The sequence below is a fragment of the Edaphosphingomonas fennica genome (assembly GCF_003034225.1).
Classification (GTDB): domain Bacteria; phylum Pseudomonadota; class Alphaproteobacteria; order Sphingomonadales; family Sphingomonadaceae; genus Sphingomonas_E; species Sphingomonas_E fennica.
Map to the genome: position 1 here is coordinate 1 of NZ_PHHF01000017.1, position 57,671 is coordinate 57,671.

The 57,671-nt window shown below is 67.3% G+C and carries 50 protein-coding genes and 1 pseudogene; 25 read left to right on the top strand and 26 right to left on the bottom strand.

What is annotated here, in order from left to right; translation table 11 throughout:
- Positions 1–510, bottom strand: a 510-nt coding sequence (locus tag CV103_RS03080) for an enolase-like domain-containing protein (protein WP_483863827.1), incomplete at its 3' end; no start/stop codon positions are given.
- A gap of 172 nt (positions 511–682) precedes the next feature.
- Here CV103_RS03080 and CV103_RS03085 point away from each other — a divergent pair.
- The 3 genes from CV103_RS03085 (at position 683) to msrB (ending at position 4,367) form a co-directional block, all read left to right on the top strand.
- A complete protein-coding gene (locus CV103_RS03085; protein ID WP_107393947.1) occupies positions 683–1,429 on the top strand; it encodes a FadR/GntR family transcriptional regulator in 747 nt (248 codons plus the stop codon).
- Between the two features lie 170 nt (positions 1,430–1,599).
- Complete coding sequence (locus tag CV103_RS03090) at positions 1,600–3,777, top strand: TonB-dependent siderophore receptor (RefSeq protein WP_107393948.1); 2,178 nt, start codon at positions 1,600–1,602, stop codon at positions 3,775–3,777.
- A 140-nt stretch (positions 3,778–3,917) separates the two neighbouring features.
- Positions 3,918–4,367, top strand: a complete 450-nt coding sequence (gene msrB, locus CV103_RS03095; RefSeq protein WP_107393949.1) for a peptide-methionine (R)-S-oxide reductase MsrB — start codon at positions 3,918–3,920, stop codon at positions 4,365–4,367.
- Positions 4,368–4,397: 30 nt separating this feature from the next.
- On the opposite strand, the gene CV103_RS03100 is transcribed toward msrB, so the two are convergent.
- The 10 genes from CV103_RS03100 to CV103_RS03145 all read right to left on the bottom strand — a co-directional run bounded on the left by CV103_RS03100 (position 4,398) and on the right by CV103_RS03145 (position 17,136).
- On the bottom strand, positions 4,398–5,567 hold the full coding sequence (locus tag CV103_RS03100) for a lipid-transfer protein (protein WP_107393950.1): 1,170 nt from the start codon (positions 5,565–5,567) through the stop codon (positions 4,398–4,400).
- Positions 5,567–5,980, bottom strand: coding sequence for a MaoC family dehydratase (locus CV103_RS03105; RefSeq protein ID WP_015459868.1), 414 nt, complete (start codon positions 5,978–5,980; stop codon positions 5,567–5,569). The genes CV103_RS03100 and CV103_RS03105 overlap by 1 nt, the downstream gene beginning before the upstream one ends.
- Positions 5,977–7,119 carry an acyl-CoA dehydrogenase family protein gene (locus CV103_RS03110; protein WP_107393951.1) on the bottom strand — a complete coding sequence of 381 codons (1,143 nt, stop codon included), beginning with the start codon at positions 7,117–7,119 and terminating at the stop codon, positions 5,977–5,979. The genes CV103_RS03105 and CV103_RS03110 overlap by 4 nt, the downstream gene beginning before the upstream one ends.
- A 10-nt stretch (positions 7,120–7,129) precedes the next feature.
- On the bottom strand, positions 7,130–8,080 hold the full coding sequence (locus CV103_RS03115; RefSeq protein WP_015459866.1) for a bifunctional MaoC family dehydratase N-terminal/OB-fold nucleic acid binding domain-containing protein: 951 nt from the start codon (positions 8,078–8,080) through the stop codon (positions 7,130–7,132).
- A 7-nt stretch (positions 8,081–8,087) separates the two neighbouring features.
- Positions 8,088–9,284: an acyl-CoA dehydrogenase family protein gene (locus CV103_RS03120; RefSeq protein WP_107393952.1), complete on the bottom strand. Its 1,197-nt coding sequence runs from the start codon at positions 9,282–9,284 to the stop codon at positions 8,088–8,090.
- 2 nt (positions 9,285–9,286) lie between these two features.
- Positions 9,287–11,104, bottom strand: a complete 1,818-nt coding sequence (locus CV103_RS03125) for a long-chain-acyl-CoA synthetase (RefSeq protein ID WP_107393953.1) — start codon at positions 11,102–11,104, stop codon at positions 9,287–9,289.
- Positions 11,097–11,978: an alpha/beta fold hydrolase gene (locus CV103_RS03130; protein WP_245896630.1), complete on the bottom strand. Its 882-nt coding sequence runs from the start codon at positions 11,976–11,978 to the stop codon at positions 11,097–11,099. Before CV103_RS03130 ends, CV103_RS03125 begins: the two co-directional genes overlap by 8 nt.
- A 28-nt stretch (positions 11,979–12,006) precedes the next feature.
- On the bottom strand, positions 12,007–14,319 hold the full coding sequence (locus tag CV103_RS03135; RefSeq protein WP_107393954.1) for a TonB-dependent receptor: 2,313 nt from the start codon (positions 14,317–14,319) through the stop codon (positions 12,007–12,009).
- A 179-nt stretch (positions 14,320–14,498) separates the two neighbouring features.
- Complete coding sequence (locus tag CV103_RS03140) at positions 14,499–15,302, bottom strand: Coq4 family protein (RefSeq protein WP_107393955.1); 804 nt, start codon at positions 15,300–15,302, stop codon at positions 14,499–14,501.
- A 1-nt stretch (position 15,303) separates the two neighbouring features.
- The gene (locus CV103_RS03145) at positions 15,304–17,136 is read right to left on the bottom strand and encodes an acyclic terpene utilization AtuA family protein (RefSeq protein WP_245896631.1); all 1,833 of its coding nucleotides are present in this window, start codon (positions 17,134–17,136) and stop codon (positions 15,304–15,306) included.
- A 76-nt stretch (positions 17,137–17,212) separates the two neighbouring features.
- On the opposite strand from CV103_RS03145, the gene CV103_RS03150 reads away from it, so the two are divergent.
- A complete protein-coding gene (locus tag CV103_RS03150) occupies positions 17,213–17,905 on the top strand; it encodes a Crp/Fnr family transcriptional regulator (protein WP_107393957.1) in 693 nt (230 codons plus the stop codon).
- A gap of 154 nt (positions 17,906–18,059) precedes the next feature.
- Here the strand turns inward: CV103_RS03150 and CV103_RS03155 are convergent, their stop codons facing one another.
- Both CV103_RS03155 and CV103_RS03160 read right to left on the bottom strand, forming a co-directional pair.
- Positions 18,060–18,362: a hypothetical protein gene (locus CV103_RS03155; RefSeq protein ID WP_015459858.1), complete on the bottom strand. Its 303-nt coding sequence runs from the start codon at positions 18,360–18,362 to the stop codon at positions 18,060–18,062.
- A gap of 183 nt (positions 18,363–18,545) precedes the next feature.
- Positions 18,546–19,400: a helix-turn-helix domain-containing protein gene (locus CV103_RS03160; RefSeq protein WP_015459857.1), complete on the bottom strand. Its 855-nt coding sequence runs from the start codon at positions 19,398–19,400 to the stop codon at positions 18,546–18,548.
- Positions 19,401–19,741: 341 nt separating this feature from the next.
- On the opposite strand from CV103_RS03160, the gene CV103_RS03165 reads away from it, so the two are divergent.
- The 5 genes from CV103_RS03165 to CV103_RS03185 are packed head-to-tail and all read left to right on the top strand — an operon-like array spanning position 19,742 to position 25,311.
- Positions 19,742–20,455 carry a TetR/AcrR family transcriptional regulator gene (locus CV103_RS03165; protein ID WP_245896632.1) on the top strand — a complete coding sequence of 238 codons (714 nt, stop codon included), beginning with the start codon at positions 19,742–19,744 and terminating at the stop codon, positions 20,453–20,455.
- Positions 20,456–21,337 (top strand): amidohydrolase family protein, encoded by an 882-nt coding sequence (locus CV103_RS03170; protein ID WP_107393959.1) that lies wholly within the window; start codon positions 20,456–20,458, stop codon positions 21,335–21,337.
- Positions 21,334–22,461, top strand: coding sequence for an acyl-CoA dehydrogenase family protein (locus tag CV103_RS03175; protein ID WP_107393960.1), 1,128 nt, complete (start codon positions 21,334–21,336; stop codon positions 22,459–22,461). The genes CV103_RS03170 and CV103_RS03175 overlap by 4 nt, the downstream gene beginning before the upstream one ends.
- Entirely contained in the window at positions 22,451–23,686 is a 1,236-nt protein-coding gene (locus CV103_RS03180; protein ID WP_107393961.1) for an acyl-CoA dehydrogenase family protein, read from the top strand. The genes CV103_RS03175 and CV103_RS03180 overlap by 11 nt, the downstream gene beginning before the upstream one ends.
- A complete protein-coding gene (locus CV103_RS03185; protein WP_107393962.1) occupies positions 23,683–25,311 on the top strand; it encodes a class I adenylate-forming enzyme family protein in 1,629 nt (542 codons plus the stop codon). The genes CV103_RS03180 and CV103_RS03185 overlap by 4 nt, the downstream gene beginning before the upstream one ends.
- A 158-nt stretch (positions 25,312–25,469) precedes the next feature.
- Here CV103_RS03185 and CV103_RS03190 read toward each other — a convergent pair whose 3' ends face one another.
- From CV103_RS03190 to CV103_RS03200, 3 genes are all read right to left on the bottom strand, one after another.
- Positions 25,470–26,426 (bottom strand): Rieske 2Fe-2S domain-containing protein, encoded by a 957-nt coding sequence (locus tag CV103_RS03190; protein WP_015459851.1) that lies wholly within the window; start codon positions 26,424–26,426, stop codon positions 25,470–25,472.
- 150 nt (positions 26,427–26,576) lie between these two features.
- Positions 26,577–28,034, bottom strand: a complete 1,458-nt coding sequence (locus CV103_RS03195; RefSeq protein WP_107393963.1) for an amidohydrolase — start codon at positions 28,032–28,034, stop codon at positions 26,577–26,579.
- The gene (locus CV103_RS03200) at positions 28,034–30,208 is read right to left on the bottom strand and encodes a TonB-dependent receptor (protein WP_107393964.1); all 2,175 of its coding nucleotides are present in this window, start codon (positions 30,206–30,208) and stop codon (positions 28,034–28,036) included. The genes CV103_RS03195 and CV103_RS03200 overlap by 1 nt, the downstream gene beginning before the upstream one ends.
- 87 nt (positions 30,209–30,295) lie before the next feature.
- Between CV103_RS03200 and CV103_RS22040 the strand changes: the two genes are divergently transcribed.
- The gene (locus CV103_RS22040) at positions 30,296–30,742 is read left to right on the top strand and encodes a hypothetical protein (RefSeq protein WP_146163372.1); all 447 of its coding nucleotides are present in this window, start codon (positions 30,296–30,298) and stop codon (positions 30,740–30,742) included.
- On the top strand, positions 30,642–32,999 hold the full coding sequence (locus CV103_RS03205) for a TonB-dependent receptor (RefSeq protein WP_084652970.1): 2,358 nt from the start codon (positions 30,642–30,644) through the stop codon (positions 32,997–32,999). The genes CV103_RS22040 and CV103_RS03205 overlap by 101 nt, the downstream gene beginning before the upstream one ends.
- A 295-nt stretch (positions 33,000–33,294) precedes the next feature.
- Here the strand turns inward: CV103_RS03205 and CV103_RS03210 are convergent, their stop codons facing one another.
- From CV103_RS03210 to CV103_RS03240, 7 genes are read right to left on the bottom strand one after another with little or no spacing between them, the layout of a single operon-like run.
- Positions 33,295–34,452: an LLM class flavin-dependent oxidoreductase gene (locus CV103_RS03210; protein ID WP_107393965.1), complete on the bottom strand. Its 1,158-nt coding sequence runs from the start codon at positions 34,450–34,452 to the stop codon at positions 33,295–33,297.
- Between the two features lie 12 nt (positions 34,453–34,464).
- Complete coding sequence (locus CV103_RS03215; RefSeq protein WP_107393966.1) at positions 34,465–35,427, bottom strand: LLM class oxidoreductase; 963 nt, start codon at positions 35,425–35,427, stop codon at positions 34,465–34,467.
- Positions 35,424–36,032 (bottom strand): nitroreductase family protein, encoded by a 609-nt coding sequence (locus tag CV103_RS03220; RefSeq protein ID WP_107393967.1) that lies wholly within the window; start codon positions 36,030–36,032, stop codon positions 35,424–35,426. The genes CV103_RS03215 and CV103_RS03220 overlap by 4 nt, the downstream gene beginning before the upstream one ends.
- On the bottom strand, positions 36,032–36,886 hold the full coding sequence (locus CV103_RS03225; RefSeq protein ID WP_015459844.1) for an ABC transporter ATP-binding protein: 855 nt from the start codon (positions 36,884–36,886) through the stop codon (positions 36,032–36,034). Before CV103_RS03225 ends, CV103_RS03220 begins: the two co-directional genes overlap by 1 nt.
- Before the next feature lie 14 nt (positions 36,887–36,900).
- Entirely contained in the window at positions 36,901–37,671 is a 771-nt protein-coding gene (locus CV103_RS03230; protein WP_041865484.1) for an ABC transporter permease, read from the bottom strand.
- A complete protein-coding gene (locus CV103_RS03235) occupies positions 37,668–38,474 on the bottom strand; it encodes an ABC transporter permease (RefSeq protein WP_015459842.1) in 807 nt (268 codons plus the stop codon). Before CV103_RS03235 ends, CV103_RS03230 begins: the two co-directional genes overlap by 4 nt.
- Entirely contained in the window at positions 38,474–39,595 is a 1,122-nt protein-coding gene (locus CV103_RS03240; protein WP_107393968.1) for an ABC transporter substrate-binding protein, read from the bottom strand. The genes CV103_RS03235 and CV103_RS03240 overlap by 1 nt, the downstream gene beginning before the upstream one ends.
- Positions 39,596–39,880: 285 nt before the next feature.
- Between CV103_RS03240 and CV103_RS03245 the strand changes: the two genes are divergently transcribed.
- The 13 genes and pseudogenes from CV103_RS03245 (at position 39,881) to CV103_RS03300 (ending at position 52,757) form a co-directional block, all read left to right on the top strand.
- Positions 39,881–40,960 carry an ABC transporter substrate-binding protein gene (locus tag CV103_RS03245; RefSeq protein WP_015459840.1) on the top strand — a complete coding sequence of 360 codons (1,080 nt, stop codon included), beginning with the start codon at positions 39,881–39,883 and terminating at the stop codon, positions 40,958–40,960.
- 76 nt (positions 40,961–41,036) lie between these two features.
- Positions 41,037–42,131: a sigma-54 interaction domain-containing protein gene (locus CV103_RS03250; RefSeq protein WP_041864958.1), complete on the top strand. Its 1,095-nt coding sequence runs from the start codon at positions 41,037–41,039 to the stop codon at positions 42,129–42,131.
- A 160-nt stretch (positions 42,132–42,291) separates the two neighbouring features.
- Positions 42,292–43,416 carry an ABC transporter substrate-binding protein gene (locus CV103_RS03255; RefSeq protein ID WP_107393969.1) on the top strand — a complete coding sequence of 375 codons (1,125 nt, stop codon included), beginning with the start codon at positions 42,292–42,294 and terminating at the stop codon, positions 43,414–43,416.
- Positions 43,417–43,433: 17 nt separating this feature from the next.
- On the top strand, positions 43,434–44,180 hold the full coding sequence (locus CV103_RS03260) for a class II aldolase/adducin family protein (RefSeq protein WP_107393970.1): 747 nt from the start codon (positions 43,434–43,436) through the stop codon (positions 44,178–44,180).
- Positions 44,181–44,244: 64 nt separating this feature from the next.
- Positions 44,245–45,609, top strand: a complete 1,365-nt coding sequence (locus CV103_RS03265; protein ID WP_107393971.1) for an LLM class flavin-dependent oxidoreductase — start codon at positions 44,245–44,247, stop codon at positions 45,607–45,609.
- Complete coding sequence (locus CV103_RS03270) at positions 45,606–46,664, top strand: ABC transporter substrate-binding protein (RefSeq protein ID WP_107393972.1); 1,059 nt, start codon at positions 45,606–45,608, stop codon at positions 46,662–46,664. Before CV103_RS03265 ends, CV103_RS03270 begins: the two co-directional genes overlap by 4 nt.
- 11 nt (positions 46,665–46,675) lie before the next feature.
- A complete protein-coding gene (locus tag CV103_RS03275) occupies positions 46,676–48,472 on the top strand; it encodes an ABC transporter ATP-binding protein (protein ID WP_107393973.1) in 1,797 nt (598 codons plus the stop codon).
- A gap of 102 nt (positions 48,473–48,574) precedes the next feature.
- Positions 48,575–49,384: pseudogene (locus tag CV103_RS22760) on the top strand (ABC transporter transmembrane domain-containing protein); the annotation flags it as partial.
- A gap of 292 nt (positions 49,385–49,676) precedes the next feature.
- Positions 49,677–50,357 (top strand): ABC transporter ATP-binding protein, encoded by a 681-nt coding sequence (locus CV103_RS22765; RefSeq protein ID WP_245896634.1) that lies wholly within the window; start codon positions 49,677–49,679, stop codon positions 50,355–50,357.
- Between the two features lie 67 nt (positions 50,358–50,424).
- Positions 50,425–50,991, top strand: a complete 567-nt coding sequence (locus CV103_RS03285; RefSeq protein WP_107393974.1) for a TetR/AcrR family transcriptional regulator — start codon at positions 50,425–50,427, stop codon at positions 50,989–50,991.
- 49 nt (positions 50,992–51,040) lie between these two features.
- Positions 51,041–52,009, top strand: a complete 969-nt coding sequence (locus CV103_RS03290) for a quinone oxidoreductase family protein (RefSeq protein WP_107393975.1) — start codon at positions 51,041–51,043, stop codon at positions 52,007–52,009.
- Between the two features lie 129 nt (positions 52,010–52,138).
- Entirely contained in the window at positions 52,139–52,345 is a 207-nt protein-coding gene (locus CV103_RS03295; RefSeq protein ID WP_015459830.1) for a TOBE domain-containing protein, read from the top strand.
- A gap of 1 nt (position 52,346) precedes the next feature.
- Positions 52,347–52,757, top strand: coding sequence for a winged helix-turn-helix domain-containing protein (locus CV103_RS03300; protein WP_015459829.1), 411 nt, complete (start codon positions 52,347–52,349; stop codon positions 52,755–52,757).
- Here the strand turns inward: CV103_RS03300 and CV103_RS03305 are convergent.
- Both CV103_RS03305 and CV103_RS03310 read right to left on the bottom strand, forming a co-directional pair.
- Positions 52,718–53,731, bottom strand: coding sequence for a cytochrome-c peroxidase (locus CV103_RS03305; RefSeq protein ID WP_015459828.1), 1,014 nt, complete (start codon positions 53,729–53,731; stop codon positions 52,718–52,720). The genes CV103_RS03300 and CV103_RS03305 overlap by 40 nt on opposite strands.
- Before the next feature lie 22 nt (positions 53,732–53,753).
- Entirely contained in the window at positions 53,754–54,296 is a 543-nt protein-coding gene (locus CV103_RS03310) for a hypothetical protein (protein WP_041864957.1), read from the bottom strand.
- 146 nt (positions 54,297–54,442) lie between these two features.
- Here CV103_RS03310 and CV103_RS03315 point away from each other — a divergent pair, with 146 nt between their 5' ends.
- Positions 54,443–56,473 (top strand): TonB-dependent receptor plug domain-containing protein, encoded by a 2,031-nt coding sequence (locus tag CV103_RS03315; RefSeq protein WP_236626800.1) that lies wholly within the window; start codon positions 54,443–54,445, stop codon positions 56,471–56,473.
- Positions 56,474–56,614: 141 nt separating this feature from the next.
- On the opposite strand, the gene CV103_RS03320 is transcribed toward CV103_RS03315, so the two are convergent.
- Entirely contained in the window at positions 56,615–57,607 is a 993-nt protein-coding gene (locus CV103_RS03320; RefSeq protein ID WP_015459825.1) for an aldo/keto reductase, read from the bottom strand.
- Positions 57,608–57,671: the final 64 nt, after the last annotated feature.

Below are 57,671 nucleotides of genomic sequence, written 5' to 3' on the forward strand. Positions count from 1 at the left end.
CTCGTAGAAATAACGGTCCTTCGACACGCCATAGGTGGAGGCCAGCCCCGGCACCCCCGATTGCAGGCGGATCGCCTTATAGCCCTGCTCCTGATAATGGAGCGCATTGTCGATCGTCTCCTCGATCGTCCTGCCATTGGCGTGGCCATAGACCATCACGCCCTCGCGGCTCGCGCCCCCGAGCAGCTGGTAGACCGGAAGCCCGGCGATCTTGCCCTTGATGTCCCACAGCGCGGTATCGACCGCCGCGATCGCCGACATCGTCACCGGCCCGCGCCGCCAATAGGCGCCCTTGTAGAGGAACTGCCAGATATCCTCGATCCGGTGCGCATCCCGCCCGATCAGGCAGGGCGCGACATGATCGGCGAGGTAGGAGGCCACCGCCAGCTCGCGCCCGTTCAGGGTCGCGTCGCCCAGTCCATATATCCCCGCCTCCGTCTCGATCTTCAGCGTCACGAAATTGCGACCAGGGCTCGTCACGATAACCCGCGCAGCGGTGATCCTCGGCATGGCTGTCCTGAAGCTGTGCGGGAGGCGCCTTTCGCCTCCACCCTGACCAATATTATCAATTGGCCTGACCAAAATCAACGCCGGACGTATTCGTCATGCTTAAGGCATAAGCCTGGAACGGCACGTCGGAACCGCCATTGCCCGAATTGGCCATACCGGTTAACACCCGGGCATGGAGCTTGAGGATACCGGCCGGCTATATGAGCGCGTGTCGCGCGACCTTGCCGGCAGGATCGCTGCCGGCGAATATCCGGTGGGCCAGCGCCTGCCGGCGGAACGCGCACTCGCGCAGGCCTATGCCGTATCGCGCCCCACGATCCGCGAAGCCATCTTCGCGCTCGAGCTGGACGGGCTGGTCGAAGCTCGGATGGGATCGGGCGTCTATGTGATCTCCCGCCTGCCCCAGGAGGGCGAGGCGGTAAAGAATGATATCGGCCCGTTCGAACTGATCGAGGCTCGCCGCCTGATCGAAGGCGAGGCCTGCGCACTGGCGGCCGCGCGCATCACCGATGCGGAAATCGAGGCGCTTGCCGCATTGGTCGACGAGATGCGCGATGCGGACAGGCTTGCGGCCGCCGAGGATGCCGACCGCCGCTTCCATCTGGCCGTCGCGAGGGCGACCCAGAACAGCGCGATGGTGGCCGCCGTGGACATGCTGTGGGATGCGCGGGCGCGCTCCCCCCAATATCAGATCATGAGCGGCAGGGCGCACGCCGCCGGCATCGGCCCCCGTGCGGACGAACATGCCCGTATCCTCGATGCGCTGCGCCTGCGCCAGCCCGATCCGGCGCGCGCCGCCATGCGCGATCACCTGACCCAGGTGCTCGAATCCGTGCTGGCCGCGACCGAGGTGCAGGAAATGGAACAGGCCCGCGCCCGCATCGAGGCGCACCGCCTCAAATACGGCACCCCCGCCTGAGAAAAGGCCGGCCGGCCGCAACATTCGCGGTAGTGCACGCGCGCCCAAGAGCCGGCTCACGCCGATTTTGATCCTCTACGCCGGCCATGTTGACAGGTCCGGCATCACCCCATAGTTGCCGCAAACGATTCTCAATAGCGTTTTTGCCAAGCTATTCCGGGGTGATTGAAATGATCCTACTGCCTTCCCTCGCGCTGTCCCGGCGCGGCCTGTCCTGCGCCGCGCTTGCCTTGGCATTGGCGATCGGGAGCCCGCCGGCATGGGCGCAATCGGAACAGGAAGCGAAAGCCGAAAAGGCCGGGGACAGCGGCGACATCATCGTCACCGGCTCCTACACCACCAACGAAAAGCTCGGCTCCGCCACCGGCCTCGGCCTCTCCATCCGCGAAACGCCGCAATCCGTGACGGTGATGACGGCGCAGCGCCTCGAGGATCAGGGCATCCGTGCGCTGAGCGACGTCATCAACAATGCCGCCGGCGTGTCGTCCAAGGCGTTCGACAGCGCCCGCAACGGCTTTTCCGCGCGCGGCTTCGCGATCGACAATTACCAGATCGACGGGGTGCCGCTGCAATGGGATTCTGCCTACAGCGCCGGCGAATCCGAAATCGACGTCGCCCTTTACGAGCGGGTCGAGATCGTGCGCGGCGCCACCGGCCTGCTGACCGGCGCGGGGAATCCCTCGGCCTCGATCAACCTCATCCGCAAGCATGCCGACAGCGATCGCTTCACCGCGACGCTCACCGCCGCAGCCAGCCGCTGGGACAATTATTTCGCGATGGCCGATGTCAGCGCGCCCGTCACGGGCAATGGCGACGTGCGGGCGCGGGTCGTCGCCAAATATGAGGAAGGCGACAGCTTCACCGATCTCCTCCACAACAAGAAGCTCGTGCTCTACGGCGTCGTCGATGCCGATCTGACGCCTACGACCAAGCTGAGCTTCGGCGCCAGCTATCAGGACAATGATCCGCGCGGCACCCAATGGGGCGGCCTGCCCGTCTGGTATTCCGATGGCTCGCGCACGGACTGGAAGCGCTCCAAGTCCGTGGGCGCGGACTGGACGCGCTGGGGTTCGACCAACCAGACCTATTTCGCCAACCTCACCCAGCAGATCGGCGAAAACTGGTCGGTCCTCGCTTATGGCAGCTATTCCGAGAACAAGAGCAACATGCACCTGCTCTATCTTTCGGGTCAGGTGGACCAGCAGACCGGTTTGGGCCTCGGTGCCTTTGGCGCCCGCTACGACGGCAAGCTAGACCAGGCGGATGTCGGTGTCCGCGTCAACGGCAAGTATCAGCTTTTCGGCCGCGAGCATCAGCTGGTTTTCGGGGCGAGCTACGCCAGGCAGGATCTGGATTTCTACAGCTTCGCCGCCGATCCGGCCACGGTCGCCACGCCGGGCGACTTCTTCGCATGGGACGGCTCCTACCCGGAACCCGTGTGGAGCAGCACCGCATCCCACGATGTCGATCAGATCACCAAGCAATGGGGTTATTTCGGTGCGACCCGTCTTTCGATCACGGATGAGCTGAAGGTCATCCTTGGGGGGCGGCTGAGCAGCTGGAAGCGCAGCGGCACATCCTATGGCGCGATCGCCGATTTTGGCGACAAGAACCGTTTCCTGCCCTATGCCGGCATCCTCTACGACATCGCGTCCAACCACACGATCTATGCGAGCTATACCAAGATTTTCCAGCCGCAGAACTATCAGGATCGCAACGGCGATTTTCTGCCGCCGGTCACCGGCATCAACTATGAGGGCGGCCTGAAGAGCAGCTTCTTCCAGGGGAGGCTCAATACAGCCATCTCGGTCTTCCGGATCGAGCAGGACAATCTGGGGCAGGCCGATCCCGGCCAGCTCGTTCCGGGCACCATCAACCAGGCCTATTATGCGGCGGAGGGCGCGCACAGCACCGGTTTCGAGGTCGAAGCGAACGGCGAGCTGTTGCCGGGCTGGGCGCTGAGCGCCAATTACACCCAGTTCAAGGCCAAGGACGCCGACGGCAACCGCATCAACACGCTGTTCGCGCAGAAGCTTCTGCGCCTGTTCTCCACCTATCGTTTCGGAGGATCGCTGGACGGCCTCACGGTCGGCGGCGGCGTGAACTGGGAGGGGCTGAGCTATACCGATACCGAAAATCCGGTGCTCGGCACGCCCGAGCGCCTGAAGGTGAAGCCCTATGCGCTGGTCAACCTCATGGGCCGTTACCAGTTGCAGAACGGCCTATCCCTGCAGGTGAATATCGAAAACCTGTTCGATAAGAAATATTACTCGCAGATCGGCTTCTACAACCAGCTTGCCTATGGCGAGCCCCGCAACGTCACCGTCACGCTGCGCTACCATTATTGAGGGATGACAAGCCCGGCGCCCTCCCCCCCAAAGCGGAGGGCGCTTTTCTTTCGCTATCCCCCTGCCCACCCACTGGAAGGAATGGCACATCGTCGCGATATTGCGGCCGATACCTGCATCCCATTCCATGGAGCACGCACATGACCAGCTATCGCAAGACGGAGGAAGCCGTCGCCCGGCTCTCCCCCGAACAGTTCCGCGTGACGCAGCAGAGCGGAACCGAGGCCCCCGGCACCGGGGAATATCTCCACAATCACGAAGCTGGCATCTATGTCGATATCGTGTCGGGCGAGCCGCTCTTCGCCTCGTCGGACAAATATGAATCCGGCTGCGGCTGGCCCAGCTTCACCAAGCCGATCGAACCCGCCAATTTGGCGGAACTGCGCGACACCAGCCATGGCATGGTCCGCACGGAAGTCCGATCGGCGCATGGCGACAGCCATCTCGGCCATGTCTTTCCCGATGGCCCGCGGGATCGGGGCGGCCTGCGCTATTGCATCAATTCCGCCGCGCTGCGCTTCATCCCGCGCGCCGAGATGGAGGCGCAAGGCTATGGCGCCTATCTCGACCAGGTCGAGGATATCGGCTGAATATATCGCGCCCGGAGATATCGCGTCCCGTCAATCCGGCGAGAGGATCAGGCCGCTGGTCGGAACGCCGGTGCCGGCGGTGACGATCACGTTGCGGATGCCGTCCACCTGATTGGGTGAGGTGCCGCGCACGAGGCGGACGGCTTCGGCGACGCCGTTCAGCCCGTGGATATAGGCCTCGCCAAGCTGGCCGCCATGGGTGTTGATCGGCAGCCGGCCGCCCAGCTCGATATTGCCCTCGCGGATGAAATCCCTGGCCTGACCCTCCTTCGCAAATCCGAACGCCTCGAGCTGCGGCAGCACGAAGGGGGTGAAATGGTCGTACAGGATCGCCGCCTGCACGTCGGCCGGGCCGATGCCGGCCTGGGCGTAGAGCTGGTCGGCGACGATGTTCATTTCCGATATGCGGCCGATATCCTTGCGGTAATAGCTGGTCATCATCTGGCTGTCGTCGCCCGCGCCCTGCGCCGCCGCGCGGATCACGGCGGGCGCGTTGCGCAGCCTGCGCGCGCGTTCCAGCGAGGTGACGACCACCGCGACGGCACCGTCCGATTCCTGGCAGCAATCGAGCAGGCGAAGCGGCTCGACGATCCAGCGGCTGGCCTGGTGATCGGCCAGCGTGATCGGCTTTTCATAGAACCAGGCGCGCGGATTGGTGGCGGCGTGGCGGCGGGCGGCAACGGAAACGCGGCCGAAATCCTCCGACGTCGCGCCGTGATCGTGCATGTAGCGCCGCGCCTGCATCGCCACCCAGGATGCGGGCGAGATCAGGCCGAAGGGCACATACCAGCCATAATGGGCGGACTCCGCCGTCGGCACCGGCGGCGGCGTGTGGCCGGTGCCGAAGCGATATTGCGATCGCTCGTTCATCGCGCGGTAGCAGACGACCACCTCGGCGATGCCGGCCGCGATCGCCATCGCGGCATGCAGGATCGGCGCGCAGGCCGCCCCGCCGCCATAATGGATGCGGCTGTGGAATTTGAGCTGCCGCCCGCCGATCGCGCGGAACAGCTCGATCTCGGGATTATTGTCCATGGTGTAGGTGGAAAGCCCGTCCACCTCCGCCGGATCGATGCCGGCGTCGGCCAGCGCGGCGAGCGTCGCCTCCACCGCGAGGCGCAGTTCCGAACGCCCGCTATTCTTGGAGAATTCCGTAGCGCCGATGCCCGCGATCGCCGCCTGGTTGCTGATCGTGCCCATCAGCGCGCTCCTTCCGCAAAGCCGATGGTGACGGTGGCGGCGACATGCTCGCCGATGCCGTTGCGGCCGGATATCCTGATGTCCGCCGTGCGCGCATCCTGATCGACGGCCGCGACCTCGCCATTGAGCTTCATGACGTCACCGACGAAATTGGGCGCCCCCAGCCGGATCGCGATCTTGCGGATGCGCGCTTCCGGCCCGGTCCAGTCGGTGACGAACCGCTGGACGAGGCCGTTGGTGGTCAGGATGTTCATGAAGATATCCGGCACGCCCGTCGCCTGCGCGGCCGCCTTGTCATGATGCACGTCCTGGAAATCGTTGGTGGCGATGGCGCCCGCGACGATCGCCGAGGCGGTGATCGGGATGGCGAGTTCGGGCAGCGCCTGCCCGGGCCGGATATCGTCGAAGGTCATGCCTCAACCCCTGAGAGCAACTGGGTTTCGCCGGCCGCAATGGCGCGGCCGATCGCGGCCAGCATGGGCTGGGCGCCGCCCAGCGCGACCTCCACCCGCTTGGCCGCCAGGAAATAGCGGTGGATGGGATAATCCGTATCCGCGCCGATCCCGCCGTGGAGATGCTGGGCGCTGTGCGCCACGCGATGCCCGCCGATCGCCGCCCAATATTTGGCCGTCTCGATCTCGGCCGGGGACGTGATCCCCTCGCCCAGCAGCCATGTCGCGCGCATCGCGGTGGATCGCATCGCCTCGACATCGATGAACCCGTCCGCCACGCGATGCTGCACCGCCTGCATCGATCCCAGCGGCCGATCGAACTGGATGCGTTCGCTGGAATAAGCCGCCGTGCGCCGGAGCGCCTCGGCGCATATGCCGACCTGCAGATGCGCCAGCCCGGCGCGGGCGCGGTCCACGATCCAGCGGGCGATGGCGTCGCCGTCACCGGCTTTGCCGAGCAGATCGGCCGCGCCCACCGGCGCGGCATCGAACCTGATCTCCGCCTGCGGCGCGCCGTCCGTGCCCTGCTGGTCCGCGACCGCGACGCCCGCGCCACGAGGATCGACCAGGAAGACGAGGACGCCTGCCTCCCCCATCGCCGGCACGATGATCCGTTCGGCCTGCGCGCCATAGGGCACGGCCGTCTTGACGCCATCCAGCACCCAGCCATCGCCCGATTGCCTTGCGCGCAGCATCGGCCGGATGGGATCGGGGTTGCCGGCCTCCTCCAGCGCCGCCGTCAGGATCGCCTCGCCGGCCGCGACACGCGGCAGTATCGCCTGCTGGGCGGCCGAGCCAAAGGCCGCGACCGGCAAGGCTCCCATCACCAGCGTGGCGAAGATCGGCACCGGCGCCAGCCTCCGTCCCTGTTCCTCCAGCAGCAATCCAAGCTCGGCCATGCCGAACCCCAGCCCGCCATGCGCTTCGGGAATACCGATGCCGAGCAGGCCCGCTTCGGCCAGGGCACGCCAAAGCGCCGGATCATCGCCCGTTCCGCTTTTGGCCAGCGCCCGCAGGCTCTCGTCCGTGCAATGATCGGCGAAGATCCGCGCGGCGAGATCGCGCAGGCTCTTCTGGTCGTCGCTGAGCGCGAAATCCACCGCCTTCTCCTCAGGCCAGGCGGAAGGCGGGCAGGATGTAATCCGGCTCCACCTCCACGAAATCCAGCGTCACCGCACGGCCGATCGCGACGTCCTCGGGCGCGGTATCGATCATGTTGGCGACGATGCGCACGCCTTCCTCCAGCTCCACCAGCACCACCGGCAGCGGATATTGGAAGCAGGGAAGCTGCGGCTGGTGCATCACCACGAAGCTGTGGATCACGCCCTTTCCGCTCGCCTCCACCGTGGTCCATTCCAGCGATCCGGTTTCCGGGCAGGCCGGCACCGGCGGATGGACCAGCCGGCCGTCGAAGGACTGGATCAGCAATTTACGCTGCTTCAGCCCCTCCCAGAAAAAGGCATTGTCATGGGTGATGGCCGGGCGCGGGTGCGGAAAGGCATTGGCCCCGGCATCGCCTGCCGGGGCCGCCGCCTTCGACTGTTCGAGCGGCGGCTTGAACTTGAGGATGCGGAACTTCATCCGCCCCACCAGCTCGTCCGCCTGATCGGTGAACTCGTAATCGATCGTCACGAAATGGCCGATGCCGAGCCCGGTCCGCTTCTCGTCCGAAATATCGGAGACGATCGCGCGGGCATGGATGATGTCGCCTTCCACGAGGTAGCGGAGATATTCCTGCTCGATATTGGTCGCCACCACACCGCGATATCCGGCCTCGTCGAACAGGCGCAGCACCGCCATGTCCTCGTCTTCGGTGCGGCCGCCGGCGCGATAGGGCGCCATCGTCCACACCTCCAGCATCGCCGGCGGGGCCACAGCCCCGGCAAAGCCGGCCGCGGCGCGGACATCGGGATCGTGCCACAGCGGGTTCGCATCCCCCATCGCCTCCGCCCAGCGGCGGATCATCGGCTGGTTGACCGGATCGCGCGCCGTCACCGGCGCGGTGGCGGGGCGGCCGATCCAGGCCCGGGCGCGGCCCAGCAAATCGCTCTGCTCGGTCATAATCCTCCTATCGCCCGCGCGGCATGCCGAAGGCGACCTGCGCCACCATGTCGCGCAGGACCTCGACGGTGCCGCCGCCGAACGTGTTGATCTGGCATTTGCGATATTCGCGCTCGATCCGGCCCCGCAGTTGCGCGCCCGGCGATCCGTCGCGCACCAGTCCGGCCGATCCCATGATGTCGAGCAGCAGCCGCATCACCCGGATCATGCCTTCGGTGCCGAATATCTTGAGGCCGCTCGCCAGCTCGGGCCGGGTGACGCCCTGCGATACTTCCCAGCCGACGCGATCGCCCATCTGGCCGATGGCGCGCAGCAGCGCATAGCATTCGGCCAGCGCCATCTGCACCCAGCCCTGATCGATCAGCCGCCCGCCGTCGGCCGCCGGCACCTCCCGCGCCCAGCCGACGACATCGTCGAAGCAACCGTTCGCGCCATAGGTCAGCGCGGCAAGGCCGATGCGTTCATGGTTGAGCTGCTCGGCGATCAGCCGCCAGCCCTCATTCTCGCGGCCGATGATCATCGACGCCGGCACGCGGACGTCCTCATAATAGGTCACGTTGGTGCGGATGCCGCCCACTGTCCAGATCGGCGAGACGGAGAAGCCGGGCAGCTTCGTATCCATCATGAAGATGGTGATGCCCTTGTGCTTGGGCGCTTCCGGGTCGGTGCGGGCGGCGAGGAACACATAGTCCGCGCCTTCCGCCCCGCTGGTGAACACCTTCTGCCCGTTGATGATGAAATCATCGCCGCCTGCCCCGCTCCCCGATCCGGGGTCGCGCACCGCCCGCGTCTTGAGCGAGGCGAGGTCCGATCCCGCGCCCGGCTCGGTATAGCCAATGGCGAAAATCAGGTCGCCGGCCGCGATCCGGGGCAATATCTCCCGCTTCTGCACCTCGGTGCCGATCCGCATCAGTGCCGGCCCCACCGTGTTGACCGTCACGAACGGAAAGGGTGCCTCGGCCAGCACCAGTTCCTCCAGCAGGATCTTCTGCATCGAAGGATCGAGGCCCCGCCCGCCATATTCCACGGGCCAGCCGGGGGTGAGCCAGCCGTCCGTCCCCATGCGGCGGATGACGTCGCGATAGACCGGGCCGCTTTCCGCGCCCACGGTCGCCGCGCGCACCTCCTCCGTCATGATGCCGGCCAGATAGGATCGGAACTCGCGCCGCAGCGCCCGCTGTTCCGCGCTCGGTTCGACGCGCATGTTCAGGACTCCGAAGCGAAAGGTGCGATACCGAGCCGATCGAGCGCCTCGGCCGTCAGCGGCACATATCGGCCGGCGGCGGGATCGGCGACGAACAGCGGATCGCCCCCTACATTGGCGGGATCATAGCCTTCGCGCTGCAGATCGATCTTGCGCAGCTTGAAAGTGCTGGTCATGTCCGCCGCCCGCGTGAGCCGCACGAACAGCGGCACCGCGTAGGGCGCGAGCCGGCTGGTCGCGAAGCGATGGAAAGCCTCGCCGTCGAAGGCCGAGAGATCGGCATAAGTGAGCGCCGCCATGCCCGCCCGTCCCTCCGTGCCCGGCACGGCCACGCCATAGATGTTGACGATCTCCGGCCCCGGAAAGCCGCCCAGCACCGTCGCCACCTCCTCGGTGGAGACATTCTCGCTCTTCCAGCGGAAGGTGTTGCCGATGCGGTCGACGAAGTAGAAATAATCCTGCTCGTCGAACCGCACGAGATCGCCCGAACGGAACCAGACGTCGCCGGGGCGCACCACGTCGCGCAGCAGCTTGCGCTCGGTCTCCTCGGCCGATGTATAGCCCTCGAAGAAGCCGGCGACGCCGCTGCCGCCCAGCACCTCGGCGATCAGCTCCGCCACCTCGCCGGGCTTCGCCTCGACGAGCCTGCCGTCGGCATCGCGGACATGATCGTCGGCTTCCACGTCATAGCGGACGAACTTCATGTTGGTGTGCGCCGGATAGGGAACGCGTCCCACCGACCCGATACGGTTGTCGACATTGGTGATGCCGTAATTGGCCTCGGTCGATCCCAGCCCCTCGAACACCTGGCCGATGCCGAAGCGCCGGGTGAAGGCTTCCCACACATCGGGCTTCAGGCCGGCGCCCGTCATCACCCGCAGGCTGTTGTCGCGATCGTCCGGCCGCTCCGGCGCGGCGAGCAGATAGCGGCAGATCTCGCCGATATAATAAAAGGACGTGATCCCGTGTCGACGGACATCCTGCCAGAAGCCGCTGGCCGAGAATTTGCGGCGCAAGACGAAGGGCACGCCGAAGGCGAGCGCGGTCGAAGGCACCACCATGCCGCCCGCGCCATGATAGAGCGGCAGGACGCAGTAGAACACATCCCCCGGCCCGAATTCCATCAGGCCGCCCATCATCTCCCCGGCGTTCAGGAAACGCATGTGGCTCATCTTCGCGGCCTTGGGCAGGCCGGTCGTGCCGGAGGTGAAGATCAGATAGAGCGGATCGCCCATCACCACGCCGGCGCGGGATGCGCGATCGGGATCGGCGCTGTCGGCGGCCGCCATCTCCCTTCCCAGATCGCGCACGTCCGCCAGCCCGGCAAGCGGCGTTCCGGGCTCGGCCTGCTCCCACAGCAGCGACGGAAGATCGACCCGGTCGAGATCGGCCAAACCGCGCGCCAGCGCGGAATCGACAATCAGCCCGCGCGCGCCGACCTGGCGCAGCGCATGCACGAGCACCGGCCCGCTGGCGGACGTGTTGATCAGCGCCGTCACGACGCCGATCTTGGCCAGCCCCAGCCAGATCAGCACGAAATCCGGCCGGTTGAGCATCATCAGCGCGACGACGTCGCCCTTGCGCAATCCCGCCGCCAGCGCGGCGTGGGCAACACGGTTGGCGGCCGCGTTCGCCTCCGCAAAGGTCAGCCGCTGATCCTCGAACAGGATGAACGGCGTGTCGGCATGATCGGCCGCCCGCTCCTCCAGCCGGTCGGCCACCGTATAGTCCAGATCCCGGCGAAAGCCGGCGACCCGGCCATAGCCGCGCATCAGCCGCGCCATGGTTTCCTCGCGGGTAGGAAGCTGCCAGTCAGCCATGCCGCGCCTCCCCGGCTTCGGCCCGCCGCGCGACGAAGGTGATGATGGCGGTCAGGAAGGCATCATTGTCGTCGCCGGCCACCATGTGCCGGGCGTCCGCGATCTCCGCTATCTCGGCATCGGGCCGCAGCGCCTTGAAGTCACGGAGCGACTCCTCGGACACCACCTCGCTCCGGGTGCCGCGCACCAGCAGGATCGGCGCATCGACGGTCTGGAGTGCGGTTGAAAGCCGCCGGTTGGTCGCTTCCGGGTCCCAGTCGTCGCGCGGCCGCACGAAGGCCGGGTCCCACCGCCAGTAATAACGATCGTCCTCGCCTCGCCGCAGATTCTTGGCGAGGCCGTCCAGCGACCGGGGGCGTGGGCGGTGCGGCAGATAGGCGGCGATCGCCTCGGCCGCCTGCTCCAGGCTGTCGAAGCCGTCCTTGGTGCCGCGCATGAAGCCCACGACATGATCGCCGCCGCTCCGCTCCAGCCGGGGCACGATATCCACCAGCACCAGCGCCGAAAGCGGTGCGCGCGGCTCCTCCCCGCAGGCCAGCATGGAGGATAGCCCGCCCAGCGACGCGCCGATCAATATCGGCGCGTCGCCGATCTCGCTGATGACATGGCGCACATCCTCGGCGAACAGCTCCAGCCGGTAGATGCCGTCCGGGGACCAGGCGCTCTCGCCATGGCCGCGCAGGTCGAGCGTGGTGCAACGGAAGCCGCGCTTCGCCAGCACATCCGCCGTCGCATCCCACGCCCGTCGCGTCTGGCCGCCGCCGTGCAGCAGCAGGACGGGCCGGCCGGCCGCTGGCCCGCGCACATCGGCCGCGAGGGCGATGCCGCCATGCCCCCGGAAGCTGATCCGCTCGGCCAGATCCATCTCGCTCATTCCCGTTCCCGTCCGCATCGAGGATGGTTCAGAACTTGAAACGCATGTCGACGCCGTAGGCGCGCGGCTCGCCATAGCTGTTGACGGCGAAGCCCAGCGAACCGAAGTCGATGCCGGAGATGCGATAGACCTTGTTGGTCAGGTTCTTGCCCCAGAGGGTGAAGGTGGCGGATCCGCCGCCCAGCGCCACATCCGCCAGCATGATCCGGCCATCGAGCAGGCCATAGCCCGGCGCCGCGATATCGGCGTCATAGGGCGAGAAAGGCGGCCCCGGCAGCACGTTATAGTGCACCTTGCTCTTGTAGGTATAATCGAGCCTGAAGGAGAGCGCGCCCACGGACAGGGCATCGATCGTATATTGCGCGCCGGCGTTCAGCGTCGTGCTGGGCGAATAGCTGAAGCGGCCGATGTCGGAATAGTCCTTGGTCTGGTTGTCGGCCGGATCGACCGCCAGCAGCTCCTTGAAGTTGCGATCGACATAGCCGAAGGCCGCGTTCAGGCGGAAATTGTCGAAGGGCAGCGCCTCGACCTCCAGCTCCACGCCCTTGAAGTCCGCCTTGCCCGCATTCAGCGTCTGGCTGGCGGCGCCACCGGTGCCGGCGACGAACTGGTTGAGCTGCTTGTCCTTCAGGTCGGCATAGAACAGCGTGCCGTTGAAGCGCAGGCGGCGATCGAACAGCTCGCTCTTCAGGCCGACTTCGTAGGACGTCACCGTTTCCGGATCATAGCCGTCGTTCACCGCGCGCGGGTTGAACCCGCCCGCCTTGTAGCCGCTGGCGATGCGGGCATAGGTCATGATGTCCGGCGTCGCCTGCCAGGTCAAAGTTGCGGCATAATTGAACTTGGAGAAGGACCGCGAAAGCTGCCGCACGAACGGCGCCCGCTGGATCAGCTTCTTGTCGTCCCAGGTGTAGCGCACGCCGCCCGTGAAGCTCAGCGTGTCGGTGAAGCTGTAGGTCCCCTGGCCGAACAGCGCCTTGGATTCGCTTTCTGTGTCGTAATCGACGAGATTTCCAAGGTTAATGCCGACCAGACCGACACCCGTTATGTTCTGCACGAAGGTATAAGCCTGCGGATTGCGCTCATGCGCTTCCTCGCGGAAGAAATAGGCGCCAGCCACATATTCGAAGCTGGAGCCGATCTGGCCTATCGCGTTCAGCTCCTGGCTGAACTGATGCTGCCGGCGGGCATTGTCCGCACCGAACAATTGCACCGGCTGGATACCCGGCGGCGTGGGGCTCACGACATACCCCTTCAGCCCGGAATTGCCGTCCAGATCAGTATTGGCGATCGTGTTCTTCCATTTGCGGAAGCCGGTGATCGACCGCACCGTCAGGTCCGGGGTCAGATCCACCTCGGCGGTGGCGGTGTGGCTGATGTTGCGATCCCAGGTGGCGGTAAGATCGGGCCGCGCTTCCTTCAGCCGCGTCGTGCTGGGCGGGATGAAGGCCGTACCGCCCATCGCCGGAGAACGGCTGAAATAATCGATCAGGTCCTGCTTGGCGATCGTGAGCTGCGCCATCGGCGCGACGCCGCGCATATCGGCCCAGTCGAACGCATAATCGAAGCGGAAATCCCCGCCGCGATCGAAGCTGAGCGCCGCGCGCACGGCATCGGTGTTGTAGGCGCCGGGATCGCGGCTGCCCTTCAGGTCCAGATTGTCGACATAGCCGTCGGCCTGCTTGTGTAGGTAGCTGAGCTTCAGCTTCAGGCCGCTCTGGCCGATCTCGCCCGTGTCGATCGATCCCCTGCCCTGCCAGTAATTGCGGTTGCCGTAGCTGCCGGTGACATCCACCCCGAATTCGTCGGACGGCTTCTTGGTGATGAGGTTGACCGCGCCGCCCGTGGTGTTGCGGCCATAGAGCGTGCCCTGCGGCCCGCGCAGCACCTCGATCCGCTCCAGATCGACCAGCTCAAAGATGGCGCCGGTCGACCGGCCGACGATCACCCCGTCGACATAGACGCCGATCGGGCTGTCCGCCGTCAGGATCGGTTCGGATTCGCCGATGCCGCGGATCTGGATGATCAGGTGGCTGCGCGACGACGGCCCCATCGTCGTCGACAGGTTGGGCGCGACCGCGTTCAGCATCGATGCGTCGGTGATCCGCCGCGTCTCGATGGTCTCGGCGCTGACGGCGCTGATCGCGAGCGGCGTGCGCTGCAGGGATTCGCTGCGCTTCTGTGCAGTGACGACGATATCCTCCAGGCCCTGCGCGTCGATGGCCGCCTCGCTGCCCTGGCCCTGGGCCATGGCCGGCGATACCGCCAGCAGCGTCAGCCCGCTTCCAAGATAGGCCAGCCGGCGTCGCTGCGCCTTTGTCGATCGGCGAAGATTACGCATTGTCCGAAGCTCCTCCCTTCACGCCGATCGGGGTTCTCTGATCCCGTTGTCGGCGGCGATATGATCCGCTGGAGGAAGGTCTTAGAATGCCCGGCGCGGCGCGCAGCGGCCGTGTGTTGTCAAATCCCAACACCATTGCCGGATAGAATCATAAAATGGTCCATCCGCGCGGGCGGGCTTCAGTTCCACTGCGCGGAGGCCGCCGCCGTATCGGCGATGCGCACGCCCCGGATGCCCAGCTTCTCGCGTGCCTCGCCGGGCGTCAGCGCGAAAATATCCTCGTAGCGCATCAGGAACAGCGGGTCGGACTGGCGCCCCACCGCCGCGCCCCTTTCCATCGCATCCAGCGTCGCCAGCCAGGTCCGCGGATAATGGAGCACGGCGCGGGTCAGGATGCGTGTCGATCCCAGGATCGAGAAAGCGGAAAGCTCGCCCGCCAGCTCCGCATCCAGGTGAACGAACAGATTGGCCAGCCGCATGTAATAAGGCACCAGCTCGCCGATGAAATCGAAGCCGCCGCCGCCCAATATATGTTCCAGATCATGCGTCTGGCCGGCGCGAAGCTGGAAATATTCATAATCGTTGCGGGGCGTGAAACGCGGCACGATATCGACCTGCAGATCATTGCCGGCAAGCTGCGCGTGGAACAGCCCGCCCACGCTTTCAGGCGGATAATCCTTCAGGTCCTCCAGCTGGAAGGTGGAGACGAAGCCTTCCTCGAACCATGCGTCCAGCGCGGGATTGCACTTGCGCTCCGCCGCGAACAGCGCGTTGATATGATCGATGTCCTGCACCTCGCGCAGGATCTGCACGAGCTGGATCGAATCCGAAGGCGTCGGCACGTCCGCGCCGTTGCGGCGGAGCATGTGGGTCGCCACCCAATCGCGCACGCGCGCGTCGTTCAGGTAGCGGGACGAGCTTATGAGCACGCTGCTTTCGGTCGCGACCGGCTTTATGCCCTTCATCAGGTAGGAATAATCCATTTCAGGCTCCTTTCCGGCCGGCGGGCGCGAGCGCCTCGGCCAATGCCGCCGGCACGGCGACGGGGAAACGCAACAGCATCTGGGCCATGCCCTTGGCGGCGGGATCCAGCCGGGTGCTGGCATTGATGCCGCCGGTAAGCGCGTCGTGGACCACGAAGTTCAGGGCGTGGAAGCCGGGCACCTCATGGCGGTCCACCCGCGGCGGCACGCCGTTCCGTCCGAAATGGCGATACCATCGGGCCACCGCCTCCGCCGTCAGCGCCGCGCGCAGGAAGGGGAGATAATCCGCCCGCCGCGCGATCACCGCGACGTTGAACAGATGCCCCTTGTCGCCGCTGCGCGCCCAGGCGAGCTGCATCAGATCGACCGTCCCGGCCGGCCCCGCGAACGCACCGTCATCCGCGAAGGGCGGCGGGGCCGGCGCGGGAACATCCCCGCCTTGGGGCGGGAGCCACGGTGGCGCCGCCTGCGTTACGCCGCCGATCGTCACGCGCGGGGCGGCCACGGCTGCCTTGTCCAGCAGGAAGAGGAATATGCCGGTCATCGGCAGCACCTGCGTGCCGAGGTTGATCGACGTGCCAGGCGCCATGCCGGAAATGCCGGCCCATTGCTCGCGCGCGAAGATGTCCGCGCCCGCCTTTTCGGGGTGATCGGCCACCAGCTTGCAGATAATCTCCCGCGCGGCGCCCGGCCGGGCATGGTCGCCATAGCTCGCCTCCGCGCCGATCATCACCGTATCCGTCGCGGTGAAATCGGGGAGGTTGCGGGCGCGGAGCAGGGCCCTCGCCCGCGCGAACAGCGCCTCGGCCTGCCGGGGCGCCTTCTCCGCCGCATCCTCGCCCAGGATGGGCTGGTAGGCGGTGGCGCGCCAGCCGGCGTCGAAGGTGACGCACACCTTATATTGCGCGGTGGGCGGATTGCCGCGCGCGCCGCTCACCCGCACCCGATCGGGGCCGATCTGCTCCAGCGCCACGCCGCTGAAGTCGCAGCGGACGTCGGCGACGATATAGTCCGCCGGATCGCCGACCTCGTAGAGCAATTGCTCCGCCACCGTGCCGATCGAAACCAGCCCGCCCGTTCCGTCCGGCTTGGTCAGCACGAAGCTGCCGTCGGCGCGGCATTCGGCGATCGGAAAGCCGATATTCGCCCAGTCGGGCACGTCCCGCCAATCGGTGAAGGTGCCGCCCGTCACCTGCGCGCCGCATTCCAGCAGGTGCCCGGCCAGCGTGCCGGCGGCGAGCAGATCATATTGCTGCTCGGTCCAGCCATATTCATGGATCAGCGGGCCGAGCGCGAGGGCGCTGTCCACCACCCGGCCGGTGACGACGATATCCGCGCCCCGCGCCAGCGCCTCGGCGATCGGGAAGGCGCCGAAATAGGCGTTGGCGCTGATCACATTGTCCGGGAATGGGTCCCCGGTGAACATGTCGCGATGGCCGGCGGCGCGTAATTGCGGGATGTCGGGCCGCAGATCATCGCCATCCACATAGGCCACCGTCAGGCTCAGCCCCAGTTCTGCGATCATCGCCTCCAGCGCGCGGGCGAGACCAGCCGGGTTCACGCCGCCGGCATTGGCGACCACCTTCAGGCCGCGCGCGGCGATGTCCCGCAGGTAAGGGCCGATATGAACGGTCAGGAAGTCGCCGCCGAAACCGGCCTCGGGATCGGCCGCCTGCATGCGGCCGAATATCCCCATCGAACCTTCGGCCAGATAATCGAGGATCATATAATCGAGGTCGGGCGCCGCCAGCAGCTGCGGCACAGACAGAGCGGTATCGGAAAAGGACGCGGTGGCCCCGCCGATCCGGACGATCTTCTGCTCGCGGCCCGCCATCATCCTCTCCTCCCATTTTTGGGCGAGGCTAGAGCTTTGGCTGGCGGATGATTGTTACGATGGTTACAATCCTGCCATGAAATCCGACGAACGCGCCTCTGCGCTGGCCCTGCTGCGCCGGACCGAATGGCTGGGCCGGCACCCGGCCGAGCTGGCCGCCGCGCTGCTCGATCATGGCCGGCTGGTGCGGTTGAACGCCGGCGAATGGGCGCAGGCCGAGGGCGATGAGCGGGACGGCCTGTTCGTCGTCCTCCACGGCTTGTTCCATTCCTATTGCCAGGCGCCCGGCGATCGCGAGGTGATGCTGGGCGCATCCGGCCCCGGCGCGGTGCTGGGCCATGCGACGCGTTTTAGCGGCGGGCCACGCCTCGTCACCGCGATCTGCGCGGAACCGGGCGTGGTGCTGGAAATCGGCGTGGAGGCGCTGGAACGGATCGGCGCCCGCCACCCGGAACTGTGGCGCGCCATCGCCGATTCCGCTTATGCCAATGTCCGCAACGCCTTGCAGATGGTGGCCGAGGTGATCGCGCTGCCGCCCCGCCCCCGTCTCGCCGCCCGGCTGCTGGCGGCGGCCGGCCTATCCGCCGACGGCACCGCGATCGTCCGCCTGAGCCAGGAACAGCTTGGGGAAACGGCCGGCCTTTCCCGCAAGACGACCAGCCAACACCTTGCGACGCTGGAGGCGCAGGGCCTGATCGATCGCGGCTACGGCCACATCATCCTGCGCGACCTTGCCGGCATCGAAAGGGTCGCCCGCGAAGGCGGATGACCGCGACCAGACCAGCTGCCACCCACCCTCCGGCTCGCGCTCCGGCCCAGGCGGGTGGACAAATCCGGATCACGGCCGCTGTTGGAGTTTTCGACCCAATTGCTGCCTGTCGGGATGTGCCGACAAAGGGGCCATTGAGAGTCAGATATCCGCCCTACAGCACAGCAACGATCAGCGCCTCAACATCATCACCGTAGTTCTCCCTCTTCCATTTGCGCTGAAAGGCCCAACCTTCCGCCATCTGTTCGATGTCAGAGCGCGCAATAGGAGGCGCGTTATGGACGACCACGGTAAACGGTGGCCGGACGCTGAGCATTTCGGGATGGTAGAAAACCGAATCCTCAAAGGCATCGAAGCCGGTGCCGTGCTCCGGGAGCACGCCCAAGGCTGCCCGCAAAGCGAACCAAAAATCGAGGCGTTCGGACCATCGAGAGCCATCGAGTTCGATCGTTTGCATAGTAGCAAGTTGCCCTTCCGGCGCCCGGCAGGTCAATGCGAAGCGGTCCGCGACAGCCGATCCCCGCTAAAAAAGCGGACGGTCAGCAATCCCCGACATTCCGGTCATTCAGCCCATCGCAGAACCGGCCCGAAACCCGGCAGCGATCACCATCGGAATTTGTCCACCCGGCCGGGGGCCTGGTCAGTCCACGCCCTGGCGCATGTTGCGATAGCGCCCCGGCGCTTCCCCGGTCATGCGGCGGAAGGCGAGCGAGAAGCTGGCCGGATTGGCGAAGCCCAGCATCGCGGCGATCTGCTTCAGCGGCTTGTCGCTGTCGATCAGCAGGCTTTTGGCGTGATCCAGCCGGACATCCTCGACGAAATTATGCACCGTCTTGCCGGTGCTCTGCTTGAAGGCGCGCATGAAATGCCCGCGGCTGAGGCCGGTCAGCGCCGCAAGGTCGCTCACCCGCACGCCGCCGGCGGGCCAGGCGCGGACATGATCCTCGATCGCGCGCAGCTGATGTGGCGCCAGCCCGCCGCGTATCGCGCTGCCGCGCATGGCGAGCCCTTCGAAATGGCGGACCAGTTCGACCGGCAGCATGCTGGTGAGCGCATCGACCAATATGTCGCTGCCGAAGCCCGGTTCCAGCGCCTCCTGCCCCAGGCGGCGCATCGCCTCGACGATGCGGTTCGACCGGATATCGCCGAAGCGGGACAGAGCATGATCGTCCCACCCCTGTTCGAACATGGCCAGCGCCTCGTTCGATCCCTTGGGGAAGGTGCATGTCACCATCGTCAGCGGACCGCCCGGCCCGCTGCCCCAGATGGGGTGGCCCGCCGGCACGTAGAGCAGGTTGCCCAGCGAGTAGCGGTTCGACGATTGGGGCCGGCCGAAATAGGATCGGGACGTGTGGCGGCGGCGCGCCGACATCAGCGTCAGCAGATGCTGCGACGGGCAGCGCACCTGTTCCGAAGGCACGTCGTAATTATAGGTCTGGACGCGCACCCGCGTGGAGCCGCAATGCAGCTCCGCCTCCACCACGTTCCGGCTCATCGGCACCTCTCCGCATGCCTCGTTCGATCAGGTTTTCTTGTGAACCTGGTGTCACTTTTATCATTCGGATGCCTGCCGGGGCAATCCGCACACCCCTCCTCGCACCGCTTTGCGTTATCGTCACGTCATTTCATGCCGCAAAATGGCAATGATGCGATTCTTTCATATCAAAGCGCCCCGGACCGGGGATTGAACCGCGAAACGCCACGGCTAACCTCGCCTTCCACCGCAGCGCGACGGACGACCGCAGCCCCATGCCTTCCCCCTCCTTCCCTTCCGCCGCCATCGCTTCCGGCCGGGCGCGTTGCGCGCCGCGCGGCGGATATGCGGGCCGGCAGCCATTGCCGCGCGGACCGCGCACGGCACGGGGCGAGGCGGCGCGCGAACGGATCAAGGAAGCGGCGCGCATCACCTTCAACCGCATGGGCTATCGCCGTGCCCGCGTTGTCGACATCACCACGGAGGCGCAGGTCGCATCCGGCCTTTTCTATCGCTATTTCCAGGACCTGCGCGAAATCGCGGCCGAGCTTTGCGGCGAGATGATCGCCCCCTTCCTGGCGATCGACGAGGCGATGGATGGCGATGCCGCCGATCGCCTGTTCGAAAAGCTGCGCATCCACCATGCCATCCAGACCGGCAATTATCTGCGCAATCCCGGTCTGATGCGCGCCTGGGTGCCCTTATCGGAAGACAGCCCCAAGAGCCTTGCCGCCGCGCACGCCGATTATCAGCGTTATCTGGAATATCTCGTCACCGATCGCTGGCCGGAGCCCGGCGCCCCGCCTTCCCCCGGCAGCGCCCGCGCGCTGATGCTGGGCTATGCCGCGCTGGGCGCGGGCGAGATGCCGATGGTCGCTTACGCCAATTGGCGCCTGCGATCGCTGCAGCCGCTGGAGCTTGCGGAGGATGCGCTGGCCGAATGGCTGGCGCTGATCGTCTACCGCATGTTCCGCGGCCGCGATCCCGCGCCGGGCAGCCTTCGCCATGCCGATGCGCTTGCCGCCCTTCCCTTTCTGTCCGGCCTTGCCGGGCATCCCAGCCCAGGAGTGAGATGAATGCCGTTTCCAACGGATGTCCGCGTTGTCGATCTGATGCTGAACGTGCCGGTCAGCGCCACGAACGAGGAATGGTACACCCAGTTCCTGCCGCTGCTGATGGACAAGGAAAGCCGGCAGGCCTTCAAGATGCCGGCCCAATATATGTTCAAGGGCATCCCCAATTTCGACGGCGTGGACGACCTGATCGGCCACACCTTCGCGGAGATGGACAAGCATAATATCGGCACCGCGATGATGGGCTTCTACGAAGGGTCCGATCATATCGCGGAGATCGAGCGCCGCTTCGGCGACCGGGTTCTGTGGGAACTGCCGGTCAATCCCAATGAGGGGATGGACGAGGTGCGCCGGATCAAGCGGCTGCACAAGGACCATGGCATCGCCGCCCTTTCCATCTTCCCCTGCGGCCTCAACCCGCAGGTGCCGATCAACGACAAGAAGATGTACCTGCTCTACGCCACCGCCGTGGAGCTGGACATTCCGGTGATGGTGAATGTGGGCGTGCCCGGCCCGCGCGTGCCGATGGCGCCGCAGAAGGTGGAGCTGGTGGACGAGGTCTGCTGGTTCTTCCCCGAGCTGAAATTCATCATGCGCCACGGCGCCGAGCCGTGGGACGAGCTGGCCGTCAAGCTGATGATAAAATATCCCAACCTCTATTATTCGACGAGCGCGTTCGCGCCACGTTATTATCCGAAGTCGATCGTGGATTTCGCCAACACGCGCGGTTCCAGCCAGGTCCTCTACGCCGGCTATTACCCGTCCGGCCTCAGCCTCGATCGCATCTTCGCGGAGCTGCCGCAGGTGCCCTTCAAGGACGAGGTGTGGCCCAAATTCCTGCGCGACAACGCCAAGCGGCTGTTCAAGATCAAGGACCCGGCATGAGTTTCGCCTTCACCGAGGAACAGGCGATGCTGCGGGAAATGGCGGCGCGCTTCGTGGAGGAGGTCGGCGGATCGCAGGCCGTGCGCGCGGCGGCCGCGAGCGAGCCGGGCCATGATCCGGCGGTGTGGCGGCAGATGGTGGAACTGGGCTGGAGCGGGATCATCGTGCCGGAAAGCGCGGGCGGCCTTGGCCTGGGCCAGATCGAGCTTTCGATCCTGGCCGCCGCCTGCGGCCGCGCGCTGCTGCCTTCTCCCTTGATCGCCACCATGTTGGCCGCCCGCGCGCTATCGATCGCCGGCGACGAGGAACAATGCGCGCGCTGGCTGCCGCCGATCACGCGCGGCGAGATCACCGCGACCGTCGCGCTCACCCATCCCGAAGGCCGCCACCTGCCGGGCGACGTGGGCGTGCGCCTGCGCCGCGAAGGGCAGGACTGCGTGCTGGACGGCGCGGCCGGCTTCGTGCTGGACGGCCATGTCGCCGATCTGCTGCTGGTCGCCGCCCGCGATGGCGAGGCCATCCGCTTCGTGGCGATCCCGGCCGCGACCGAGGGGCTTGCCGCCACGCGCCAGAATTCGATCGATATCGGCCGCGCCGTGGCGCGGATCGACCTGACCGCCGTTCGCGCAGGTCCGGAAGCGGTGCTGCCGGGCGATGCGTTCGAGGCGCTGCTGCTCCACGCCAACGCCACCCTTGCGGCCGAACAGATGGGGGCGGCCGCCGCCGCGCTCGACCGCACGGTCGATTATGCCAGGCAGCGCATCCAGTTCGGCCAGCCGATCGGCGCCTTCCAGGCGGTGAAGCATGCGCTGGCCGATCTCGCCCTGCTGGTCGAGGCGGCCGAATCCGCCGTCTGGTATGCGGCCGCCGTCGCCGATCAACGGCCGGAGGAACTGCCGATCGCCGCCGCCACCGCCAAGCTGATGGCCAGCGACGCCCTGTCGCGCTGCGCGGCGGACATGATCCATTATCATGGCGGCATCGGCTTCACCTGGGAGCATGACGCCCATCTTTACTTCCGCCGCGCCCGCGCCGCCGCCGGCCTGTTCGGCGACACGGATCGCCAGCTTGCGATCATCGCGGACGGGATGACCACCGATCGGGAGATGCTGCGTGCGGCTTGATTTCACCCCCGAGCAGGAAGCCTTCCGCAGCGAGGTGCGCGGCTGGCTGGACCGCGAGCTGGACGGCCCCTTCCGCCATGTGCGCGGCATGGAGGGGACGAGCGAGGGCATCGACAAGCGCTTCGCGTGGGAACGCCATCTCGGCCGGTCCGGCTGGAACCGGCTGGCCTGGCCGGAGGCCTTTGGCGGCCGCGCCGCCAGCCTGATGGAACAGGTGATCTTTCACGAGGAATATGCCCGCAGCGGCGCGCCCGGCCGGCTGAGCCATGTCGGGCTGGAACTGGTGGCGCCCACCATCATGGCCTACGGCAGCGACGGGCAGCGCGCCCGCTTCCTGGAGCCGACCGCGATGGTGGACATCGTGTGGGCGCAGCTTTTCTCCGAACCCAACGCCGGATCGGACCTCGCCAATGTCCAGACCCGCGCGCGGCTGGAGGATCGGCCGGGCGGCCCCGTCTGGGTGCTGGAAGGCCAGAAGATCTGGAGCTCCTTCGCCCAATATTCGCAATGGGGCATGGCGCTGGTGCGCACCGAGCCCGGCAGCAGCGGCGCCAAGGGGCTTTCCATGCTGCTGGTGCCGCTGGACGGCAAGGGCGTGGACATCCGCCCGATCCGCCAGATGACCGGCGGCAGCAGCTTCAACGAGGTGTTCCTGGACGGCGCCGAGACGGCGGCCGAAAACGTGCTGGGCACGCCCGGCGAAGGCTGGCGCGTGGCGATGGCGACGCTGACCTTCGAGCGCGGCGTCTCCACCCTCGGCCAGCAGATGAGCTTCCGCACCGAGCTGGACCGCGTGATCCGCGCGGCGCGGAGCAACGGGGCGATCGCCGATCCGGCCATCGCCAAGCGGCTGGCGCGGGCCGAGGCCGAATTGCGGGTGATGCGCTACACCGCGCTCCGCATGCTGGGCGATACCGGGCTCAGCCGGGCGGGGCTTACCTACAAGCTCTATTATACGAGCTGGCACCAGCGGCTGGGCGAATTGGCGATGGACGTGCTGGGGCCGGCGGGCGACATTGCCGAGCCGGGCGGCGATGCCTGGCGGCTGCAGAAGATGTATCTGGAATCGCGATCGGACTCGATCTGGGCCGGCACCAGCCAGATCCAGCGCAACATCATCGCCGAACGCGGCCTGGGCCTGCCGCGCGAGGCCAGACCGCCCCGGCAGGAACCCGCCAGACAGGAACCGGCCAGACAAGAGCCGGCGAAACAGGAGAGAGCATGACCGATCCGCTGATCCTCGCCCTGACCGCGCCCGGCGCGCCGCACGAGCTTGAGGAGATCGACGTGGGCGGCGTGGCGATGCGCGCCTTCCGCAACGGCCCGCGCACCTTGGCCGCACTCTATCGGGCGGCGGCCGCGTTCGGCGATCGGGACTGCATCGTCCATGAGGGAAGCCGGTTCAGCTACGACGCCTTCTTCGCCCATGCCGGTGCCTGGGCCGCGATGCTGGCCGACCGGCTGGGCGCGGTGCGCGGACGGCATATCGGCATCGCCATGGCCAACCGGCCGGAATGGATGGCCGCCTTCGCCGCGATCACCGCGCTGGGCGGGGTCGCCGTCCTCATCAACAGCCGGGGCACCGGACCGGACATGGCGGCGGCGGCGGCCGACGCCGATTGCACGCTGATCGTGGCGGATGGGCGGCGCGCGCAGGCCCTCGCGGGCGGCTGGCCCGCCGGCCGGCTGATCGATTGCGACGCGGATGCCCGGCCGGGGGAAGGCCACCGCCTCGATCCCGTCGCCGTCGATCCCGATGACGATGCCGTCATCATGTTCACCACCGGCACATCCGGCCTGCCCAAGGGCGCGCGGCTCAGCCACCGCGCGCTGACGCAGGGGATCGCCACCACCATGTTCTCCCGCGCCTTCGTCGGCGCCAAGGCGATGGCGGGGATGGACCCGGAAATCGTGAAGCTGCTGGCCGCCCGCCAGCCGGCGGTGCTCAACGCCTTCCCGCTCTTCCATATTTCCGGCTGCGGTTCCGATTTCCTGAACACCTTGCTGTCCGGCGGCAAGATCGTGATCCTCGGCAAATGGAGCGCCGATGCCGCGCTCGACCTGATCGAGCGGGAAAAGGTGACGGCGCTGTCGGGATCGCCGGCCATGCTGTGGGATATGGTGCGCGCCCATGACGGACAGCGCGACCTGTCCTCGCTGATGGGGCTGGGCATTGGCGGGCAGGCGCTGCCGCCGATGCTGTTCGCCGATATCCGCGCGATGTTCCCCCATGCCGGCTTCGGCTGCGGCTTCGGCCAGACGGAAACGGCGGGCACGGTCTGCGCCGCCTCCACCGCCGATCTGGTCGAGCGGCCGGGCACGTCGGGCCGGGTCGTCCCCGTCGCGGACGTGCGCATCCTCGACGATGACGGCCGCGAGCTTCCCGCCGGCGAGGCTGGGGAGATCGTGATCCGCGGCCCCATGGTGGCGCGCGGCTACTGGAACCGGGAGGACGAAAGCGCCCGCGTCTTCCGCGACGGCTGGGTCGCCACCGGCGACATCGGCTATCTTGACGCCGACAATTATCTCTATGTCGTCGATCGCAAGAAGGACATCATCATCTCGGGCGGCGAGAATATCGCCTGCTCGGAAGTGGAGTTCGCGGCGCTGGGCGAGGCCGGCGTCGGCGACGCCGCCGCCTTCGGCTTGCCCGATGAACGCATGGGTGAGCGTGTGGTGCTGGCGATATCGCCGATACCGGGCGGGAAAGTGGACGCCGCCCGGCTGACCGAGGCGCTCGCTACGAAGCTCGCCCCGCATAAGCTGCCCACCGAAATCCGCATCCTGCCCCACCTGCCCCGCAACCATATGGGCAAGCTCGACCGCCGGGCGCTGCGCGAGGCGGGTTGAGGCCGATGGCGGGGGATCGCGTTGGGCGAACGTTCGGCGGCCCGGCCTTCCATCCACTCCATTGAGAGAAGGAAAAACCCACAGGAAAACCAGCTCCAAAAAAAAGCCGGAGCAGGCCCCCTTCGCCTGCCCCGGCCCTGCCTCGCCTGGGCGAGCCCTTATTCCACGTAGAACTGGCTGTAGAACTGGCGCCAGCGCATGATCGGGCCATCGCCGTCGCAGATGATCGGCTGGGGCATGAAGCGCTTGTGCTGCCAGATCGGATAATCCTCGTTGAACTGCTTCACGATATCCCGGATCACCGCCTGCCCGGCCGCCTTGTGGCCATGGCTGGGAAGCGTGAAGTTGAAGCGGGCGTGGACGAGATCCTTCTCCACTGGGGTGACGCCGGCGATCAGCAGCGTTTCGGCGATGCCTTCGAAGCGCACCCAGCTCTGCCCCGGACCCATCACGGTGGAGGTGATCGATCCGTCGATCGGCCCGCGCGGCGTATCCATCTTGGCTTCCACCCGGCCGCGCATCATCGGCCCGTCGAACACGGTATCCATGTCGGGATAGCTGGCGGTGCCGTGGATATAGCGGAAATGGGCGGCATCGGCGCCGTTTTCGGCCATGTCCTGGATGTGGACGGGCACCGTCCATTCATAACGCTCGAACTCGCCCCATTCGGGGTTCGTGGCCTCGGGCACCTCCACCACATCCCATAGCGGATCGACATTTTCGGGGTGATACCAGGCCCAGATCAGCCGATTGCGCTCCACCACATGCCACGCCTTGACGCAGGGACGCTTCACCTGCGGCGGGATGACCTTGGCATAGGGGATTTCCACCACCGCGCCCGTTTCGTCATACTGCCAGGCGTGGAAGGGGCATTCCAGCCGGCTGCCCCGCACCTTGCCGCCATGGCCCATATGCGCGCCGAGGTGGCGGCAATAGGGATGGAGCGCGCGCGCCACGCCGTCCTCGCCCCGGAACAGCACGATCTCCTCACCGAAATAGCGCAGCGGCTTCACCTGGCCGGGCGCGAGATCGGCCGAATAATCGAGCATATACCAGCCAAAGGGGATCGGCAGCGTGATGCCGCGCTCTTCCGCGGTCAACGGGCGGGTCGTCATCAAAAGTCTCCTTCACACGCCGCGAGCATATCTGCCGGGCATGGCGGCGAAAGAGCTTTCACTTTTCAAAATGGCGCATTTGATGTCGCATTGGCGGCTCGGGCCCGGCCGGCCGCCGACCGGCCGGGCCCTCCGCCGCACGCCGACGGCCTATTTATGGTCGGTATAGTCCAGAGCCGGCGGCTGATCCCCGATCAGGGCCGTGTAGTGGAAATCCTTCCCCCGGCCCGCCTCGAACTCCGCCCTGGCGGCCGCGATCTCGTCCGGGCTGCGGAACAGCTCCGCGCCGGTTAGCGCCAGCGTCTTGGCGGCCAGCACCAGGCCCTTGTTGCCGATGCTGGTGCCGCTGGCCGAAACCGCCTGCCAGCTATGGGGCGAGGTTCCCTCCACCCAGGTGGCGGTGCTGATCTGCAGGGTCGGCGTCGCCCAGCTGACATCGCCGACATCGGTGGAGGCCGGCCCCTTCCGGCCTTCGACGAAGGGCTCCACGCTGTCCGGCCCGCCGCCGGCCCGGCCGCCCGGCGGCAGATTGGCCTTCAGCCGGGCGGCATAGGCCTGCTCCTCGGGCGAATAGGTGAAGCCGCCGAGATCGCGCAGATGGCGGTCGGCGATCCGGCCGAGCGTGTAGTTGGGCAAGGTGCTGTAGGTGCCGCCGATCAGCCGCACCGAAACCTTGGTGCCCGTGGCCAGCGCCGCCCCTTCGGCCGCCTTGGTCACGCGGCCCCAGATGTCCTTCACCACCTCCGGATCATAATGCCGGACATAATAGAAGCTCTCCGCCGATGCGGGCACGATATTGGGCTGATCGCCGCCATTGGTGATGGTGTAGTGGATCCGCGTTTCCTGCGGCACATGCTCCCGCAGATAATTGACCGCGACGTTCATGATTTCCACGCCGTCGAGCGCGGAGCGGCCCCGCTCGGGCGCGGCGGCGGCGTGGGACGGCAGCCCCTCGAAAAGGAACTTGCCGGAGATGACGGACAGCATCTGCGACTGCGATGCGCTGTTGCGATCGCCGGGATGCCAGGCCAGCGTCACGTCCACATCCTTGAAATAGCCGTCCCGCACCAGGAACACCTTGGCGAAGCCGCCTTCCTCGGCCGGCGTTCCATAGAGCCGCACGGTGCCGGGCGTGCCCGTCCTTTCCAACCATTTCTTGAGCGCGATCGCCGCGCCCACCGAGGCGGAACCCAGAAGATTATGGCCGCAGGCATGGCCCGCCCTTTGCCCTTCTATGGGATGGCGATCGGCATCGGCGGCCTGCGCGAGCCCGGGCAGCGCATCATATTCGGCCAGGAGCGCGATCACCGGCCCGCCCTTCCCCGCCGAGGCGATGAAGGCGGTGGGTATGCCGTCCACGCCCGTTTCCACCTGGAATCCCGCCTGCTTCAGCTCCTTCTGCAGGCGGGCCGCGCTTTTCTGCTCGTGAAAGCCGACCTCGGCATAATTCCAGATATCGGTCGCCAACGCCGACAGGGCCGGGCTCAGCCTGTCGATATCACCGGTGATCTGCGCGCTTTCCGCCTTTGCCAGCGGCGCGGCCACGGCCGGCGAGGCCGCCAGGGTTGCGATCAGCAGGCCGGCTGCCCCGCGAAGATGCCTGTTCATCAGAAATTCCCCGTCAGATTGATGCCGATCGTGCGCGGCGGCACGGTGGAGATAACCTCGACGCTGCCGCCCAGCACATTGCCCGCCGACGTCCGCGCCACCTTGTTCAGCAGGTTGTTGACGAACAGATAGGCGCCCCATTCCTGCGTCCTGATGCCAATGCGCCCGTTGACGAGCTGATAGTCGCCGCCCTCGCGATAGTTGAACGGCCGGGCCGGATTGGGCCGGAAATCCGAATAGAATTTGCCGACATGGTTGAAGTCCGCCCGCACCAGGCCGGTCAGCGCGCTCGAAAGATCCCACTCATACTGGCCGGCGAGGGTGAAGCTGCCTTCCGGGATATTGGGAATGCGGTCCCCCGCCCGGCCCGTCGTGGCGCTCGGCACCGTGCCGGGGGCGATCAGATCCTTGGTGAGCTTGGCGGACAGGAGGTTGGCATTGGCCGAGAAGCTGAGCCCCGGAACGGGGTTCAGCACCAGTTCCGCTTCCACGCCCTTGGCCCGCGCCGCGCCGGCATTGCCCAGATAGGCGAAGCTGCCGCTATCCAGCGTGACCTGCAGATTATCCCAATCGGTGCGATAGGCCGTGAGGTTGATGAGCAGCCTGCGATCGACCAGCGAAAGCTTGATGCCGCCTTCATAGGTCCAGAGCTTGTCCGGCAGATAGGGAAGCGCGGCGGCCAGCCCGAGCACCTGGTTCACGCCGCCGGGGCGATAGCCGGATGCCGCCTGGCCGTAGATCAGCACATTGTCGTTCAGCTTGTAGGCGACATTGATCTTGTAGAGCCAGCCATTGTTGTCGCTGGCGAATTCCGCATAGGGCGCGGCCGGCGTTCCCAGCAGCGGGAAGCCGATCGTCGTATCGCCGGAAACCAGCTTGTCATACTGGTAGTAACGCAGGCCGCCGGTCAGCGTCAGCCGATCGAACAGCGTATAGGCCAGCTCGCCGAACAGCGCCTTCTGCTTCAGCTTGTCGCCCACATGGCGCTGCAGCAGGACGGTGGGCGGATCCTTGTCCTCCCCGGTCGCGGGATCGACCTGATGGGCCTCGGAAAGCACCTTGGCCTTCCGGTCTTCGTAGAAGCCGCCGACCGTCCACTGGAAGGGGCCGCTGCCCGCCGACTGGAGCCGGATCTCGCTCGTCCAGTCCGTCACGTTCTGGGGCTGGTAATAGAGGCCGGCCGGATAGGACTGGCCGCCCAGCAGCTTCCACAGATAGCTGGGATCGCGCGTCATCAGCAGATCGCGATCCTGATAGGATGTCGTGGCGACGAGGGTCGCGAAACCCAGTTCCCCCCTGGCGGTGAGGCTGTAGAGCCGGTTCTGGTCGCGGAAAGGCAGCACCGCCAGATTGGGCGATTGCCATTTGCCGACCGAAGGCGACCATAGGCTCGGGCTGCCCTTGCTGTCCTGATAGAAAGCGGATGCGTCGATCGTTAGATCGTCGATCGGCTTGATCCTGAGCAGGATGCGCCCGCCGTCGCTATCCTCCTTGTTGACGCCCTTCAGGCCCAGCTTCGGATTGTCGATCCAGCCCGGATCGAACCGCCTGTATCCCACCACGCGCAGGCCGATGCGATCGGTGACGATCGGCACGTTGATCGCGGCGTTGAGCTGATAGCCCTCCCCGCCGTGCGAGGTGGTGGTGCCGCTGACGTCGAAGGAGGCGCCGAAGCTGTCGAGATCGGGCTTGTTGAAGATGACGCGCAACGCGCCGCCCATCGCGCCTGCGCCGTAAAGCGTGCCCTGCGGCCCGCGCAGCACCTCCACCCGTTCGACATCGAACAGCTTGATGTCGCTGGCGGCGCCACCGGCGTCGGTGGTCGTGCCCGGCGGGCCGGCGAGCGGCGCCTCGTCATAATAGATGCCGACCTGCGCGTCGCCCGCGCTCCGGATGCCGCGCAGCGCGACGCGCCGCTGGCCCGGCCCCGCATCGGTGATCACCAGCCCCGGCGTGGTGCGCTGGAGATCGTTGATATTGTCGATGTTCGCGGCACGCAGCGTCGCCCCGCCCAGCGCGGTGATGGCGGCGGGCGTTTCCTGCAGCGATGTTTCGCGCTTCAGCGCCGTCACGACGATCTCGTCGCCGGGCTCGACGGCCTCGGCGTGAAGCGCCGCTATCGGCACGAAGGCAGTCGTCAGGAACAGGCATGACGTAATCGGCTTGAATCGCATGGAATGATTGCTCCCCCGGGACCCGGCAATTTGTGAGAATCTGATCACGGGAATGCCCCCCGCGACGCACCGGCCCACGCATGTCGCGTGCCAAGCGGCCCGGAACCCCCGGAAACCCAAGCGGAAAGCGGATTCCCGATCCGCCGGAGCCGGGCGATCGAACCCGGCCTGGCGGTTTATGCGCAGCAACCGATGGGATTTGTGTGGATTTTTGCGCGCGGCATCGCGCCGACGGCCGGCAGCGCCGCGCGACCCGCTGTTGCTGGAAAACCAGCGCCGGCGGCCGGGCTGCGCAATTCCAGCCACCGGCAGGCAGCAGCCGTCCGCCGCAATCCCATGGAAATCATGGTCTTAGATGAATGGCACAGCGCTTGCTCAACCATCCCCGGCAAAGCCGCGCGAAGCGGGCAACATCAACGCATGGGGAACATCATTGTCGAACATATGGAATTCGCCGCGATCGCTCCGCACCATCGGCGCGAGCGCGTTCGCCCTGATCGCGGCCGGCCAGATATCCGCCGCCCACGCCGATGAGGTGCCGGCCGCCCCCGAAGCGGCGCCCGCCGCCGAGGCGGTGGATGCCGAAGCGGCGGGGACCATCCTGGTGACGGCGCAGCGGCGCGAGGAACGGCTGCAGGACGTGCCGGTCGCCGTCACCGCGCTGGACAAGGAATTGTTCGCGGTCGGCGGGCTCGGCCGTTCGGCCAACGAGGTGCTGAACCTCGTCCCCAACGCATCCGCCGGCACGCAGCAGCATGGCCGGCCGCGCTGGTGGATACGCGGCGTCGGCGCCGGTCAGCAGCAGCTCGACCTCGCCAATCCGGTCGGCTTCTATCTGGACGATGTCTATATCAGCAATTCCAGCGCCACCGGCCTGCCGCTGTTCGATCTGGAGCGCGTGGAGGTGCTGCGCGGGCCGCAGGGCACGCTGTGGGGCAAGAACACCACTGGCGGCGCGATCAACGTCATCTCCAAGCGCCCGTCCCTCAACGGGCAGGACGATAATTATGTGAAGCTGGAATATGGCAGCTTCGACGACAAGATCGCCGAAGCCGGCGTGGGCACGACGATCATCGACGACAAGCTGGCCGCGCGCGCATCCTTCCGCTTCGACGATCGCGACGGGCGTTTCGACAACCTCTTCACCGGCGAAAAATCCAGCTCGGTGAAGGATGTCGTGTTCCGGGGCCAGTTGCTGGCCAAGCCGACCGACACGCTCGAGGCGCTGCTCAGCGTGCATTATCGCGATTATGATACCGACGGCACCTATTGGACCACGGCGAGCTATGCCGCCAACGGCGTCGTCCGCAACGGCTATGCCCCGTCCACCGACATCAACGATGTCAGCGCCAACGCCCCCGAATGGAGCCGCAACAAGCAGATCGGCGGATCGCTGCACCTCGACTGGGAGATCGGCGACTTCGCCACGCTGACGTCGATCACCGGCTATGAACGGTTCAAGACACGGAGCGCCGGCGACAGCGATTACACCCCGCTCGAAATCTCACGCGGCTATTCGGATGCGCTGTCGAAGCAGTGGACGCAGGAATTGCGGCTGACATCGGCGCAGGACAGCCGCCTGACCTGGATCGTCGGCCTCTTCTATTTCAACGAGCATATCCGCTCGAATAGCTATTCGGCCACCCTGCCGCAGGGCGTCGTCCCCGCGCTGCCCGGCGCCACCGCCGCGGCTGCGTTCAGCGACACGGATTATCGCCACAAGGCGGAAAGCGGCGCGGTGTTCGGCAGCACCACCTATGAATTCACCGACAGCCTGAAGCTGACGCTGGGCGGGCGCTGGACGCGCGAGACCAAGACGCTCGATTTCGATCGCCTGTCCTCGCCCACCCCGCCGCCGGGGCAGCCCAGCACCGCATCGTGGAGCAATTATGCCCAATGGTGGAACAGCTATACCGGCACCTATGGCGGGCCGGGCACCTTCAGCGACAATCTGAAGCGGACCTGGGATGCCTTCACCTATGACATCACGCCGTCGTGGAACATCGACCGCAACAATCTGGTCTATGCGAAATTCTCGCACGGCGTGAAATCGGGCGGCTTCAACACCGCCGCGACCCTGCCGATCGCGCTGACCGACGTGGCCCCGGAAAAGCTCAACGCCTTCGAGATCGGCTACAAATCGAGCTGGTTCGACAATCTGCTGACCTTCAACGCCACCGCCTTCCATTATGATTACAAGGATGTGCAGGTGAACGTGGTCGGGCCGAACCCCGGCGCGGTCGGCGGCGCGACCGTCTCCTACCTCCAGAATGCGGAGAAGGCGAAGGTCAACGGCGCCGAGTTCGAGCTGACGGTGAACCCGATCGACGGGCTGAAGCTCAACGCCGCGCTCGGCCTGCTCGATACCGAATATAAGAAGTTCCAGGTGCTGAACGGCGGCGCCAACCTGGCCGGCGCGCGTTTCGTCCGATCGCCCAAGGTGACGCTGAACGCGGGCGCATCCTACAGCTTCGCGCTGGCCGATCTCGGCCGGATCGAGCTGGCGGCGGACGCGCGCTACCAGTCGCGCCAATTCTATTATGTGACGCCGCAGGACACGGTGAACCGCTATTATCTGACGCAGAAGCCCTACACGCTCACCAATCTGCGCATCACCTATACGACGAACGACGAGGCGGTGAGCATATCGGGCTTCATCAACAACCTGTTCGACGTGCGCTACCTGAACCACTCGCTGCCGGGCGCCAATCCGGCGCTGGGCGTGACCGGCGACACGGTGGCCTGGGCCGATCCGCTGACGGCGGGCGGTTCGGTGATCTTCCGCTTCTGACGATCGGGGGCCGGGTGCGGATCCGTCCCGACCACCGACAAAGGGGGGCCGGATATCTTCCGGCCCCCTTGCCTGCGGATGCTCCCCTCATATCAGGGTGCCGATATGCTGACGCATCACGCCCTGAAAATTCCCAGGTGCGGCACGAGCTTAAACCGCGTTGACAAATTCCGATGATGAACGGCCATCAGGTTCCGGGAGACACCGGCGATCTCCGCAAGGCGGTTATTGTCGGGGGATCGGACGTCAGCGCTTTTTCCTCCCCTCCCTGGAAGGGAGGGGAGGAAAGCTGGCATTATTCGGCAGCAGCCTGCAGGGCCGAAACCTGGCGGCCGAGCAGCGGCAGCACCTCCTCGCCCACCCGATAGGCTTCCTCCAGATGCGGCGTGCCCGCGAGGATGAAGGCATCGGCGCCGCGCGCGATCAGATCGTCCAGCTGGGCGGCGCACTGTTCGTAGCTGCCGACGATGCCGAGCGCCGGGCCGCCGCGCAGCAGGTTGAAACCGCCCCACAGGTTGGGCGCGACGATCAGCTCATCATAGCGGCGCGCATCGCTGGGCCGGAGCGCCGCCTGCCGCGCCGCCCCCACCGAATCCGTCGCCTGCCCGCGCCAGCGCTGGCGGGTCTCCTCGCCCACATTCTCGAAGCCGGCACGGATGTCGGCCCATGCCTCCTCCTCGGTCGGCCGGGCGACCAGATCGACGCGCACCGCGCATTTCTGCTCGCCCCCCAGCGCGGCCGTCCGTTCCTTCACCCGCGCGAACTTGTCGCCGAGCTGGTCGAACGGCTCCAGCCACGAAAGATAATAATCCGCATGGCGCGCGGCCGTCTGGAGCGCCGCGTCGGACGAGCCGGAGAACCAGATCTCGGGAAATTCCTCGCGCCGGAACAGGGCCGGCAGGCCCCCCTTGCGGAGCTGGTAGAAACGGCCGTCATAGGAGAAGTCCGAGGACTCCCACACGCCCCGGAAGATATCGAGAAACTCGCTGGTGCGGCCGTAGCGGTCATCATGCGCGAAGCTGTCGCCCCACCAGAGCTGGGCGGGGCCGCCGCCGCCGGTGATGATGTTGAACAGCAGCCGCCCGCCGGTCGCGCGCTGCAGGCTGGCGGCCATGCGCGCGATGTGGACCGGATTGCCGAAGCCGGGCTGGAAGGCGATCATGAAGCGAAAGCTGCTCGTCTCCCGCGCCAGCAGGGAGGAGATCACCCACGGATCGTCCGTGTTCGGGAAGGACGGGATCAGCCCGCCCTGGAAGCCCACGCTTTCCGCCGCCCGCGCGATCGCGCCGAGATGGTCGATATAGGTGAAGCCGTCCACGGCACCGTCGCGATCTAGCCCCGGCGCGATATTGCCGGGCTGCAACGGGGACCAGTCGCCCCGTTCATAGCCGCTGGTGCGCAGGCTGTTGTGGCAGCCATGGGTGGGAAGCCGCCAGTAGAAGTCGATGGACATGGATGTCTCCCCTCAAGCCGCCTGGCGCGCGGAGCCGGCGCGGGCGCGCAGGCGCGGCAGGACGTGCTGGCCGATGCGATAGGCTTCCTCGAGCGTGGGCGCGGCCTCCAGCACCAATTCGCTCACGCCCGCCGCGACGGCGTTGGCGAGCAGCTCCGCCGCCCCGTCATAGCTGGCGACCAGCGTGCCGGCGGCGAGCGGGACCGACCGCGCGGCCCGCTCGGCGCTCTCCCGGTCCTCTCGCGCGACGAGCGGCTGGATGAGGCCGGCGGCCACGCGCCGCCCCTCCGCCTCCGCAAGCCCGTTCAGCCGGGCGATGCGTTCGGCCAGCACATCCGCCGGCGCCGGCCGGAACAGGTGGACATCGGCATGGCGGGCCGACTGGGCCAGCGCCTCATCCTCCTCGCCCTGCAGGAAGATGCGCGGGAAGGGATGCTGGTTGAGCGGCGCTTCGAACCCGCCGTTCAGCACCTCGAAATGGCGGCCCTGGAAGGTGAAGGGCCGTTCCCCATGGACGCCGCGCGCGACGGTGAGGAACTCGTCGGCCCGCAGCCCCAGATCCTCCTCGTCGATGAAATCGGCGGCGGCCTCCCGCTCGTCGCGATCGGCATCCGGCGCCAGCGCCCAGCCCAGCCGGCCATGGGTGCCGCGCTGGAAGGTCGCGGCCTGCTTGGCGGCATAGACGGCCGATCCCACCGAGGCGGGAAATTCGGGCACGACAACAAGGCGCGGCACGGCGCGGGCGACGACCGCGGCGATGATGCGGCTTTCGTCCGCCTCGATGTGGTGGCGGATCAACAGGCCGTCAAAGGCCGTCTGCGCCACGGCGTCCGCCACCTGCAGATAATAATCGAAGCGGTTCTGGCTGGGCGCCCGGCAATCGCGGACCAGGGCCGGCAAGGGTGGCCGGGCGGCCGGCTCCAGCCGCTGCGGCTCGGCGGCGGGATCGAGCCGCCAGTGGATGTTCAGGGTCATGCGGCGTCCTTTTCCTGTGCGAAGGCCGGCGTTTCGAGCGAGCCTGCGAAAACCGTATCGATCAGCGGGCGGCGGCCATTGGGGGCTTCGGCGGCGTGGAATTCCGGGTCCAGCCCGTCGAGATCGCCCCGGCGGCCGAGCGCCACCATCGCCTCGATCGCGAAGTCCTCCGGCACTTGGAGCCGTTCGCGCGCCGCTTTCCGATCGAACCCGCCGATGCCGTGCGTATGCCAGCCCAGCAGCAGCGCCTGATGGGCGAAATTGGCCCAGGCCGCGCCGGCATCGAAGCTGTGCGAAACATTCTCCACTATCTCGCCGCGGCGATCGAGCCGGCGGGCCGAGAGGATCAGGACCAAGGCGGAAGCGCGCCCGGCCCACAGGCGATTGCGCGGCATCAGCAGGTCCAGATAGCTTTCCCACCAGCCGTCGCCCGGCCGCGCCACCAGAAAGCGCCAGGGCTGGGCGTTCATCGCCGAAGGCGCCCAGCGGGCGGCCTCGAACGCGCTCTTCAGGACGGCATCGGGCACCGGCTCGCCGGTGAAGCTGCGGGGCGACCAGCGATCCACGAACAGGGGATCGACCGGATGATCGGCGGCCCGGCCCATCAGCGCGCCTCCCGGCTGGGCAGATGGACCAGATTGCCGGCATCCCCATCCGCATCGGCGCCGGAGGTCAGCTCGGCAAGGATCTCGTCCTTGAGGCGGTGGAGCAGGGGCGATCGGCGATCGCGCGGGTGCGGCAGGTCCACCTCGACGATGCGGCGGATGCGGCCGGGATTGGGCGACATCACGATCACCCGGTCGCCCAGATAGAGCGCCTCCTCCACATCGTGCGTCACCATCACCATCGTCGAACGCTGCGCCATCCAGATGCGCTGAAGCTCGCTTTGCACATGCACGCGGGTCAGCGCGTCGAGCGCACCCAGCGGCTCGTCCAGCAGCAGCAGGCGCGGCTCCGTCACCAGCGCGCGGGCGATCGCGGCGCGCTGCGCCATGCCGCCCGATAGCTGGTGGGGATAGGCCTTCTCGAAACCCTTGAGGTTCACCAGCGCGATATGATCGGCCACGATCTGCGCGCGCCGCGCCCTGGGCGTATCGGTGTTGAGCAGCGCCAGCTCGATATTCTGTTCCAGCGTCATCCACGGGAACAGGCGATGATCCTGAAATACGATGCCGCGATCCAGGCTGGTGGTGGCGATGCGTTCGCCGTCCAGCCGCAGCTCGCCGCTATATTCGGTGTCGAGCCCGACGATCAGGCGCAGCAGGGTCGATTTGCCGCAGCCCGACGCGCCGACGATGCTGACGAACTCGCCCGGACGGACGGTGAGGTTGATATTGTCTAGGATCCTGCGCGGCTGGCCGTTGATCGTGAAGCTCTTGTTGAGATCGCTGACGATCAGCTCACCCCGGCCTGTCTTGGCGGACAGCCGGTCTTCACGGGCGTGGGGATAGGGGGTCATGCCGGATTTTCCCATCATGGAAGCGAAGGTTGCCAGCGCAGCGCGGAACGGCGCAGGCGACGGAACAGATGGTTGATGACGAAGCCGAGAGCAGCGGTGGCGCCGATCACCACCAGCATCACATCCAGCCGCTGCTGCATCTGCGCCTGGCCCATGGCGACGCCGAGGCCGGAGCCGGCGCCGGTCAGCAGTTCGGTGCCGATCGTCGCGATCCAGGCGAAGGCCAGCGCCTGGGTGATGCCGGTCAGCACCAGCGGCATGGCGGCGGGCAGCAGGATGAAGCGGATGCGCTGGACCGTGCCGAAGCGCAGGATGCTGCCCACCTCCAGATAGCGGCGTTCGACCTCGGCCACGCCGGCATGGCTGTTCAGCATGGACGGGAAGAAGGCGGACATGCTGACGACGATCAGCTCCGTGCCCTCGCCCACGCCGAACCACAGGCCCATCAGCGGCAGCCAGCCGATCATCGGCACCTGCCGCAGCGCATGGAGCAACGGGCCGAGCACGCGATCGACGGGTTTCCAGATGCCCATGGCGATCCCCAGCGCCACGCCCAGCGGCGCGCCGATGGCGAGGCCGGTGAAGGCGCGGGCCAGGGTGGAGAGCGTATCGCGCAGCAGATCGCCGCTGCGCAGCATCTCGACCAGCGCGCTGCCGACCGCGGCGGGCGGCGCGAAGGAGACGATATGCGCGCTCGCCTGCCACTGCCACCAGCCGATCAGCAGGGCGGGCGCGGCGAGGCCGATCAGCAGCCGGACGGGAAAACGGGCCAGCAGGCTGTTCATGCCGCCCTCCACCGGGTCGCGCGGCTTTCCACCCAGCGCGCGCCGCGATCGAGCAGGAAGCCGATCAGCCCGCTCACCATCACGCCCGCCAGCACGACATCGATCTGGAACAATTGCCGCCCCATCTCCATCATCTGGCCGATGCCGCTGTCGGCCGCGAGCAGCTCGGCCGCCACCAGCACCACCCAGGCGCGCGTCAGCGACACGCGCAGGCCGGTCAGCACCGCCGGCACCGTCGCGGGCAGCAGGATGCGCCGGATGAGCTGGGGCAGGCGCAGGCGATAGACCTTCGCTACCTCGAACCAGTTACGCGGCACGCCGCGAATGCCGTCGAAGGTCGCCAGCGCCATCGGGAAGAAGGCGGCGATCGCCACCACCGCCAGCTTGAACGGTTCGTCTATGCCGAGGAACATCACCATCATCGGCACGAAGGCGATGACGGGCACCTGCCACAGCGTCATGAACAGGGGCGACAGCGCCGCCTCCGCCAGCCGCGACAGCGCGATCACGGCGCCGAAAGCCATGCCGGCCACCGCCCCGATGGCGAAGCCGACGGTCAGGCGGAACAGGCTGTCGCCCACATGGCGCTGCAACTCTCCGGATTGCGTCATGTCGACCAGCGCGCGCGCCACGCCGCTGGGCGGCACCAGCACCTGCGGCGGGAACAGGCCGGTCAGGCAGGCGATCTGCCATGCCATAAGCAACGCAACCAGCGGAACGACCGCGCCGACCGGCGGCAGGCGGAAGCGGAAGCCCGCCCCCGCCCCGCCGGCCACGGGGAAATCGGCGGCCCGGCTCGCCATCAGCGCTGCCCCGGCGCGGGCTGTGCCCAGAAGCCTTCCAGCTTCAGATCCTTCAGCGCCTGAGTGACGAAGCGTTCGTCCAGCAGCGCATCGGCATCCACCTTGTTGCGGATCAGCCCGCGCTGCAGCGCATAATCGGCGACCGAGTGGTAATGGGTGCGCAGCGCGGGCGAGAAGATGGGCGAGAAACGTTCACGCCAGGCAATGTCGGAATTGGCATAATCGCGCTCGACCACCGCTTCCGGCATCGCGCCGCGCGCGGCCTTGCGGATCACCTCCGCCTTGTTGGCCTCGTCCGATGACCAGGCGGCGGCGCGAACATAGGCATTGACGACAAGCTGAGTCAGATCGGGATGGGCATCCACGAAATCCTGCCGCCCGAAAAGCTCGGCCCGCATCCGCCAGTCGGCTGGCGCATCGCGCGTGGACCAGATGACGCGGGCGATGCCCTTCTGATCCAGCAGCAGGCCATCCGAAAGCAGCACGGCGGCATCGACGCTGCCCGATTCCAGCGCCGCCGGGGTCGCGCCGGGATTGATGTTGACGATCTTGAAATCGTCGAGCTTCAGGCCGCTTCGATCGACCAGCTTGGAAAAGGGCAGTTCCCACGGCCGGCCGCGATGGAGCGCGATCCGCTTGCCCTTGAGGTCAGCCAGGCTGTTGGCCGCCAGCCCCTTGCGCACGACCAGATAGACGTCCTGCCCCTGCCCCACCGGCGCCACGATCTTCAAAGGCACGCCGCCCGCCACCGCGATGGCGGCGGGAAAATCACCATAAGCCGCGAAATCGATGCGCTTGCCGGAAAAGCCTTCGTTGATCAGCGGCCCGCCGACGGCCGTGGAAACCGGCTGGAACACCAGCTCCACGCCCTTTTTCGCGAGCTGTTCCTTCAACCAGCCCTGCTCGAGAACGACGCTGGTCAGCCCGCTGAACACTTGCTGGCCCTGATAGGGATAGGCGATCGAGGCGATCGTCACCGTCTTCACATCCGGCGCGCCGCCCTTCCCGCCGCCCGATCCGCCGCAGCCGGCCAGCACCGCGCCCGCGAGGGCGAGGAGGATCGCGGTCAGCCATCTGGTGGCGCGGTCGAAGGGGAGGAACGAGGTCTGATTTGCCACCACGCAAAGGCTCCGTACTGCCCGAACCGATTTCGGGGCTCGCCCGGAGACGATGCACAGGATGTGCCAACCACCGGCATGGCGGACTTGCGCGGCCTTGGGCTTGCCCGGCCGGCGCGCGGCTGTTGATATCGGCGCAGCCGGCCCGCATCGGCTGCGCGAAATGAAGCGGCGGCGCGGCCCTTGACCCGTTGGTTCGCGCCCGTGCATCGGGATATCCGCAGGATCGCGCTTCTGGCACGGGCTTTGCGGATGGGTGCCCGTCAAAACCTGTCAGGAGGATGCTTGATGCCGGAAACCACGGGGCGCGGCGGCCAGACTATCGCGCGGCCCATGCCGGACAGCATCTGGATCACGCGCTGCCCCGTTCCCGCGGCATCCGGCGTCGCCTGCGCCAGAGGATGGATGGCGGAAGCCTTCGCCCGCGACGGCATCGCCGTAAAGCGCGTGTTCGAGCAGGGGCTGAACCTCGTCGATCGCGATCCCGACAACCAGGCGCGCCACCTGTTCCGCGAGGGCGGCAATATCCAGGCGCTGGCGGCGCGCGCGCTGGGCGCGCCGACGCGGGTGATCGGGCTCACCTGGATCGACGAGCGGCAGGCCATCATGGTCCGGCGCGATCTCGGCGTGCTGGCGCCCGCCGACCTCAAGGGGCTGCGCTTCGCGCTTCCCGGCTATGCCCGGTCGCGCGGCGAAAGCATCGCGCGCGGCATGGCGCTGCACGGCATCAAGAGCGCGCTGGCGCTGGGCGGGCTGAAGCTGGAGGACGTCCGCTTCGTCGAGGTGCCCGCCCCGCCGGTGGAACGCGCCAGCTTCCAGGGCATGCGGCGCCTGTGGCTCGGCCTGGAATGGCTGGCCTCGGGCCGGGTGGACGCGGTCTATGTGAAGGGCGCCGCCGCCGCCGAGGCCGCCCAGCGGCTGGGGCTGGAGGTGGGTATCGACCTGGATGCCTATCCCAGCCGCCTCGCCCGCGTGAACAACGGCACGCCGCGCCCGATCATCGTCCACCAGCATATGATCGATCACCATCCCGAGCTGGTCGAACGCTTCCTGGAACAGAGCCTGCGCGCGGCCGATTGGGCGGCGGGCAATCCGGGCGAGCTGAACGGGATATTGGCGCAAGAGACGCTGGCCGGGATCGACGGCGTCGAGCTTGCCCATCGCAACGGCTTCCATCGCTTCCTCCATCCCGACCTGTCGGACGAGCGCGCGGAAATGCTGAAGATCCAGGCCAATTTCCTGTGGCTGCACGGCTTTCTGGAATCGCCCGTCGATATCGACGCCTGGATCTGCGCCGCCCCGCTGAAGGCCGTCCTGCAACGGCGGGCGGCGCTGGCACCCCGGCCCGATTATGCCGGCGATAGCTGAGCTAGGGCCTGGAAATTAATTTCTACTAAAACGAAAGACAATTGACTGCTATCCCTACCTCAAAGGAGGCGGGAAGATGACCTCAGGGAGTCGCGCAAGCAATCGATCGGTGGGGCTGGTATCCGCCACCAACGGGGATGGCCGCCCGCTGCTGGCCTATGATTGCGATCAGCACCATGCCGTGGGGCCCCGCGCCCGCGCGCTGATCTTCAACGATCCCCGGTCGCGATCGCTGCTGCCGCTGATCGAGCGGGTGGCCCCAAGCGACGCCAATGTCCTCATCATGGGCGAAACCGGCACCGGCAAGGAACTGGTCGCCCGCTACGTCCACAGCCTCAGCCAGCGGGCCGACGCGCCCTTCGTCGCGATCAACTGCGGCGCCTTTTCGGAATCGCTGATCGAAGGCGAGCTGTTCGGTTACGAAAAAGGCGCCTTCACCGGGGCCAATATCGCCCGGCCCGGCTGGTTCGAGGCGGCCAATGGCGGCACGCTGTTCCTGGACGAGCTGGGCGATCTGCCCCTGCCCCTGCAGGTGAAGCTGCTGCGCGTGCTGCAGGAGCGCGAGGTCGTCCGCCTGGGATCGCGCAAAGCGGTGCCGCTCAACGTCCGCGTCATCGCCGCGACCAATGTCGAGCTGCAGCAGGCGGTGAACGAGGGCCGCTTCCGCTCCGATCTCTTTTACCGGCTGCAGGTGGTGCCGATACCGCTGCTGCCGCTGCGCGAGCGGCGCGCCGATATCCTGCCGCTGGCCCGCCATTTCCTGGAAGTCTACGGCGCCCGCCTGGGCGCCGGCCACCCGGAATTGAGCGCGGCCGCCGAAGAGGCGGTGTTCCAGCACAACTGGCCGGGCAATATCCGCGAGCTGGAAAACGCCATCCATCGCGGCACCTTGATCTGCGAGAACGGCCGCATCCAGCCCGCCGATCTCGGCCTGGGCGAGATATCGGAAACCGGCGGAAACGGCGGCTCCGCCACGCTGGAGGAAGCGGTGCGGCCCTTCATCGCCCGGCTGCTGAAAGGCGGGCATGACAATCTGCTGGAGCGTGTCGTGGCGCTGACGGTGACGGAGGCTTTCCGCCAGTGCGGCGAAAACCAGATCAAGACGGCCGAGGCGCTGGGCGTCACCCGCAACGTGGTGCGCACCCATCTCAAGAATCTCGACCTGATCTGAGGCACGAACCCCGACCGGGGTGAAAAACCAACAGCCCGCCTGCGCAATATTCCACATCCGCCTCAAGACGCGCCTGGAAAATCCTTTTATTTCCGTAGCTTTCCGATTGGCACAGCCCTTGCTCCCTCTCCGTTGAACTTTACCGGAGAGGTGTTCCCCCGTGTCGATCCTGTCCAACCGCAAGCCTGCCGCGTCCCCCCGGCCTGACGAAATCTGGTTCACCCGCTGCCCGGTGCCGACGGCGACCGGCATCGCCTACAAGCTCGGCTGGCTGGGCGAGGCGTTCGAGGCGGACGGCATCGCCCTGCGCACCCTGCAGGAATCGGGCACGGAGCTGGGCCGTCACCATTATGACCACCGCCTGCCGACGCTGATCCGCGAGGGCGGCAACATGCTGGCCATCGCGGCGCGCGCGCAGGGCGAGCCGACCCGGCTGGTCGGCCTCACCTGGATCGAGGAAAGCCAGCTCATCCTCGCCCGGCCGGATTCGGGCATCCGCTCGGCCGCCGACCTCAAGGGCAAGCGCCTCGCGCTGCCGGGCTGGAGCCACAACGACATCCCCGCCCATGTGCGTGGCACCAGCATCGCGCGCGGCATGTCGCTGGCGGGCTACAAGGGCGCGCTCGCCTCCGCCGGGCTGACCTTCGACGACGTGGGCCTGATCGAAACGCCCGATCGGCTGCGCAACATCGGCGGCAGCGGCCGCGATCTGCTGCCCCGCGGGCAGGGACAGCGCAGCGGCGTCGGCCGGCTGTGGCCGATCGAGGCGCTGGCGGAGGGCAAGGTCGATGCCATCTACGTCAAGGGCGCGGCCGCGATCGACCAGGCGCGCGAGGCCGGGCTGGTGGTGGCGATCGACCTCGATGCGCTGCCCGACCGGCGCTTCCGCGTCAACAACGGCACGCCGCGCCCGATCACCGTGCACCAGAGCCTGATCGACGATCATTTCGACCTGCTCGTCCGTTTCCTCGCGGTCACGCTGCGCGCGGCCGACTGGGTGACCGAGCAGCCGGACCGGCTGCGCGACATCCTGGAATATGAGACCGAAGGCAGCCCCGAGGCTGTCGACCAAGCCTATGCCCGGCTGCACGAAGGGCTGCACCCGACGCTGGATGCGGAAAGGCTGGCGCTGTTCGACAGCCAGAAGAAGTTCCTGTTCACCCACGGCTTCCTCGATGCCGATTTCGATCTTGCCGGGTGGGTCGATCCCCGCCCGCTGGAAGCCGCGCGGGCATTCAACGAGCAGCGCCCGGCGCTCCATACGTCCGCCCTCCACACGCTTTGAACCGAAGGAAACACGCCATGTCTGATGTATCGGGACTGTCCAGGGAGGCGATCGCCTTCATCACCCAGGCGGCGGATGATGCCCGCCGCGCTTTCCGCCTGCTGCGCGAGACGCGGACCATCTCCGCCAGCGGCACGCTGGGCTTCGCCGTGCGCGTGCCGGATGAGGACAAGATCGTCACCCTGAGCTATGCGGGCCTCTGGGAGGACGATCCCGACAAGCCGCGCGTCAGCGTCATCGATTTCGACGACAACCGCCTGTGGGGCGAACAGACGGGCGGCGAGGCCCGTTACCTCAAGATCTTCAGGAAATATCCGGACTTCAAGGCGATCAGCCACGTCCACACACCGCATCTGGGCGCCTATTCGCAGGCGCATCAGGAGCTGCCCCTGTTCTACGTGCCCAACCGGCGCTTCCGCTTCACCGCCGCGCTGCCCGTCTACATCAACCGTCGCCAGCTGGAGGCGGACTTCATCCTCGATGCGATCGAGAAGGATCGCGAGGTGCCCGGCATCGTCGAGGCCAATGGCGGCGCGACCATCTGGAGCTGGAAGGGCATCCGCGACCTCACCAACAATATCGTCCTGCTGGAAGAAGGCGCCCAGTTCCAGGTGCTGGCCGCCGCGCTCGGCGGGTCCAGGCCGTTCGGCCCCGGCGTGCTGGAACAGCAATGGAAGATGGGCAAGCTGGTGCCGCCCGACGCCCGCGTCGACGACGACGGCACCATCCACCTGCCGCAAGCCGCCGTCCAGGCCGCCGAATGACATGGCGCCGGCGCCCGGAGGCGGGCGCCGGCTCCCCTCCCCCGCATAACCGGAGCGATCCGTCATGAGTGACAAGAAGCGCCAGCTCGCCCTTGCCGTGTTCCTCACCCGGCATGGCCATCATCCCGGCGCCTGGCGCCAGCCGGGCACCGCCAGCACCGGCAAGCCCGATTTCCGCTACTGGGCCGATCTCGTCCGCACCGCCGAGCGCGGCAAGCTGGACGCCGCCTTCTTCGCCGATTTCGTCGGCCAGAGCGGGGACAGCACCAGGGGCATCGAGCGCCGGCACGCCTTCCTGGATTTCGAGCCGCTGACGGCCACCGCCGCGCTCGCCAGCATCACCAGCCATATCGGGCTGGTGGCGACGGTGAACACCAATTTCGAGCAGCCTTATGCGCTCGCCCGCCGCCTCGCCTCGCTGGATCATATCAGCGGCGGGCGGATCGGCTGGAACATCGTCTCCTCGCTGGCGGACGGCGCGGCGAAGAGCTTCGGCATCGACCAGCCGGCCAGCCATGCCGAACGCTATGCCCGCGCCCATGATTTCGTGGAGCTGGCCAAGGCGCTGTGGAATAGCTGGGAGGACGACGCCTTCGAGGGCGCGGACAAGGAAAGCGGCATCTACCTGAACGCCGATGCCGTCCACCCCGTCCATTATCGCGGGCCTTATTACCGCATCGATTCCGTGCTCGACATGCCGCGCCCGATCCAGGGCTATCCGGTGTTCGCGCAGGCCGGCAATTCGGAGGTCGGCCGCGATTTCGCCGCCCGCCATGCCGAGATGATCTATGCCGCCGCCCAGTTCATCGAGGATGCGCAGGCCTTCTACAAGGACGTGAAGGCGCGCGTCGCCGGCTATGGCCGCGATCCCGATACGCTGAAGGTGATGCCCGGCCTGTCCTTCACCATCGGCTCCAGCCTTCAGGAAGCGCAGGACAAGTTCGGCGCGCTGGAGGAGAAGGTCGATTTTTCGGGCGACCTGAACCTGATGGGACAGGATGTCAGCGCCTATCCGCTCGATGGCCCGCTGCCCGACCTGCCGGAGCCGGAGAACGGCAAGGGCCGCTGGCGGCAATTGACGGCGCTGGCCCGGCGCGAGAACCTCACCATCCGCCAGCTCTTCCTGCGCTTCAACGCGGTGCGCGGCCATCGTGTCGTGCTGGGCACGCCCGCCGACATCGCCGACCAGATCCAGGACTGGTTCGAACGCGACGCCGCCGACGGCTTCAACCTCATCCCGCCGCTGCTGCCCAGCTCGCTCGAGGATTTCGTCGATCTGGTGGTGCCGGAACTCCAGCGGCGCGGCCTGTTCCGCACCGAATATGAAGCGACGACGCTGCGCGAACATCTTCGCCTGCCGCGCCCCGCCAATCCCAACGCCTCGGCGGCCCGCGCGCCGGCCCCCGTCCTCGAAGGAGAATTTGCATGAGCGAGCCTCTCGATACGCTCTGGTACACGCGCTGCCCCGTGCCCACCGGGCTCGGCATCGCCATCCAGCAAGGCTGGCTGGAGGAAGCCTTCCGCGCGCGGGGCACCAGCCTGTCCTCGCTGCTGGAATCCAGCGATTTCTCCAAGCGGGAGTCGCATTTCTCGCACACCGTGCGGAACAGCGTCCGCCATGGCGGCAACATCCCGGCGATCAGCGCGCGGGCGCGCGGGCGCGACACGCGTGTCATCGGCCTCTCCTGGGCGGACGAGACCCAGCTGATCCTCGCCAGCCCGGAATCGGGCATCACGTCGGTCCGCGATCTCAAGGGCCGGCGCTTCGGCCTGCCCAACTGGAAGAATGTGGAGATCGACTTCACCCGCGCGCAGGCCATTCGCGGCCTGGAAAACGCGCTCCGGCTGGAGGGGCTGGAGGTTGCCGACGTCGAGATCGTCGACCAGGATATCGAGACCCATTATAGCGACGGCCAGGCCCAGTCGGTCGGCGGCACGCTCGCCTGGAACGGCCGCAGCACCAGCCGCGCGCGCGCCAACAATCTGGAGCTGATCGCCCTCTTGCGGGGCGAGGTGGACGCGATCTTCCTGAAGGGCGCCCATGGCGCGCAGGTGGCCCACCAGTTCGGCCTGACGACGGTGATCGACACCGGCATCCATCCCGATCCGTTGGTCCGCGCCAACAACGGCACGCCGCGCACGCTCGCCGTGGACGGCCATCTGATCGACCATCATTTCGACGCCGCCGTCGCCATCGTCGAACAGGTGCTACGCGCCGAAGCCTGGGCGCAGGCGCACCCGTCGGAAGTGCGCCGCTATCTCGCGCGCGAGACCAACAGCAGCGAATATTGGGTCAGCATCGCTTATGGCGAGGATGCGCAGAAGAAGCTGAAGACCGACCTTTCCGAACAGTCGATCGTCGCGATCCAGGACTTCACGAATTTCCTCCACCGCTGGAAGTTCATCCCGGAAAGCTTCGACGTGCGGACATGGATCGACCCGCGCCCGCTGGAAGCGGCGCAGCCGCTCGCGCTCGCCAGCTAATCGGGGAGCATATGGGGGAGGAATCGACCGGCGGCTTCATGCGGCGCAGCCCGCTGCTGCGCTGCCTGGCCATCTATGGCGAGATGCCGGGCCGCTTCGCGCTGACGGCGATCCTGCTGGCGGCGGTCAACCTCGCGCTGGTGGCGCAGCAGGTGATGGTCGGCCATGCCGTGCAGGAAGCGCAGCATGGCCGGCTGGTCGTGGCCGGGGCGGACGGCATCCTCGATTATGACCGGGCCTGGTTCTGGGTGGCGCTGCTCCTCGGCCTCTCGCTCGCGCGCGCCGTCGTCCAATATGGCGCGGGGCTGCTTTCGCTGTCCATCGGCCAGCGGCTGCTCACCACCTTGCGCGAGCGTATCCTGGTCCAGATCCAGCGGCTCGACCTCAGCTATCACTGGCGTCACGGCGTGGGCGAGATGGTCACGCGGATGACGCGCGATGCCGACAAGGTGCGCGACGCGCTCATCAATTTCTGGCGCCAGATATTCGAAACCGGGCTGATCGTGCTGATCTCGCTCGGCCTGCTCTGCCTCTATTCGCCCTGGCTGGCGCTGGTGCCGCTGATCCTGCTGGTCGCGGGCATCGCCATGCTCTGGCGGCAGGCGGACGCGCTGGTCGCGCTCGACCGGCGGATCGGCGATGCCTATGACGCGGTGACGCAGGACCTGTCCGAAGGCGTCAACGGCGTCCGCGTCATCAAGGCCTTCTCGCTGGGCGAGGCGCGCGCCGAACGTTTCCGCCGCCATGTCGATCTGTTCCGGGCGGAGGCGCGCGCCGCCATCCGCCATGCCTCCCGCCGGGTGCCCCTGCCCCAGACGGTCATCGCGCTTTCGCACGCCTGGGTGCTGGGCTTCGGCGCCTGCATGGTGGCGCAGGGCGCGCTCGGCCTGGGCGCGCTCGTCGCCGCCATGCTGGTGGTCAACACGCTGGTGCTCAGGATCGAGGGCATCGGCCGGCTGCTGCAGGTGATCGCCGACGCCCGCGCCTCCGCCGCGCGCATATGGGAGGTGCTGGATGCGGAGCCGGTGATCCGGTCAGGCGCGCGCCCGCTGCCCGCCGGCCCGCTGGGCCTGCGCCTGTCGCATGTCGCCGCCTCGCCCCTGGGCGACGGCGCCGCCGTGCTCCACGATCTCAGCCTTGCCATCCAGCCGGGCGAGGTGGTCGCGCTGGTCGGCGCCACGGGTTCCGGCAAGAGCATCCTCACCGCCCTCCTTCCCCGCCTGGTGGAGGTGGATGCCGGCCGCGTCGAGCTGGGATCGGACGAGGCCGGCTGGCAGGATGTCCGCGACACCGAGCTGCGCGATCTTCGCCGCCGCGTGCATGTGCTGCCGCAGGAAAGCTTCCTCTTTTCGGATACGCTGGCCGCCAATCTCCGGCTTTGCGCGCCCGATGCCACCGATGCGCAGCTGCGCGAGGCGCTGGACAGGGCCGCCGCCGGCGAGCTGCTCGACCGCCTCGGCGACGGCCTCGCCACGCGGGTGGGCGATCGCGGCGCCACGCTTTCGGGCGGCCAGCGCCAGCGAGTCTGCCTCGCCCGCGCGCTGCTCGCCGATGCGGACCTGCTGGTCCTCGACGACGCCACCAGCGCGCTGGACGCCGAGACCGAGCGGCGGGCGATCGACAATATCCGGTCCCTGCGCGCCGGCCGGGCACGGCCGATCACCATGCTGATCGTGGCGAGCCGCCTGTCGACCGCACTGGCGGCCGACCGGGTGATCGTGCTGGCCGGTGGCCGGATCGTCGCCGAAGGCCCGCATCGGGAACTGGAGCGGACCAGCGCGGCCTATCGCGCTTTGATGGGGCTTTGACGGCATGAACGGGTTGGTCCCATGAACGGCTTCAGGGGCGATAGCGCCCTTTCCGATATCGAGCTGGAGGAGAAATTCGCCCGGCGATCGCTGAACCAGAGCATGCTCGGCCGGCTGCTGCCGCTGATCGCGCCGGTATGGCGGCAGATCGCGGCGGTGATCGGCATAGAGATCGTGCAGGTGCTGGCGATCTTCGCCCGGCCGCTGCTGATCGGGCTGGTGATCGATCGCGGCCTGCGGCAGGCGGGCGCGGGGGTGGATGCGCCGCTGATCGCCTGGGCCTGCCTCGGCCTCGCCGCCACCTGGGGCATACGCTTCGCGCTGGGCGGGCTTTCCCAATATTGCGCGGGGGTGGCCGCCATCCGCGTCCTCAACGATCTGCGCACGCGCGTCTTCGCCCATGTCCAGACGCTGAGCGTCGGCTATTTCGATCGCACCAAGGCCGGCCGCATCATCGCCCGCGCCGATCGCGACGTGGATACGCTGGAACCGCTGCTGATCCAGGGCCCGCCTGAATTCCTGTCCGCCATCCTGCGCCTCTGCCTCGCCGGCTTCCTGCTATGGCTGATCGCGCCGGCGCTGCTGGCCGGCCTGGTCGCGGTGGTGCCGGTGCTGGTGGCCGCAACCTTCCTTTTCAAGCGCATATCGCAACGTAGCTGGGCGAAGGTGGCCGAAAACCGCAGCCGCTTCACCGCCCATCTGGTGGAAACCGTGGCCGCCGTCCGGCTGATCAAGCAATCCGGGCGGGATCGCGAGAATCTGGCGAAATATCGCGGGCTGCTGGAGGATTTCAATTCCGCGCTGATCTTCGGATCGATGCGCTCGGGCTGGTTCGCGCCCTTCACCGGGCTGCTCACCACCGCCGGCCTCGCGCTCACCCTCGTGGTCGGCGGCCGGGGCATCGCGCTCGGCACGCTGAGCCTCGGGGAATTGGCGCAGAGCCTGTTCTACGTCTTCCTCTTCCTCGCCCCGCTCCAGGAATTCAGCGACCTGTTCGAAACGCTTCGCCAACGGCACGGCCTGCGCCCAGCGCATCTTCCTGCTGCTCGATACCGAGCCGGACATCGTCGACGGGCCCGCCGCCGCCACCCTGCCCGCCGTCGAAGGCGCCATAGAGTTCCGCGACGTCCGCTTCGGCTACCGGCCCGATCAGCCGGTCATCAACGGGCTGGACCTGAGCATCGCCGCCGGGGAGCTGCTGGCGATCGTCGGCCCCACCGGCCATGGCAAGAGCACGCTCGTCCAGCTCCTGACGCGCTTCTACGATGTCGATCAGGGCGCCGTCCTGCTCGACGGGCGGGACATCCGCTCGATATCGGAGCGCAATCTGCGCAGCCATATCGGCGTCGTCCTGCAGGATAATGTGCTGTTCGGCGGCACCGTGCTGGATAATCTGCGGCTCGCCCGGCCCGAGGCCAGCGATGCGGAGCTGATCGCCGCGTCGGAACGGATCGGCGCCCATGAGGTGCTGCAATCGCTGCCCCACGGCTATGCCACGCAGGTTGGCCCGCTCGGCGGCCAGCTGAGCCAGGGGCAGCGGCAGCTCGTCTGCCTGGTCCGCGCCTATCTGGCCGACCCTTCCGTCCTCGTCCTCGACGAGGCGACCTCCGCGATCGACGTCAGCACCGAACGGCGCATCCAGCAGGCGCTCCGGGTGCTGTGCGAAGGGCGGACCGCGCTGGTCATCGCCCATCGCCTCGAAACCATCCGCTCGGCCCATCGCATCGCCGTGATCCGCAACGGCCGCGTCGTCGAACTCGGCTCGCACGAGGCGCTGACCGCGAAGGACGGCCATTATGCCGCGCTCTACGGCACCTATGAGGATTCGGCGAAATCCAGCCCGCCGAGGATTCAGCCGTCTCCCGCGCTCAATGCGGCCTCCTGAAGGCAGCGCATGAATCCGCAGCGACGATATTCTTGAACGATCGTTCCCGAAGCACTAGATGGCGTGCATGGCACGGCCACGGGAATTCGATGCGGACGCGGCGCTGGACAGCGCGATCGGCGTCTTTCGCGAACATGGGTTCGAGGGCAGTTCGGCCCAGATGCTGGTCGATGCCATGGGAATCGGGCGGCAGAGCCTTTACGACACGTTCGGCGACAAGTGGCAGCTCTATCGATCGGCGGTGCGCCGATATGGGATGAGCGAGTGCGCCGCCCATTTCGATGCGCTCCGCAGCGGCGCGCGGGCCATTGACGGGATCGCCGCGATGCTGCGCCGGGTGGCCGAAACGGCCGGCCAGCCCTGCCTCGGCGTCGCATCGATCTGCGAATTCGGCGCATCCCGCTCCGATCTCGCCGAAATCAACGCCGCCCTGGCGATGCCCCTGCGCGCCGCGATCGCCGCCCGTGTGCGGGATGCGCAGCGGGAAGGCGATGCCGCGCCCGATCTCGACGCGGAAGCGATCGCCGATTTCCTGACCGCGAACATCGCCGGCATCCGGATCGCCGGGCGCGGCGGCGCCGATCGCGCCACGCTCGACGGGCTGGCCGCGACCGCGCTCCGGGCGCTGCGATAGCCTCTTTTTTGCGAATTTATGGAATGATCGTTCAATATAGGAGCAGTCGATGAAAGCCATCGTGATGAACGGGACGGGCGGCCCGGAAATGCTGGAGCATGTCGAACGGCCGGAGCCGGTGGCGGGGCCGGGCGAGGCGCTGGTCGAGATCGCCTTCGCCGGGGTGAACTTCATGGACATCGGCGTGCGCCAGGGTGCGGCCTGGACCGAGATGCCCAATCCCAAGATCCTGGGCGTCGAAGGCGCCGGCCGGGTCCTGGCCACAGGCCCCGGCGTGGAAGGCATCGCGCCCGGCCAGCGCGTCGCCTGGGTCTATGCGCCCGGCAGCTATGCGGAGCGGATCGCGATCCCGGCGACGTCGCTGGTGCCGGTTCCCGACGCGATCGACGATCGCACCGCCGCCGCGGTGATGATGCAGGGCCTCACCGCCAGCCATTTCGCGACGGATTTCTACCCCGTGCAGCCCGGCGACGTCGCCTTCGTCCATGCCGCCGCCGGCGGCGTCGGCCTGTTGCTGACGCAGATCGCCAAGCTCCGCGGCGGCCATGTCATCGGCCGCGTCTCCTCCGCCGACAAGGCGGCGGTCGCCAGGGCGGCCGGCGCCGATCATGTCATCGTCGATACGGAAGGCCGGTTCGCCGAGGAAGCGCTGCGCCTGACGGACGGCGAGGGCGTGCATGTCGTCTATGACGGTTCCGGACCGACAACCTTCCAGGGCTCGCTCGACGTGCTGCGCCGGTCGGGCACCTTCTGCTGGTACGGCCCCATCCTCGGCGGCCCCGGCCCGCTCGACATCATGAGCCTGCCGAAGAGCATCAAGATCGGCTACGGGGTCTTCTCCGATCACATCCACACGCCCGAACTGCTGCGCGCGCGGACGATGCGGCTGTTCGACTGGATCGCCGACGGAAAGCTCCGCATCGAGATTGGCGGCGAATATCCCCTGGCGGATGCGGCGTGCGCGCATGCCGACATGGAAAGCCGCCGGACCACGGGCAAGCTGCTGCTCGTCCCCTAACGGAGACGGGCCGCCCCGCCGGGTTCTGCCGCGCCCGGGGCCGTGCTAGTGGATCACATCCAGCAAGAGCATCCGCTTTTGCGGGAGGTCCGATCCGCTAAGCCGGTGGCCTGACGTTCGAGGTGGTGCATGAAGATCAGCGCGCGCAATCAGTTCACGGGCACGGTGCTGGCGGTCACGCCGGGCGCGGTCAATGGCGCCGTGAAGGTGGATATCGGCGGCGGCAACGTCGTCACGGCGAGCATCACCGAGGAAGCGATCGCCGAGCTTGGCCTTGCGGCCGGCGATCGGGTGACGGTGTTCGTGAAGGCCAGCGACGTGCTGATCGGCAAATAGGATGCGGATCGGCTCCCTCAAGCTCAAGGCGCAGATCTATTGCGGGGACCGGATCGCCATCGGCCCCGGCAAGGCCGATCTGCTGGAGGCGATCGACCGCGAAGGATCGATCTCGCGCGCCGGCCAGGCACTGGGCATGAGCTATCGCCGCACATGGCTGCTCGTCGATGAAATGAACCGTTGCTGGTCGGAAAAGCTGGTCGATACGGTGGCCGGCGGCGCGCGCAATCGCGGGGCGCGGCTCACCGATCGCGGCCGCGAGGTGCTGCGCCTGTTCCGCGCGATCGAGCGGGATCTGGGCGATGCGGCGGACGGCGCGCCGCTGGCGCGGCTCGCGGCCCTGCTGCGCGCCGAACCCGCCGATGCGCAGGATCAGAGCGATATGCCGCAGGCCGCTCGCGGCAGCGCGTAACGCGGATCGGAAACGAAGGCCCGATCGGTCAGCGCGCCGAGGAAGCGGACGATCGCCTGCCTGTCCGCCGCCGCCATCCCGGGCGCGACCGCCGGATGCCGGTCGATCGCCTCGGCGACCGTCCGGGCCGAGCCGTCGTGCAGATAGGGCGCGGTCAGCATCACATTGCGCAGCCCTGGCGTGCGGAAGCGGCCGTCGTCCGCCCGGCGCCCGGTAATCTCGCCAAGCCCGCGGTCGCCGGGTTCGAAGCGCGCCCTGTGGAAGCGCCCGTCCGTCAGGTCCGGGCCTGCATGGCAGGAGGCGCAGGATCGCCCGAACAGCCGCGCGCCCTGCCGCTCCTCCGCGTCGAGCGCGGAAGCATCGCCCGCCAGCCAGCGATCATAACGGGTATCGGCGGATATCAGGCTGCGCTGGAAGGCCGCCAGCGCCCTGCCGATCGTGCCGATATCGATACGCCCGCCGGCTTCGGGAAAGGCATCGCGGAACATGCGGACATAGCAATGGTCGCGCCCCAGCCGGACCGCGATCTCCCCTTCCCTGCCCCGCATCCCCATTTCCACCGGATTCGTGCCGGTAAGGGGTATCAGCATCTGCTTTTCGAGCGTGCGGACGCGCGGATCGCCCCAGGTCAGGCTTTTCGCCCAGGCGACATTGGCGAGGCCCGGCACGTTGCGCCGTCCCGGATCGCCATGGACGCCCGGATGCGTCGCATTGCCGTCCGCGAAGGCATGGCGCTGCACATGGCAGGTGGAACAGGCCATGCTGCCGTCGACCGAAAGATCGGCATCGTAGAAGAGGCGGCGGCCCAGCTCCACTCTGGCCGCCGACATCGCATTGCCGCCGGGCAGCTTCGGCGCGGCGCGCCCCGCGGGCCACGCCCAGCCCCCCGCGGCGGTGGCGGCGGCAGCAGCGGCGCAGGCGGCCCCCAGTAGCAGCGCCGCCAGCATCAGGCCGGGGCCGATCCCTTTCCGCATGCCCGTTCAGGACCGGCGGGGTTCAGGGCAGGCGCGCGACGAGCACTGAGATCGCCGGCGATCCGCTGCCGGCGATCTGGAGCACATAATCGCCGGGCTGGAGCGTGAAATCCACCATCTTGCGGATGCCGGAGCAGGCCGGCCCGCGCCCGTGCGCGACCGACGCGACGACGGCGCCGTCACGCACCACGTCGATCCACGCGGCCGAGCTGATCGCCACGCGATAGCGGCCCTCGCGCTCCACCGCGAAGCTCGCCATGCCGCCATTGCTGACCGATCCGCCCGGATTTTCCGGCCGCAGCGCATAATGCAGCCGCGGCGTGGGCAGCAGCGACAGATCCACCGCGCCGCCGATCGTCAGTCTCGCCCCGGCGAGGCCGGGGACATCGGCGGCGGCGGCCAGCGGCGTCCGCGCCGTCCAGCCCGCAAGCTCGGGCGGAAGCGGCGCGGCATCGGCAGGGCATGCGGCTTCCACCGCCGGGGCCGGCTGCGCGGCGGCCGGCCCGGGGCTGGCCGCCATCGCCAGGATGATCGTTCCAAGCACCAGCCCTTGCCTACCGCCCATGATTCATCCCCGCGATATTTGCGTATATACAGTTCGCTATATCCGAACATATACGGTGTGCGAACCACGGCGGGCAACGCCGGCGATCAGGGATAGGGGGAATCATCTTGCGCGCCTGCCTGCTTGCATCCGCTTGTATCGCCACATTGGCGTCCTCCCCTGCCTTCGCCCAGGCGATCACCGCGCCGGTGGAGGAACGCGACAGCAGCTTCGCCCTCGGCCAGATCGTGGTCACCGGCCAGCGGCCCGAAGGCGTTTCGATCGGCATCGATACGATCGGCAGCCAGGCCATGGCGACCTTCAACCGCAACACGCTCGACGACGCGGCAACCCTGATCCCCGGCGTGGTTGCCGGCAACAGCGGCGGATCGCGCAACGAGCGGCTGCTGTTCGTGCGCGGCTTCGATCGTTTCCAGGTGCCGCTTTCGATCGACGGCATCCGCGTGTACCTGCCGGCGGACAACCGGCTCGATTACGGCCGCTTCGTCACGCCCGACCTGGCCGAAATCCAGGTGGCGAAGGGCTATGCCTCGGTGCTGGACGGGCCGGGCGCGATGGGCGGCGCGGTCAACCTCGTCACCCGCAAGCCGACCCAGCCGCTGGAGGTCGAGGCGCGGGGCACGCTCAACCTCGGCCGCAATGCGGATTATAACGGCTACACCGTCTCCGGCCTGATCGGCACGCGCCATGACAAATGGTATGCCATGGTAAGCTATGCGCGGAACTTCCAGGATCACTGGGACCTATCGGGCGATTTCACCCCCACCGCGAACGAGGATGGCGGCAAGCGCGATCTGTCGCGCAGCCGGGACTGGCGGGTGAACGCCAAGATCGGTCTGACGCCCAACGCCACCGACGAATATTCCATCAGCTACCTGCGGCAGGAAGGATCGAAGAACGCGCCGCTCCACGTCACCGAGCCGATCGCCACCCAGCGCAACTGGTCCTGGCCCTATTGGAATATCGAAAGCGTCTATTTCCTCTCGACCACGGCGCTGGGCGACATGGCGACGCTGAAGACGCGCGCTTATTACAACACGCTCGACAATCTGCTGCGCGCGTTCGACGATCGCACCCAGACGAGCCAGACGCGGCCGCGCGCCTTCAACAGCCCTTATGCCGACAAGGCCTATGGCGGCTCGGCCGAACTGGCGGTGCAGGCATCCGGCAGCGACACGATGAGCCTCGCGCTCTTCTATCGCCGGGACGAGCATAACGAGACGCAGCAGAGCTTCCCCGCCGGCACCTGGGAACCGAACCAGAAGTCGGTCGAGGATATGTGGAGCATCGCCGCCGAGAATAAGCTCGCGCTGTCGTCGCAGCTCCGCTTCACCGTCGGCGCGAGCTATGACTGGCGGGATCTGGACCGCGCGGAAGAATATTCGCAGGCAAGCGGGCTGTTCAGCTATCCGCTGCGCAGCGCCGGTGCCTGGAATGCCCAGGGCCGGATCGACTGGACGCCGGACCCGGCGACCACGCTGCATGCCAGCATCTCGTCCCGCGCGCGCTTCCCCACGCTGTTCGAGCGTTTCAGCAGCCAGTTCGGCACCGCCGTGGCCAATCCCGACCTCAAGGCCGAGCGCGGGACCAATTTCGAGCTGGGCGGCACGCGCGATTTCGGCATCGTCAACGTGACGGCGGCGCTGTTCTACAGCCATCTCGACGATGCGCTCGTCTCCGTCCGCACGCCCGCCAATCTCAATCGGCGCGAGAATTTCGGCTCGGCCGATTATTATGGCGGGGAGATTTCGATCACGGCGCGGATCACGCCCACGCTCGATGCGGGGGTCAATTACAGCTACATCCATCGCGACTTCGATGTCGGCACGCCCGCGTCGGGCGATCTGATCCGCCCGTTCGCGCTGACCGACGTGCCCGACCACAAGGGCTTCGCCTACGTCTCATGGCGGCCGCTCGAGGGGCTGGAGATCGTGCCCAACCTGGAATTCGCCTCCGATCGCACCACCGTCACCCCCGCTTCGGCGAACGGCCTCTCGCCGGTCTATTACGATACGGGCAGCTATGTGACCGCCGGGCTGACGATCGATTATGCGATCCTGCCCCAGGTCACGCTGAGCGTGGGCGGACGCAATCTGTTCGACCGGAACTATGTGCTGACGGACGGCTTCCCCGAGCCCGGCCGCACCCTCTTCGCCAGCATCAGGGCGCGTTACTGACCGTCGCGGGCCGGATTCCCCACCGCCAGCACGAGGACATCCCGCGCGCTGCGTTGCCCATTATCCTAGCGGCCTGAGCTTGCCCGTGGCCCGTCCGCTCACGGCAGCGCGGATGCGGACGGACCATGGACTTGCCTTCCGTCAGAGCTTCACGCGCGCCATTCCCGCTTCGCCATAACGCGGCCCCGCCGTGCCGCCGGCCGGCGCCGCCGCCGCGATGGCGGCAAGATCGTCGGCAGTCAGCGTGACATCGGGCGCGCCGGCGCTGTCGCGCATCGTCTCGCTGCGCTTGACGCCGGGGATCGGGACGATGTCCTCGCCCTGGGCCAGCAGCCAGGCGAGCGCGATCTGCGCGTTGGAAACGCCATGGCGCGCCGCCACCTCGGCTATCGCATCGACGATGGCGAGGTTCCTGGGCATGTTTTCGGGCGAATAGCGCGGATCGTTGCGGCGCCAGTCGCCGGCGGGAAGCGCGTCGAGGCTGCGGATCCCGCCGGCCAGGAAGCCGCGGCCCAGCGGGCTGTAGGGCACGAAGCCAATGCCGTTTTCCCGGCAGGCGGGAAGGATATCCTCCTCCACGTCGCGCTCCCAGATCGAATATTCGCTCTGTAGCGCGGCGATGGGGTGCACCCTGGCGGCGCGGCGCACGGTGCCGGCCGCGGCCTCCGAAAGGCCTAGGAAACGAACCTTCCCTTCCTTCACCAGCTCGGCCATGCCGCCGATCGTCTCCTCGATCGGCACGTCCGGGTCGACGCGATGCTGGTAGAACAGGTCGATCGTGTCGATGCCCAGCCGCTTCAGCGATCCCTCGCAGGCGCGCCGGGCGTTTTCCGGGCTGCCGTCGACCCCGATCGCCTCATTCCCATCCCAGCGCATCGCGAACTTGGTGGCGATGACCAGCCCGTCGCGACGCCCCTTGATGGCGGCGCCGAGCAGCTCCTCGTTGCGGAAGGGACCATACATCTCGGCCGTGTCGAAAAAGGTGATGCCGAGATCGATCGCCTCGTGGATCGTTCGCGTGGAGACGTCGTCGTCGGCCACGCCATAGTTGATGTTGCCTTCGCGGATCATCGGCATGCAGCCGATGCCGATCGCCGACACCTTCAGGCCCTGGCCCAGCGTGCGGTATTTCATCCCAGCCTCCTGCGTTGCAATCGCGGGCGTCAAAGCTGTTCGCCCATGTCGCGTGGACAGGCGA

Coding starts and splice junctions, on each gene's coding strand:
- CV103_RS03085 (WP_107393947.1), top strand. CDS start 683: ATGGAGCTTGAGGATACCGGCCGGCTATATGAGCGCGTGTCGCGCGAC.
- CV103_RS03090 (WP_107393948.1), top strand. CDS start 1,600: ATGATCCTACTGCCTTCCCTCGCGCTGTCCCGGCGCGGCCTGTCCTGC.
- msrB (WP_107393949.1), top strand. CDS start 3,918: ATGACCAGCTATCGCAAGACGGAGGAAGCCGTCGCCCGGCTCTCCCCC.
- CV103_RS03100 (WP_107393950.1), bottom strand. CDS start 5,567: ATGGGCACGATCAGCAACCAGGCGGCGATCGCGGGCATCGGCGCTACG.
- CV103_RS03105 (WP_015459868.1), bottom strand. CDS start 5,980: ATGACCTTCGACGATATCCGGCCCGGGCAGGCGCTGCCCGAACTCGCC.
- CV103_RS03115 (WP_015459866.1), bottom strand. CDS start 8,080: ATGACCGAGCAGAGCGATTTGCTGGGCCGCGCCCGGGCCTGGATCGGC.
- CV103_RS03120 (WP_107393952.1), bottom strand. CDS start 9,284: ATGCGCGTCGAACCGAGCGCGGAACAGCGGGCGCTGCGGCGCGAGTTC.
- CV103_RS03125 (WP_107393953.1), bottom strand. CDS start 11,104: ATGGCTGACTGGCAGCTTCCTACCCGCGAGGAAACCATGGCGCGGCTG.
- CV103_RS03130 (WP_245896630.1), bottom strand. CDS start 11,978: ATGAGCGAGATGGATCTGGCCGAGCGGATCAGCTTCCGGGGGCATGGC.
- CV103_RS03135 (WP_107393954.1), bottom strand. CDS start 14,319: ATGCGTAATCTTCGCCGATCGACAAAGGCGCAGCGACGCCGGCTGGCC.
- CV103_RS03140 (WP_107393955.1), bottom strand. CDS start 15,302: ATGGATTATTCCTACCTGATGAAGGGCATAAAGCCGGTCGCGACCGAA.
- CV103_RS03145 (WP_245896631.1), bottom strand. CDS start 17,136: ATGGCGGGCCGCGAGCAGAAGATCGTCCGGATCGGCGGGGCCACCGCG.
- CV103_RS03150 (WP_107393957.1), top strand. CDS start 17,213: ATGAAATCCGACGAACGCGCCTCTGCGCTGGCCCTGCTGCGCCGGACC.
- CV103_RS03155 (WP_015459858.1), bottom strand. CDS start 18,362: ATGCAAACGATCGAACTCGATGGCTCTCGATGGTCCGAACGCCTCGAT.
- CV103_RS03160 (WP_015459857.1), bottom strand. CDS start 19,400: ATGAGCCGGAACGTGGTGGAGGCGGAGCTGCATTGCGGCTCCACGCGG.
- CV103_RS03170 (WP_107393959.1), top strand. CDS start 20,456: ATGCCGTTTCCAACGGATGTCCGCGTTGTCGATCTGATGCTGAACGTG.
- CV103_RS03175 (WP_107393960.1), top strand. CDS start 21,334: ATGAGTTTCGCCTTCACCGAGGAACAGGCGATGCTGCGGGAAATGGCG.
- CV103_RS03185 (WP_107393962.1), top strand. CDS start 23,683: ATGACCGATCCGCTGATCCTCGCCCTGACCGCGCCCGGCGCGCCGCAC.
- CV103_RS03190 (WP_015459851.1), bottom strand. CDS start 26,426: ATGACGACCCGCCCGTTGACCGCGGAAGAGCGCGGCATCACGCTGCCG.
- CV103_RS03195 (WP_107393963.1), bottom strand. CDS start 28,034: ATGAACAGGCATCTTCGCGGGGCAGCCGGCCTGCTGATCGCAACCCTG.
- CV103_RS03200 (WP_107393964.1), bottom strand. CDS start 30,208: ATGCGATTCAAGCCGATTACGTCATGCCTGTTCCTGACGACTGCCTTC.
- CV103_RS03210 (WP_107393965.1), bottom strand. CDS start 34,452: ATGTCCATCGACTTCTACTGGCGGCTTCCCACCCATGGCTGCCACAAC.
- CV103_RS03215 (WP_107393966.1), bottom strand. CDS start 35,427: ATGACCCTGAACATCCACTGGCGGCTCGATCCCGCCGCCGAGCCGCAG.
- CV103_RS03220 (WP_107393967.1), bottom strand. CDS start 36,032: ATGGGCCGGGCCGCCGATCATCCGGTCGATCCCCTGTTCGTGGATCGC.
- CV103_RS03225 (WP_015459844.1), bottom strand. CDS start 36,886: ATGACCCCCTATCCCCACGCCCGTGAAGACCGGCTGTCCGCCAAGACA.
- CV103_RS03230 (WP_041865484.1), bottom strand. CDS start 37,671: ATGAACAGCCTGCTGGCCCGTTTTCCCGTCCGGCTGCTGATCGGCCTC.
- CV103_RS03235 (WP_015459842.1), bottom strand. CDS start 38,474: ATGGCGAGCCGGGCCGCCGATTTCCCCGTGGCCGGCGGGGCGGGGGCG.
- CV103_RS03245 (WP_015459840.1), top strand. CDS start 39,881: ATGCCGGAAACCACGGGGCGCGGCGGCCAGACTATCGCGCGGCCCATG.
- CV103_RS03250 (WP_041864958.1), top strand. CDS start 41,037: ATGACCTCAGGGAGTCGCGCAAGCAATCGATCGGTGGGGCTGGTATCC.
- CV103_RS03260 (WP_107393970.1), top strand. CDS start 43,434: ATGTCTGATGTATCGGGACTGTCCAGGGAGGCGATCGCCTTCATCACC.
- CV103_RS03265 (WP_107393971.1), top strand. CDS start 44,245: ATGAGTGACAAGAAGCGCCAGCTCGCCCTTGCCGTGTTCCTCACCCGG.
- CV103_RS03270 (WP_107393972.1), top strand. CDS start 45,606: ATGAGCGAGCCTCTCGATACGCTCTGGTACACGCGCTGCCCCGTGCCC.
- CV103_RS03275 (WP_107393973.1), top strand. CDS start 46,676: ATGGGGGAGGAATCGACCGGCGGCTTCATGCGGCGCAGCCCGCTGCTG.
- CV103_RS03285 (WP_107393974.1), top strand. CDS start 50,425: ATGGCACGGCCACGGGAATTCGATGCGGACGCGGCGCTGGACAGCGCG.
- CV103_RS03290 (WP_107393975.1), top strand. CDS start 51,041: ATGAAAGCCATCGTGATGAACGGGACGGGCGGCCCGGAAATGCTGGAG.
- CV103_RS03295 (WP_015459830.1), top strand. CDS start 52,139: ATGAAGATCAGCGCGCGCAATCAGTTCACGGGCACGGTGCTGGCGGTC.
- CV103_RS03300 (WP_015459829.1), top strand. CDS start 52,347: ATGCGGATCGGCTCCCTCAAGCTCAAGGCGCAGATCTATTGCGGGGAC.
- CV103_RS03305 (WP_015459828.1), bottom strand. CDS start 53,731: ATGCGGAAAGGGATCGGCCCCGGCCTGATGCTGGCGGCGCTGCTACTG.
- CV103_RS03310 (WP_041864957.1), bottom strand. CDS start 54,296: ATGGGCGGTAGGCAAGGGCTGGTGCTTGGAACGATCATCCTGGCGATG.
- CV103_RS03320 (WP_015459825.1), bottom strand. CDS start 57,607: ATGAAATACCGCACGCTGGGCCAGGGCCTGAAGGTGTCGGCGATCGGC.